This is a genomic window from Candidatus Nomurabacteria bacterium (genome assembly GCA_023898465.1).
GTDB lineage: Bacteria > Patescibacteriota > Patescibacteriia > HK-STAS-PATE-3 > HK-STAS-PATE-3 > HK-STAS-PATE-3.
This window is the reverse complement of the sequence record CP060223.1, coordinates 288,358-346,028: the sequence shown is the minus strand read 5'-3', so window position 1 is coordinate 346,028 and position 57,671 is coordinate 288,358. Positions and strand designations below refer to the sequence as shown.

Here is a 57,671-nt window from a genome sequence, read left to right as displayed (position 1 = left end):
TAGGCCGCTAAACACATTACTCACCCCGAAGAAAAGAATCGAACCGAGCATGATCTGCGTCAGCTGCACAGTTAGACGCATCTTCTCTTCAGGAAATCCAGGAGCCAAAAACGGTACTAACCACGGCGCGAAAAGTATCAAGAGCACGCTAAGGACCGCCAGAATAATCAGCAAAATATTTAAAACCGAATTTGCAATATGCCACGCTTGCTGTTTTTCTTCTTCGGTCTGACATTTTTGCCAACGCTCGATAAAAACAGGGATGAAAGCTGCTGATAAGGCGCCGAGCACCAGCACATTAAATATTAAGTCCGGAAGCTTAAACGCTGCATAGTACGCATCAAGCGTATCACCTGCGCCAAATTGAGCAGCCAAAAGCCTGTCACGAACAAAGCCTAATACCTTACTCACTAAAGAAGCCGCTGCAATCAGCAAGGCTCCGCCAGTTAGTGATGTTTGAATTCGTTGCCAGCGACCACTCATAAAATGCTATTCTACTAGCGCTTAGTAAAAGAAAGCGCATAACTCTGATCCATTACTAAAGGAGCAGAAAAGCGCACCGAATTTCCGAGGCGATATACCTCTCCACCGGTCGGACTAGACCAGTTTGGAGTAAATGATTCAGGAAAACTAAAACTACTTAGTAATGTACGCTGACTCGTCCCGGCTTGTTGTTGAACATAGAGGCTATATCCATCCTTACGCACATCATCCCAAGTAAACGGTAGTTGATAGCTTATTGTTGCAGTTACTTCTTCACCAGGGCCTAATTCAAGCCAATTACCAAATATTGTCTTAGCAAAGCCATGACTTATCTGCGTATGGGAAAGCGCATCCTCTGCATCAATTTGCTCGAGCCCAGCACTCGTCGGATCGCTTTGTGCATCAGAGGGTACGCGTTGCTGACGCCCTGGACCAATCGCAGTAAATCCCTCAGCGCTTAAGAAACGACTTCCCTCTGGCACATAGAAACGCAAGTACGAGACATTTTTCACACCAGTCCACTCGTCATTTGGATCGCCGAGATTACGCCGGTGCAAGGTTAGGTGCACTTCTAGACTTCCATCAGATTGGATACTTACTTCATGGGAAATATCTTGCTGCATCATGCCATCGGTCTTGCCACCCCCGATGTTCGCTTCGACCACTTGAAGATAATCATGCGGCGCCGATAACACCTCCCCAGCCCAACCTAAGTCGCGAATTTCGTTCTGTAAGTCAACATCTTTGCTATAAAGTAAAATATCTCGATGAGCCAATGAATCGGTTAAGACTGATGCGACCTGTAGTAAATCCTTGGTTGGCAGCGCAAAAACTGATTCAAGCAGCTTGGGCAATAATGCTCCAACAACTTGCTTCGGCTGGTTCAACTCCTTATCATAGGTCACTTCAACTGCCTCTTGTAAACCGGTGCGGAAGCTCTCGGCATCAACCTGCAAATCATAGTCAGGTAACTCAATTGAGCCGGTTAAGCTAAGTAAATCCTCTACGACTGCTGGTGTCATGGCAATAATGCCATCAAGCTGGTATCCTCTTGCCCGCTCGTAGAACCAATTAATTTTCTCGGCCGAGCTAGGAAAATCTGGCCACCAATTCGCGTCTTGAATTTGCCAAGTCGGATTAACGAGCTGGAGAGGCTCAGGTGGCACATACGGTGCATCGCTTCCAAAATTTAAGTCGAGGAAACCCCGCCCTGGCACTTCAAGCACCTTTACTCGGCCATCCCGTACACTGATAAGCGCCCAGCTCCCCATGAAGCCACCGGTCGGGCGTAGCTCATTACTATTTTGAAAGACGAGAGCGTATTGCTTTTCTTCGCCGCTAGAGAAGAGTGTAGATAGCACATGAACACTTGATTGAACTCGATGGAATGCTACATAAAAACTCGGCAGCTGACTTCGCACTTGCTCAAGCGCATCTCGATATGATTCTGGTACCTGCTTTGGATCAACCTTTTTAATTGCTGCCAGCGCAACATCGATGTCACTGCTAATATCATCTAAAGCCGGGGGAAGTACTTGAAAAATTTCTTGTAAATTTGTGCCCTGCTCTACATTTGGATCAAGTTGACTCGTTTGCTCGGTCAGCACCTGCGCCGCCTGGCTAAAGCGTTGACCAGCTCGGGCGATTGACTGACCAGCCGTCAGCAACGCTTCACCAGTAGTGACTGAGGAGCCGGTAAAAGGCATAATCCGCAAAATCGTCTTTAATGAGCCACCAATACCATCAAAAGAATTTTGCGCATCTTGAAATTGACTGAGCGCCTGGTTAAAAGCATCCTCAGCCTTGCTAAACTCAAATTGACTCGCCTCATCACCGGCTGTTTGTAAAAACGCATAGGCTTGAGTGGAGGCAGCTAAAACTTCACCTTTCGCTGTATGTAAACGACGTACAGGCCCGCTTAGGAGCATAGGACTGAGTAAAAGTAACGCAATCGCCGCAAAGACCAGCACACTTCGCCAATGTCCAGGTAGGCGACGGAAATATACAAAAGAAACCTGAGGTAAGCGCATGCTCACCTTTGGTTTTTCAATTGAGAAATGAGTCGGGCGAAGAGAAGAAAGCTGCTCTTTCACTATTTTCTGAACAGGTTTTTTCTTTACTTCTGGCGCTGGTTTTGGCCGCTGCAACATTTTGCGCAAATCAAGCACATTTTGTTGTGGGACGCCTTCGGTCGAGTTAGATTTGGATGAGTGTAGCATGGGTCAATCCTCTATCACCCTAGTATAGCAGTTCTTGATAAAGTTGGGCGGTCTGCTTTGCCATTTCCTCCCAACGATAGCGCCCTATCTGCTCATAGCCTAAGGAGATGTACTTTTCCCGAAGTGCGGGGTTATCTAAAACAGCCAACATAGCGCGCTGGAGGTCTTCCTGTGAATGTGGATCAAAATACTCAGCAGCCGGGCCCAAAATTTCAGGGAGGCAAGAAGCACGAGCAGCCACCACAGGCACGCCGGCGCGCATTGCTTCAAGCGGAGGCAGACCAAAACCTTCCATAAGAGATGGAAATACATAGAGACCGCTGTGTGCATAAGCCCATTGCAGCTCGGCATCGCTCAAACCTCCAGCAAAGACAACTGGTGATTTTCCTTCGAGTAAACCCTTTTGCTTGGCGCGCTCACGAAGCCGAGAATAAAAATAATCCATCTTACCCACTAAGACGAGCGTCTCATCACGTCCAGAGGCTCTCATCTTTTCCCAAACTTCTAGCAGATATTCTAGATTCTTATGCGGATACGCGTTACCAACGTAGAGCACATAGCCATCTTCTACTTGGGTTAAGCTCTGTGGCCTCACTGGATCTGTGTTTGCTAATGGTTCACAACCCTCGAGAATTACTTGAATTTTCTCTTTTGGCACATGGAGCGTTTGAGCGATTTGCTCGGCTGAGTACTGAGATACTGTAATCACCTTCTCTGCGCGCTTCACGGCCTGCTGCAAGACCAACTGCGACCCGGCATGTTTCACCCAATAGCGTAAGGGGCCTAGTGTGCTCGCCCGCTCGGTGGGAAACTTTGTTAAGATGAGATCGTGAATAGTGACGATGAAACGCTTTGGCGCAAAGAGTGGCACATTAAAGTGTGCGTAGTGGGTGAGGTCAAGTTTTTGCGCGCGTATCAAGCGTGGAAAATACAGCTGCTCGGCAAGTGAATACCAGCGATACGGAGCTAAGACTTTCTTCACTTTGGGATTACTTGGCTGATACTCTTCCCAATTTTCTTCGCGCAAAAAAACTACCAGCTCAAATGGCAAGTCGAGTGCCTCCAAGTGTTTAATCAAACGCTCGGTGTAGCGACCTAAGCCCTTACCCCCTGGTCCAAAGAAACGTGCATCAATGCCAACTCGTTTCTCAGACACTTTGCGTGTCCCGGCTTAAGGCTTCTTGCGCAGCGGCAATAAACAGGGCAACAAAAAGTCCTACCAATAATCCGAGTATCGTATCGAGTAATTGATTTGCTTTTCGCTCGGAAATAACCGGCGCATCAAAATCAATTGCAAAGGCACCAGTATCATTAGCATCTTGGACAAGCTGCGGTACTCGCTCACCAACTAAAGCAATAATACCCTGGGCAAGTTTTTCAGCGCTGTCTCGCGATTCTTGAGTGAAGTTTATTACCACGTTTTGGCCGGAATACTTCCGTGCTTCAAAGCGACGACTTAATTCGTTGACTGATTGGACTGCCGGATCAAACCCAGCTTCCTCGTACACCGCTACCACAAAAGATGGGGTGGCAAACCAGCTCACGATAGTTTGCGCCACGAGGTCAACCGACTGCAGTGCATAATACTCATCGTACTGAAACTGTTCAGTGTTCTGACCATTCACACGCTGGATAGTTGAGGCGACTGCCACATCATAGCGCACCGGCGTCAGATAACTTAAGACAAAGGCAATAATACCGCCGAGTAAGGTAAGTGAGATGACCAAAGTGCGGCGGCGCAATGTGGCCCGTAGGTATCCGTCAAGCTCCATAGGGATGTGATGAATTACGAATAGTTGAATGCTCAGCGTATTTTTGATCGACAAAGTCGTGCACCCGCTTCTTAAACACTTCGGTATCAAACTGCAAAGCGTGCGCACGAATTTCTTCTGGTGAATACTGTTCGGGATGGAAACGGACTATTGTGTCTGCTAAGGTTTCCCAATTTTGATCATCAAAAAGCTCGCCTGTTTTTCCGGGTATTACTGTTTCCAGCGCACCACCAGCCGCATACGCAATAACAGGACGACCAGACGCCATTGCCTCAATTGCAGTGATGCCAAAGTCTTCTTCTTGTGGGTGAAGAAAAGCCACGCACTCACGATACAGCTTTTTTAATTCATCCGGCGAAACTTTGCCGACAAACTCAATATTAGACTTAGCAATGCTTTTGAGGTTTTTAAGTTCCGGCCCATCGCCAAATATCTTCAAAGGAATACCAAGGCGATTAAAGGCCATCACCGCCAGGTCATAGCGCTTGTACGCAACTAAGCGACCACCGATCAAATAGTAATTGCCAATAGTCGGGCTAATACTAAATGACTGTGCATCAACCGGCGGATAAATAACCTGACTGTCGCGCTGATAATATTTCTGAATGCGACGTCGGATAGCGTATGAATTTGCAATAAAAGTATCAACTCGCTCAGCCGCTAAACGGTCCCACATGCGAATGCGATTAAGCAGCATCGGAACAAACTTTTTGATCAGACGATTGTAGGGTAGCTCCTGCACGTAACGATGCGTATCACTCCACAGATAGCGCGTTGGTGAATGGCAGTAACAAATGTGAAGAGTCTCTGGAAGCGTGAGCACGCCCTTTGATAAAGCAGAACTGGAAGAGAGCACAATATCGTAGTCACCTAAGTTGAATTGCTCAACCGCCGATGGCATAAGTGGCAAATACATTTGATAATGACGTACCCCGAAAGGCAACTTTTGAATAAAAGACGTGCGAATATCCTTTCCTAAAAAGGCCCGATTCGTTTTGCGTTTATCAAATACCAAGGTATAGGTAGGCGCCTCAGGAAACATTTCCTGAAACACTTTCAGCACTTTTTCTGCTCCCCCGTCCTGGGCTAAGTGCTCATGAACTAAAGCGATGCGTGGTTTTTTCATGCGGCGGAACGAGTCGACAACACGACTGCGGGTGTTTTTACGAGTATATGCAGATCTAGACGAAGCGACCAATGCTCAATGTAATAGAGATCCAAGCGCACCTCTTCCTCAAAGCTAAGTGTAGAACGACCGGAAATCTGTGCCAGGCCGGTAATCCCCGGCTTCACAGTCAGCAGGCTGCGATCGTTGCGCGAATACTTTGCCACCTCTTCTGGCTCATGTGGACGAGGGCCCACTAAACTCATTTCACCTTTTAACACGTTCCATAGCTGCGGTAGCTCATCAATACTGGAAACCCGGAGGAAGCGACCAACTCGCGTAATGCGTGGATCGTTTTTCATTTTAAAGAGGGGTCCATCATTTCGCTCATTCATTTGCATGAGTTGTGGCTTCATAGCATGCGCATTTGGCACCATGGAACGAAACTTATAAAGATGGAATCGTTTATTTGCTTTACCTATCCGCTCAAGTCGAACAAAGATCGGACCTGGATTGTCTATGGAGATAGCTAAGGCGACTATTGCGCCGACTGGAATAAGAATGATGAGACCTATCACCGCGCCAAAAATATCGAAGCTGCGTTTCAATATCTTACCCCAACCATCGAGCGGTGTGCGGCACAATTCAATGATCGGTATACCACCCAGCGTTTGCGTACTAATACTTGACGCCATGGTCTCAAAACGATCTGCCGCATATTTAAAATTTACATGATAATCATTTGCCAATTCGATCAACTTCAACATAGCTTCTTTTGGCATCCGTGCATCAGTGACCACTAGCTCGTCAATGGCACGCTGTTGCATAAGCGTTTCCAGCTGAGGAAGAACGCTTTCATCTGCTTGCCCATAGGTATGCACCACACGCATGCCTAACCCAGGATGATTGCTAATGTGATTCTGTAATTCATGCTGAGATCCACTATTACCTACCAGAGCTAAACGATGCACACCCACACCTTTCACATATAAGGAATGTTGTACAACGCGAACCACAATGCGGGCTAGGGCCACAAAAAGTATGCTAAGCACCCAGCCGGATACAATAATAAAACGTGAAGAAAAAAGTTCACGCTGGAAGAAAATCAAAATAATCAGGAGCATAACTCCGGTTGAACAGGCAAAAAAGACCTTTGCGAATTCATCAACCCATCGGACACGACCACCTAAGCTATAGAGACCGCTCATGGCAAAAATAAGCAGCCATAACACTGCCACTCCGAGCACGATATTAACGTACTCATCAAATGGCATTTCATAAATAACCGGTCGCAATTCAGCAAAACTGGTGAAACGTAGGTAATACGAAGCCAAACCAGCAGCAACGATCATAAGCCAGTCGATCGGTACAAGAATTGCGCTAATTACCAATTCAAGCTTTTTCATAAATTCTCTTAGGTGCTGACGCACACCTATAAGCCGAATTCTGTCCTCATAATGAGGGATGACTATCTCTCTAGCCCCGACGTCGCCGTCGGGATCATGCGATCTACCCGTCCAGTCGAATGACTAGACCTATGCGATCTTGCACCAGGTCGGGTTTTTCACTCCTCATAGTCACCTATGAAGAGAAAGGATTCTTAGGCCCTTACTTTTCACCTATTACCTGTATCCCGCTAAGCGAGATCATCGGCAGTATTGTCTCTGTGACACTTTCCCTAAACCATTGGTTATTCGGCCGAAAGCTTACAACCAATTGCTCGGTTCCCTTTCGGAACGACCTACTTCCACAAACCTCTCAAAAATGGGGGGCTTGGGGGGTGTTCGGACTTTCCTCTCCACCTAAGGCGGAGCAGTCATCCGGCGCACGTCAGCACATGCGAACATACCGAAAAAGCGCCTGTTTGTCAAGTTGCTATTTCTCCACTTTTTGCGAGATAGTCCCTCCTGGAGTACCATAGTAAGCGTCAGTTTCCACTATGCATACGGAGGGTGTGCCATGAAAGTGTGCGTTCTTTTTTCACTGTTACTGCTAGGCTTGATGGCTGGGACAAGCCTGGCTGACGACGATACTCATCCCAAGTTCGGAGCAATCATCGTTGGTGGCGACACCAGAGTCGATGAAGAAGACGAACTGCGTCTCGACGGTCAGTACCATCGACTTTTTCCTCTCAGCCACCTCTCGGTCGGACCCCAAGTCTGCCTGCAGGTCGAGGACAAGGAAATCCTCTGGATGTTGGGCGGCCATGTCCATGTGCAACCGCTTCCTTTCCTCGGTGTATCAGCAACGCTTGGCTTCCAACCTTCGGACGGATTTGACCCGATACTCGGATACGCTGCCCACTTCCGGGTACTGCAGTATCTGAACCCTTATGTGATGAAGTTCATCCAACTCCCACCGGTTGACTTGATGATCGGACAACGCGACGGAGTGACGGTGTTTGGAGCCTCGATCGGCGCCGGATCAAGCGGTGAATAGCAGAACACAGGGACTATGCCTTCGCGTGGTCCCTGTTCTTCTCATATTCATTCGAATCATCCCCGATTCAAATACTTCTTACCTCGATACAAATGCATGCTATAACTTGTACCAAATAAGGAAATAACAAACATGACAATGAAAAGGGTGCGGAAACCGAAACCGTCCGCGACATAGCCTCCAATGATCGCGGCAATGGCGGTCACTACATAACTCATCGCTTCCCAAATACCCCAATTTGAGGCCTCTTCTTTACGCTTCACAAAATGTGAATAAATGGCATCAAATGACGGACTGAGCACGGCGAGAGAAAGTCCAAGTACTGCCTGCGTGAACAAAAGCATAATCTGACTATTCACAAAAATATACATGAAACACGCTAGGCTAATAAGCGCATAACCAATAACCACAAACTTTTCCTTGTGTTTGGCGCGATCCTCCCACTTACCAAGCAAAAACATCACAACTCCAGCAGTGATCATGTAAACGGAATACGCCCAGCTCGCGTCCAGGAGGTCCCCGCCAATGTCTTCCACAAAAATAGCGTAAATCGGACCTATCATGCCTAAGGCAAGATTAATCCAAGCGTCGGAAATAAGCAGTACCTTGATCCCCCGTTTCATGCTATTGGTTTAGCTGCCCAAGCAACTCACCGAGACGCTGTATCTCCTCGCCATAGGTCGTCCAGTCGCCATTCCGCTGCGCATCTAAGGCTCGCTGGTATGCATCGCTGGCCTGCTGCGCCACACTTGCGTCCGTGGTATCAGTCTCTTCATCGGTGGTATTGCTCGGTGCTGGCGCCTCTCCATCACGAGGGAAAAGTCGAATCAAGGCTTGATCAAGCGTTTCCTCCATGGCGATCTTGTTTTCATGCGCTACAATGACGCGCTTCAACTCTGGGATGCGTCCTCCTTCGGCACGGAGATAAATTGGCTGCACATAAAGCAAGGATGACTCAATCGGGATAACCAACAAGTTACCACGAATAACCTCTGAGCCGCGCTGATCCCAAAGTGAAATTTGTCGCGAAATATCCGGATCCTGGTTAATACGATTGATGATCTGGATTGGGCCATACACTAACTTTTGTTTCGGGAATCGATACACAACCAATTGACCGTAGTGTTGGCCGTCATTTCGGGCAACCATCCAGGCTGAGAGATTATCTTTACCCCTAGGCGTGAAAGGAAGCATGAGGATGTATTCCTCTTTTTCCTCTTCTGGCAAGCGCATAATCATATGTCGCATGAAGGGATCAGAGCTTTCATTTGGCCGGGTTGGAATCGACCACTGGTCCTCGCGGTTATAGAAGATTTGCGCATCCTCCATGTGATAGATCGAGTAGATGTTGGTCAAATACTGGAACATATCTTCTGGGAAGCGGATATGTGAACGCAAATCATCCGGCATTTCATTCATTGAGGTGAAGCTAGCCGGGAAAACGCCCTGATATGCCTGAATAATTGCATCATTAGCGTCCGCGACATAGAAGGTCATGGCGCCTGTATATCCATCAATGCTCACTTTTACCGCATTGCGAATGTAGTTAATCTGACCATAGAGCCCACCGCTATTATGCTGTAGGAGTGCATCAGAGACTCGCTCGGCATATGGATACGCATTCGAGGTGGTATACGCGTCGTAGATCCAAGTCAAGGAACCATCATCACGCACCACGAGATATGGGTCACCATCAAAGCGTAAAAACGGCAAGGTACGCTGCACTCGATCCTGAATATCACGGTAGTACATGACGCGTGAGTCGCCTTTGATATCTGAGGAGAACAGGAATTTACTTGATTGGAAGCGAATAGCGTAGAGCAACTTACGGAATAGAGAGTTCACCTGCACTCCCCCATCTCCACTGTAATCACTGAAGACATTTTCCTCACCGGATGGATAATCAAACTCTTTCGCACCGCTATCTACTACGACGTAATCATTTGCTAATTCACCGAAGTAAATTTCCGGACGCTTCACCTCAACATTAGTGGAAGAGCTTGGTGGAATATCCTGCACAAATAGCACTGGTAAACCTTCTGGTGTGACTTCGTTCACAGGACCCAAGGTAAGTCCATATCCGTGGGTGAAGGTTAGATGCTCGTTAATAAAATTACGCTGAGGGAGATTCCCAGCCTCCAATTCACGGGGTGACAATAGCACCTGACGATAATCACCATTGATGGTATAGCGATCATTATCGATCGAATTAAACTCATAGTAGGTGCGAATTTCCTGAATCTGGCTAAAGGTATCAAGAAGTGGATCGCGATCCCACAAGCGAACATTTTTAATTGTGCCAGGATTCGCATCAATATCACTCCGGGTTAGTGCGGTGTCACCGGATAGATCACGTTTCTCAATGGTATCTAAACCATAGGCTTGCCGAGTAGCCTCGAGATGACGGGTGATATACTCCGACTCTTTATCTAATTCGTTCGGTAAAACAACGAAGCGCTGCAACAAATCAGGCACTAACCAACCACCGACAATGAAGAGAACTAGAAAAGCTCCGGCAAATCCAGCCACCCAACGTGTAGAGGATTTAATACTGTGGGCAAGTAGACTGACGGCTAGAAGAATCGCAATACCCGTGCCGATATAAAGGATGGGCAAGCGGATGTGGACATCGGTATAACTCGCTCCAGTGATTGGACCAGTAGCGCTATACACTAAATCCGGAACTGCGATGAAATAAAGCTGAACAGCGACTAAGGCGAAAAGAATCGCGCTGATAATGGACAGATGCTGACGTGCGGCGCTTACTAAAGTCTTCATACCCAGTCGATCCCGCCCCATAATGCGACGACCAACTTCTAAGGCACCATGCACAAAATACAAAACAATGGTCGTTATGGTGAGTAGTAACATGGCCGCAAAAGCCGTCTGTACCACAATCTTTACAAAAGGCAGCGTGAAAAAGTAATAACTCACATCACGCCCAAATAATGGATCGGTCTGTCCAACAGCCACACGATGAAGGAATAGTTGCACGGTTTCCCAGTGACTAGCCGCAGTAAATCCAAAAATTAACCCAAGGAGCAAGGCAAAGACCATGCTTATCTTGCGAGCAAATGGCGCCACCGCTACCGACTTAATTTCTACAGCATCCCCTTTTCGTTGTGACCATTGAAAAGTCTTTGATGGCGTACGCGCGAAACGACCAACTAAATAGGTATTAAAAAAGAAAAGTAGAGCCACAAATAAGCCTACTCCGAAACCTAAGAGTAGTTGTGTATACAATGGCGTGAGGAAGAGATCAGTCTGCTGAATCGATTGAAACCACCACCAATCTGTTATGGTGTTCGCTAAAGCTGCAATTAAAGCACTGAGCACAAAAACTACTGCTACTATTGTGAGAATCCATCGTCGCATGCGCATAGGTGTGTGGTTAAGTACGGGCTAATAGTGCCTGAAAATGACCTTTTTTGCAAGGAAAGTTGGTAATTGTCATACTCTCTATTGACGCAAAAGGTAGTTTTTGTTAGCTTCTGCACACGGGATGGTGAGCGAGTGCATACAGTGGCCAACGCGGTCTGTGATTGTTCAGCACTCTTTGGCACGTCCCTTGAGACGTGAAAAAGTTGACCGTAGAACAGAGCGGACCCCTGGTGCCCTAAGGTGCCGCCGAGACCCGTCCCTACCCCCCATTAGCACATCTGATGGGGGGTCTTTTTCTTTGTTTAAATAAAAAAACTCACCATCAAGAACCGTCTAGTTAACACAACGCTATTTCAACCTCTCAAGTCGTCCTTTTCGCTTGACTATATTTTTGTAGTCCCACTGAATTTCTTTTGCCTTTTTTAGCCACCTTTTAAGGTCAGTTTTATTCATTTGCTTCACATTAGTATATCTGGCTTCAGCTGCTTTAAAACTTCCTTCGGGTTGTAACTTTTCCTCATCAAAGGATTGGCCGCTCCAAAAAAGTATCCGAACACCTTCCTTCATTTTACTATACCCGACAATGGGATTACCGGCTAAGAACCAAACCGGATGGGCGTGCCATATTTTACTTTCTGCCAACTTAAGACTCTCGTCAATGCTGTGAGCAAGCGTTGTGCAAATGGCTTTTTCTTTTGCCGTTAAAGCCCTGTTATATAATTCAATGTCCTTGTGCATGCGAATAAAGTTAGCTAGCGCCCACCGCACTATCAATCGCCTTATTCACCAGCGCATCAGCGGCTTTATTTAATTCGCGCGGTACATGCTGATAGGTCACTTTACTAAAAGTGTGTGCCAGGTTTTGCGCTTGCAAGAAAAGTTTACCCAAGTCTGGATTTTTTACTTTGTAGCGTAAATTCATCTGCTCAACAATCAACTGACTATCGAGAAAGCACTGCACGGTTGTAGCGGCTAATTCTTTAGCTTTTTTCAGACCAGCAATCAAGGCTGAGTACTCAGCAACATTGTTCGTCGCTTCACCAATATACTCGCTGATTTCTGCTACGATTTGCCCATCAGCCTCTAGGACCACGCCAATACCGGCTGGACCTGGGTTGCCCCGCGCGCCGCCGTCAGATCGAAGTATTATCTGTTTCATCGCTGTAATGAATATCAAGTATTTTGAGCTGCAGGCGACGTTCACCATTCCATTCGTCTGCACTGAGCTCAAAAGCTAAATCAATATTTTTGCCTACTGGTAGTTTACTGTGCTCCTCTCCCCAGGTAAAGCCGATGCTACGATGTTCAGTCCCCTGCGCAGAACGAATGGTAAGGCTGAGGTGTTGATTTTTCTTGCCTACCTGGCGCGCTTCAACGACCTGTACATTGCGGACTGCGAAAATTGGACGTCGCGCATTCTGTCCAAAAGGTGCCAGTTGCTCAATTTGTTCAAGTAAATCCCAATTCACATCATGCAAAACTAGTTCCGCGTCAATAAGTAATTCCGGTGCTAACTCCCTCCCCTTCAGCAGCTCTCCGGCGCGCGCGGCAAAATCTATAACAAATTCCTCTGGTGTGTAATTTGCCTTCAATGTGAAGCCACATGCCTGCGGATGCCCACCGAACTTTTCAAAATTTGGACGAAGCGGGTCAAGTGCTTCCATGAGATTTAGCGCAGGTATAGAACGTCCTGATCCCGTTACCAGACCACGCACCTTAGCCATAACAATAGCCGGACGTCCATAGCGATGCACCAGGCGGCCGGCCGCTAATCCCAGTACGCCAACTTGCCAGTCTGGATGATACGCACCGACAATCGGTTGCTCGGGCTCAGATCCAATTTGCTCAATAGCTGCATCAACGATTCGCTCTGTCTCTGCCTGGCGAGCTGTATTGGTCCGTTCTAAATCGTCAGCCAGTGCGAATGCTTCAGCGGCGTCCTCAGTAACAAGTAAACGAAAAGCAGTGTTTGCATGATCAAGGCGACCAGCTGCATTTAAGCGTGGAGCTATCATGAAGCCGATAGTCTCGGTATCCGCTTTCGCGAGATCATTATGCATGACAGAGAAAAGTGAACGTAATCCCAGGCGGCGGGTTTTTTGCAACACCTTCAAGCCATACATGGTTAACGTGCGATTCTCACCTAACATCGGCATCATGTCTGCTACAGTGGCTATTGCCACTAAATCAAGTAGCCATTTTTCCCAACCTTGCACGAGGGGCTCACGATTAAAGGATTTCCCATACTCACTTTTAAGTAAAAGCGCATGAGCTAGTTTAAAACCTACAGCAGTACCGGCTAATTCACGAAATGGATATGTTTCTTCAGCGAGTTTTGGGTTGAGAATAGCAAAAGCGGCAGGTAGCTCCGGCGGCTCGCTATGGTGGTCAGTGATAATAACGTCGATGCCTAACTCATTTGCCTTCTTTACTTCCCCCACGCTCGTCACACCGCAATCAACCGTGATTACGAGAGTGTAACCCTGCGAGTGAAGCGACTCTAGGGCTTTTTCATTTAAACCATAACCCTCACTCTGCCGATCAGGTAAATACACTCCTGGGTTGGCACCGAGGGCATGTAGAGTAGACCAGAGCACAGAAGCGCCACACACGCCATCAGCATCATAGTCGCCATACACAACAATGCGTTCATTTTTTTTCACGCCATCAATAATGCGATCAACCGCTTTGTGCATATCACGAAAAAGGAAAGGGTCATGCACGTCGCTGCCATAATCAGGCTGCAAAAATTCATCAATTTGCGTTTGCTTTTCTAAGCCCCGTGCCTGCAATAGCTGCAGCATAACCGCGCTATGTTCAGGGAAGCTGGCGGCAAAGCTTTCGGCGACTGGGTTACGAAAAAGCCAACGCGCCCGTGACGTGCTCGGCCCCTCCCGAAACTGTTCCTGAGTTGTGGTGCTCATCTTAGAGGTAGTGCTCGACAATCGTAGAAATATTTCTCGGCTTCAACTTTTGCTCAGCTAAAGGCTTACTAATATCCAGACCCTCAACACCCAAATGATATGGCGTACTTTCACCTTCATACATCACACCAATCGGCAGCGTGGCGCTTTCCATTGCTTTTACCATCGCCTGCATTCGGTCATTCGGAGCATACTCACTCTCTTCCAGTTTGTAAATACGCTCAAAAAACCAGGCGTAGGTATTTAAGTCATTAAAAGTGACACAAGGCTGGAGTACATCTACAAGCGAGAAGCCAGGGTGCTGAATAGCTCGAACCAAAGTATCAACCAAATGCATTTGCTCGCCAGCAAAACCACGCGCCACAAAGTGCCCGCCAGCTGCTAAAGCTAGTGCTGCGGCGTTCACCGGCTCTTCCAAGACGCCGAAGGGAGTAGATTTTGTAACAAAACCCTTAGCTGAGGTTGGCGCGGTCTGCCCAGTGGTTAGGCCATACACCTGGTTATCATGAATAATATACGTGAGATCATGATTGCCACGCACTGAGTGCAAGAAATGGCCGATCCCCTCGCCCAAACCATCACCATCTCCACCGACTACGATCACGGTCATGCCTGGATTAATCATCTTCACCGCCTCACCTACTGGTAAGGCTCTTCCGTGCAGGCCGTGGAAGCCATAGGTGCGGACATAATTCGCCATATTGCCAGAACAACCAATGCCGTACACAATCACAACTTTTTCTGGTTCTAGCTGCAACTTCTCCAACGCTTCTTTCAGCGCCATCCAAATACTGAAATCGCCGCAGCCCGGGCACCAAGTTGGCGACTTATCAGTGTGAAACTTATCTTTTTTTTCGATTGCTTTGGCCATGCTTAATGCGCTTCTTCAATCATTGCTAAAAAGTTTTGTACAATTTCCTCTGGGAAAAAGGGCCGGCCATCATATTTCAACATGTGCACATCTAATTCGTAACCAGTTTTTTCGCGAATCAAACCACCAAGCTGACCTTCGCTGTTATTCTCTACTAAAATAGTTTGCGTGGTAGTTTCTAGAAATTGTGTTACCTCTTCGCTTGGGAACGGAAGTATCACTGGCAAGCGATACATCTGCACGCTATGTCCCTCAGCCTCGAGGATACGCATTGCATCAAGCACCGGGCCCATAGTGGATCCCCAGGTAATAAAAGTGTAGTCAGCTTGCTTTGGTCCGATTATTATCGGCTTTGGCAGTAAATCCTTAATCTGCTCAAGCTTACGAGCTCGCTTATCAACCATTGCGGTGCGATTCTCTGCGTTCTCTTCACTATAGCCATAGGTGTCATGCTCATCGCTATTAGCTAGGAAAAGTGTATTGGGCAGGCCTGGTACAGCTCGAGGTGAAATACCATCCTCTGTGATTTCATAACGGTGGTAGTCTTTTTGTCTATTTGCCTCCCGAGTGGTCATGAGCTTACCTCGATCAATAGCAACGTGTTTGGAGGTGAAAGGCTCTGTACTCTTCTGACTCTCTGCCAATAATTTATCAGACAAGATAAGCACTGGGGTTTGTGCGATTTCTGCTAGATTAAGTGCCAGTGCCGCATGGGTAAAGCATTCCTCGACCGAAGCAGGTGCCAAAAGCACGCGAGGAAATTCACCCTGTGAGGCATGAGCAACAAAGCGAAGGTCGGCTTGCTCGGTCCAGGTTGGTAGGCCGGTGGCTGGACCACCACGCTGCACTTCGGTAATAACAATTGGCGTTTCGGTAATCCCAGCTAGACCAAGTGATTCCACCATGAGAGAAAAACCCCCACCCGAACTGGCGGTCATGGCTCGCGCTCCCGCAAATCCAGCGCCAATGCACATATTTACTGCACCAATTTCATCGCTAGCGTGCTTCACTACCACGCCCTGCTTTGGCCCGTATTTGGCCATGAAATGCAGGATGGATGAGGATGGTGTCATGGGATATCCCGCATAAAATTGCACGCCGCCGGCTAAAGCGCCAAAGCCTAATGCTTCGTTTCCTGCTACGAGCATCTGTTCAGGCGCATCCAACTCATGCAAAGTCCATGCAAAAGGTTCAGAAAAATGCTCTTGCACATATTCATAGCCAGCCTCAGCCGCTACTTCATTCTGTGAAACAATTTGCTCACCCTTAGTGGCAAAAATATCGGCAATAACTGACTTGGTAATTTTCAGCGAGCCGTGTAAGAGTCCAACCACCGCACCAATGGAAACCATATTTCCCATCTTTTCAATACCGCCTGAGGAAATGGCCAATTCAGCAAAAGGTACTGCACAAAAGCGCACATCACTACGACCTCGACCAAGTTTTTCAGCATCCACGACCGAAGGATCGTACACCACTACTCCACCCTCAATCACGTGCTCCAAATGAAGTCGTACGGCCTCCTCATTTAGTGCGATAAGGATGTGTATATACTGCACCGTGCTCCAGATTGGCTCCGTGGCTGCTCGCACGTGATAGGTGTTATGTCCTCCGCGAATAAGTGAGGGATATTCAGTGTAATCAAAGACATGCCAGCCTGAGCGCAAGCAGATTTTTGCAAATATCTCGCCGGTAGATTTAATTCCCGCCCCGGCGATACCCCCAATTTTCAGTGTTATTTCCTCCATGACGTTCCACTAGTATACGAATTTTTCTACTTTCACGCAACTTATAGCCACCCGGTTAGCCAATGCCATAAGCCACTTAATGGATCATCAAATATTGTCGCAGCAAAAGCGAGAGGGATGTACCATACGGCTCGCCCAATAAAATTTGCTAGGAGAAACTTTTTCATAGTATAGCGCTCAAATCCGCCATAGAGTCCAACGAGTTGATCAGGTAAGGGTGTCCAAAGTAAAAGCAAAAGGACAAGAAATGTGCTGTGTTCTACTCTCTCAAGTAAGCGCTTCCATTTTGAGTGATGCTGCAGCCATGTTTGCACCTTTTCCATTTCCTGCGTTTTTCGTCCAACGTAGTAAAGTGGCAAAGTGCCGAGCGTTGCCCCCACCGAAGCCACCACACCAACAACAAGAAAGTGGATATGAGTGGCAAAAGCGATAATGAGAAGGATTGGACGGAAAGGTGAGACGAAATTAAAGGTCGGGATAAGTAAGGTAGCAAAAAACAAGATGAGTAGCTCAATCCATTCACTAGGCGTAAACCACATAGTTATTTCACTGTAGTATGGACTGCTCGAGCAATTAATAACTCTTCGTCTGATTCCACCGCTAACCACTTCGCATGATGAAACAAAGGCGAGGAGGATTTCAGAGCCTTCCGAAACCAGACATTCTTCGCTCCCATTGCGCCGGTACAAATAACTGCATCAACTTCACCAAGCACTGCCCAGTACGCACCAAGATACTTGGTCAGTCGATACAGCACAGTATCGACTGTCGCCCGACACTCGGCCTTTTGTTGTGTATTTACTTTATGCGGCAATTTCCAATTTGGTACGGGATAACCAGATGCTTTAAGTACATCACGAAAATCTACAAATCCGCTTAGGCCGTACCAGCCGGATTGCGTATGAAGTAATCGATCAATCATGGAAACGTTCCATCCCTGTCGTAAAAGAAAGAGCATCAGGCCAGGATCAATATCACCAGAACGAGTAGACATGACTAAGCCTTCCAATGGAGTGAAACCCATAGAGGTATCAACTGGCTTACCGTGCTGAATTGCCGTCATGCTACAGCCTGAACCTAGGTGTATGCTGATGAGATTAAGTTTACGCAAAGGCCGGCCGAGTTTCTGGGCGGCGTACTGGGCAGCGTGCTGGTGCGAAGGGCCGTGGAAACCTGCCCGGCGCAGCTGGTATTTCTTCATGATCGCTCGCGGTAACGCGTAGTATTTTGCTTTTTCAGGTAAGTGCGTAAAGAATGAGGTGTCAAAAACCGCTATATGCTGCGCCTCAGGAAAAACTTTTTGGGCAGTACGTATAGCCTCAATATCTTGACCTTGATGCAGAGGCGCCAGTGGAATGTACTTTTTTAACTCGCGTAATACTGCCGGGGTAATTTTCACCGCATGACCAAACTTTCCCCCGTGTACAACTCGATGACCCACGCTTGATACTTCTGCCTGATCAATCCCCGCCTCGGTTAATGCGCTGCGAAGTAATTGAAACGCCTTAGCCAAACGAATTGGCCCGCGCACATCATAGGTTCGCTTCTTGTTACCGTACTGCAAATGCACAACAACATTAACGCGCTTCATACCATCGAGCACACCCCGCAGTAGCACCTTTTCATCACGAGCAAAAACGGCAAACTTCATACTTGAGCTGCCTACATTCACGGAAAGAGTGTACATACTAGTCGAGAGTTAATTCAGGCTGCGGCACGTCGGAAATATCTTCTAGTATGAGTTCCGCAGTCGTCCCGGGCTCTACCCCTGCCGCATTCCCTTCATCAGTATCGAGATGCAGCGCTAATGCGTCTTTGCCTTCTCTCGCCCGTACTACCACCTGATCAAATGCTAAGCCACGGGGGCCAGTGATTCGCGCTTTTACCTTATCCAGATGTTTCAGGCCATACTTAGCTGCCGTTGCTGGATCGCAGTGGAGATGTCGCGCGGCAATAATGACATCTTTATGAATCGTTACAGAGCCTAGGGGACCCTCCAGTGTCACTGGCACGGTATTTTCTACCTCTGTGCCAGACACGGTTAACGCAGCATCTACGCCGATGTGACGCGCGTCGCTCTTAGCCAGTTCAAGCTGGGTATATGCACGATAAGGACCAACAATACCAACAGATGAAAATGAACCTTTTGGTCCGATTACTTTTACCCGCTCTTTTGCTATAAACTGATTTGGCTGAGAAATATTTTTCTCAATACTCAAATTCGCTTCAGCTCCAAATAAGATATGAAAAGTCTCCTCAGTTACGTGGAGATGTCGCGCGGAAACTTCTACGGGGACAGTGAAACCTTCCATAGATATTTAGTATATCACAACAAGGAGTAACTAAAACACATGGAGCAAACTCTTTCCAGTCATGGATTTTGGTTTGGCAACTCCCATCAGCTCGAGAATAGTTGGTGCAACATCAGAAAGTAATCCTCGTGGCGTCTGCAAAGAAAGATCGAGCGACATGGTGTCTTTATCTTTCGTTGAACGAAAAGCCTTTCCTACCAAAATACATGGGACAGGATTTGTCGTGTGCTCTTTTTGTAAAAAGCCGGTTTGTAAATTAATCATATCCTCAGCATTGCCGTGATCAGCAGTTAGTAGCAACACACCGTTTACCTCCTCGACAATTTCTTTGAGCCGGGCTGTCATCTCATCCAACATTTCAATTGCCTCAATCGTCGCTGGCAATTTGCCGGTGTGACCCACCATATCTGCGTTTGCGTAATTAATAACAATCAAGTCATACTTCATGCTCTGAATTTCTTCAATCACGCGATCGGTTATTTCACGAGCGCTCATGTCCGGCTTCTGATCATAGGAATTCACTGCCGGTGAAGGAATAAGTATGCGGTCCTCTTGCGGATAGGCTTTTTCTCGGCCTCCGTTAAAGAAGAAAGTGACATGGGCATACTTTTCCGTCTCGGCAATATGGAGTTGTGTCTTGCCGGCGTCAGAGAGGACTTTTGCTAGAGGCTCTGCCACATGCTCAGGTGGGAAGGCAATACTCACCGGCAAATCCTTTTCGTACTCAGTCATTGTCACAAAAAAGAGATCTGGCATGTAGACACGAGAAAACTTTTCAAAACCTGGCAGCACAAATGCCTTGGTTAACTGGCGAGCGCGATCTGGTCGGAAATTAAAGAAAATGACTGCGTCGTTATTGTTTATCTTCCCAATCGGGGCGCCGGCCGCATCAGTGATAACTGTAGGTATAAATTCCTCATCGTATACTTTCTTTGCATAGCTGTCGTGAATTGCTTGCATCGGATCAGTTGCGCTTTGTTCTGCATTGCCGTCAACTAATACGCGATACGCTTTTTCAATCCTATCCCAACGATTATCTCGATCCATGGCCCAGTAGCGTCCAGAGAGTGAGGCAATCTTCCCTACGCCTAAACTCTGTATTGTCGCTTGAAGTTTGGTAATAAAACGCTCTGCGCTATTATGCGGCGTATCGCGACCGTCTAAGAAGGCATGAATAAATACTTTGTCGATTTTTTCATGCTTGGCAAATTCGAGTAAAGCATAGGCGTGCTCATTAAAACTATGCACACCTCCTGAGCTCATCAATCCCATAATATGGAGACTGCTCCCCTTCTCCTTCACGTGCTTTACCGCATCAAGCAAGGCTGGATTTTTCATGATACTGCCGTCGGCAACTGCCTTGGTGATTCTCGGCAAATCCTGATAAACGATGCGGCCGGCGCCCATATTCATGTGTCCGACTTCTGAATTCCCCAACTCCCCCCAGAGCGAACCAACCGCCTCGCCAGAAGCTTGTAGGGTAATTGCCGGGTAATGCCGGAGTATATCGTCAAAGTGTGGTGTCTTGGCTAAGCTAATGGCATTGCCGCGAGAAGCTGGTGCGACACCAAAACCATCGTAGACAACAAGCACGACGGGTCGATAAACTGAGGAGCTTACTTTTGCCATAGTGAACTGAGTTTCATTTCTGTCGGTATGGGGATCCCCAAAGTATCAAGCACGGTCGGAGCTACCTGACCCAACACGCCATCTTTTTTCAAAATGTTAAACTGCTTCGGAACTTTGCCAGCGATAATGAATGGAACCGGGTTTTGCGAATGTTCAGTATCGGCCTCACCGGTTTCTGGGAAGAGCATACTTTCTACATTGCCATGATCGGCAGTTATAAAAAGTAACCCATCCTGCTTTTGGATTTCTTTGTATAAAGTTCCAATCGCCTCATCAACGGTTTCGACAGCAGTGATGGCGGCTTTGAGATTTCCGGTATGCCCTACCATATCGCAATTGGCAAAGTTCATGCCAATAAAGTCGTACTGCTTTTTTTGCAAAACGGAAAGTGTACGCAAGGTAATCCCCGGGGTGGACATCCCAGGCACCTCATCATAATGGGCAACCGCAGGTGAAGGAATCATAATGCGATCTTCATTTGCCACCGGGTTAGCATAGCCACCGTTTAAGAAATACGTTACATGGGCGAATTTTTCATTCTCTGCAATATACATTTGCCGCTTCCCTTTTAGGGCCATCGGCAAAGTGCCCTGAATATCAACGCTTGGATACGCAGTCAATAAATGATTCAAGTCTGGGCCAAAGTCGGTCATAGCCACAAAGGCTAAGTCGTGCATGACTTTGCGGCGACGGAATTCTTTGAAGTTATCCTGCACAAAAGGCTTGGTAAGCTGCCGGGCGCGATCAGAACGTAAATTAAAGTAAATGACTGCATCACCGTCCTCGATTCGACCGACCGGCTTATCTTTCTCAAATATGACAGAGGGTTCGATAAATTCATCAGTCGTACCATGCGCATAGCCTTGACTGATGGCTTCTGAGGCGGATTTTACTTGATGACCTTGTCCCTCAATAAGCATATGATATGAGGCATCTGTTCGCTGCCAATTTTTCTTACGATCCATTGCCCATAGACGTCCGGCGATGCTGACAACCCGCTCATTTGGTCGCAAAGTTTTTTCTAACTTATGAAGCATGCCGAGGCCGCTACGGGGAGGTGTATCGCGACCATCAGTGAAAAGATGTAAATAGACTTCTTTCACTTTTTTTTGCCGCATGAGCTTTAAGAGTGCTTGCAAATGACCCGGATTACTATGCCCACTCTGTTCGTTAGAAAGTAACCCCATCAAATGCACACGGCTGTTGCGTTTTTGACAGTGGTGGATAGCATCTAGGAATGCGGCATTTTTAAAGAAGCGGCCATCTTCAATTTCTTTCGTGATATGCACGCTATCTTGCAATACAACTCGACCTGCCCCGATGTTCATATGGCCAGCTTCGGAGTTTCCTGCCTGACCCGGGGGTAAACCAACTGCTGGACCAGATGCGTCAAGTAGGGTCCAGGGATTTTCTTTCATAATTTTTGTTAGGTTCGGCGTCTTGGCCAGGGTAACAGCATTCCCTGGGCCGGCTGGCGCGTGACCAAAGCCATCAATGACTAACAATACTGCGGGCCAAAGATGTGCTTCTCGAGAAGTTTTTGTGCTAGTCCCTTTTTTCGTTGCCATAGTAGCTGTTTATTTCTTCCACTCACTCAATTCCATTTCGATTTCCAACAAGCGATTGTATTTTGCCATACGCTCGCCACGAGACAAGGAGCCAGTCTTAATATAATCTGCGTTCACGCCAACAGCTAAGTCAGCAATAAAATCATCAATAGTTTCACCAGAGCGATGCGCCACAATCACCGCGTAATGATTTTGCTGAGCCAGTTTTGTCGCCTCAATTGCCTCAGTCATTGTGCCTATCTGGTTCGGCTTGATAATGATAGCGTTGGCAGCATTTTTCTTTATACCTTCTCGTAAGCGCGATGGATTCGTTACAAAGAGATCGTCACCTACCACCATAGCTTTTCCTCCTAACTTCTTTGTCATCATCTTCCAACCGTTCCAGTCATCTTCACGCAATCCATCTTCAACCGAGCGAAGGAAATATTTTTCTGTCCATTCTTTATAGAGATCAACTAACTTATCAGCCGAGTAAGTTGAATCCTCTGGCATAAGACGATATTGATTCAGATCAGCTTCATAAAAGACCGTTGCTGCGGCATCGATAGCCAAAGTCACATCATCGATTGGTTTGTAATTTGTCTGATGAATTGCTTCGAGAATCATCTCAAAAGCTTTTGTGTTTGCATCTAAGCGTGGTGCATAGCCACCCTCATCTCCGACCAACTTTGAGAGCCGCTGCTGATGAAGGAGATCTCCGAGAGCCATAAAAATTTCTGCGCCGATGCGTACTCGTTCATGGAAGGACGGCGCGTGCGGTACAACCATAAATTCTTGGATCGATAAGCCAGAGTCGCTGTGTTTACCTCCATTCATAATGTTCATCATGGGTTCGGGTAAGCGGAGCGGCTGATCAGAAAAACCATAATGCTCATGAATGTACTGATAGAGTGGTTTACCTGAGACTTTTGCGGCTAAGCGCGCGCAGGCTAATGAAACCGCCAGGATGGCATTTGCCCCCAACTTGGATTTGTATTCTGTACCGTCCAAATCAATCATGATGCGATCAATCTGCGAGCTATCATCAACACTTTTACCTTTTAGCGCTTGGTGAATAACCGTCTTAATATTATCTACTGCTTTACGAGTGCCCCGGCCGCGGTATCGATTAATGTCATTATCGCGCAACTCCAATGCTTCAAAACGTCCGGTAGAAGCTCCGGATGGCACCCCCGCTCGCGCTTCCATACCATTGCTTAATTCAACCTTTGCCATCACGGTAGGATTGCCACGTGAATCAAGAATTTCTAGTGCAGTAACTTTGGAGATGCTTGGTGTAGGCATGAAGGAGAAAATATTAACGAGTAAAAAGTGGTTTAAGACCCGGGAGTGTCCCGTATTCAAGGTAAGTCAGCATGGCCCCTCCAGCCGTGCAGACATGATCGTATTTTGATAAAAGATGAGACTGAGACAAGATGGCAAGCGTGTCGCCTCCGCCTACAATTGTTTCGCCCTTACCTTTTGCCATTTCTAGCGCTATCGAACGTGTACCGTACGCAAAGCGCTTATTTTCAGTATAACCAAGAGGTCCATTCCATACTATCATTCGAGCTTTTCGAATAATAGAAGAAAAAAGCGCTACGGTATCAGGACCAATATCAAGTATGTACTCATTCTTACTTACCCGGCCAACTGGTCGTCGATGCAAAGATCCCTTTCCTTTTGCGTCAGTAGAGGTTACCACATCAATTGGAATATATAGTTTTTTGTTCATGAGATTGAGGCCACGCACCACGGAACGAACGCCTGGCTCCTGTACAGATTTACCAATCTGCACACCCTTCACGGCCAGGATTGTGTTTGATAAGGCGCCACCAAGCAACAAGTAATCAACGTGCTTAAGATAATATTTAATTAACCCGATGCGTGTACCAATTTTTACACCGCCCATAATCGCCACCAGTGGGCGCTTCGGTTTTTTACGCACTAGGTCAAGCATTTCTACCTCTTTTTCAAGCAAAGGTCCGGCAAATGAGGGTAAATACTTTTGCACGCCGACAATGGAAGGCACATTGCGATGACACTGACCAAAAGCATCATTTACCATTATATCGGCGTTAGCGGCGAGCGCCTTTGCAAAGGCAGTTGAATTATTTTCCTCACCTTTTTCAAAGCGCACATTTTCAAGCATAAGTATACTGCCCGCTTTTGCGTCTTCAATGACTTCTTGCACCTTTGGACCCACGGTCTGATCAAGTTTCTTCACTGGCTTATGTAGCAGTGAGCTTAAGCGCTTTGCTACAGGATCAAGCTTATATTGCGGGTCGCCGCTTCGTTTTGGGCGACCCAGCCAGGTGAGAATTACCACTGCCCGGGGTTTTTGCTTCAATATCCAACGCAAAGACGGCAAAGTTTCCCGAATGCGGGTATCATCCGGCACCACCCAGGCGTTTCCTCGTTTTGCTAGGGTAATATCATAGGTCGCGCGATAGAGCACGACCTTGTCTTTATATTTTGCTTGTCGATGAGATCGAAGTTTCATTTCTTCGATCTTAGTATACCATTTTTTTCTAACTTTTCCAAGCTAAAAATCAGGCGTTGACGTAGCAACCGCGCTGCAGCATTCTCTCTATTGGAGTGTGGGGAAGAAACGCTTAGGCGTTCTTTCCCCCATTTTTAGTTGAGTTTTCTGAAAGCTCTATCTACACCTTTATCAATCAAAAAGACGGCAAAGATAAAAGTAGCAAGAGGAACGACTAAGTCAACCAATATGCTATCGGTAGAAAAAATATGAAAATAATACCCTGAGAGTAATAAGCTGCTCGCACCAAAACGTAGTAATCCTTTTATTAGTGTAGCTTTGTTCATTTTTCTACAGACACCTAAAGTCTTACAACAAAGACAATTAGTTTTCTTCCTCTGTCCAAGTAAGCACTCGGAAAATGATTCCCAAAACACAGAGAATAAGTATAGAAATGATGGAGTAAATGATTTGCATAAGAAGAGAATTAACCTCTCGTCCACTCAACATAGCAGCCGCTTGATAGCAGACAAATTTTGGTGGCGATCAAAATTTAAAGGAACCATCAAGTGATCGCACATGCTGAGCGGACGAGAAGCCTGAACGCTTGTTCAAACTTCTCGAGTGTAAAGAGCTTAAGCGGTAACGGGGATTTCTTCTACACTGACCTCATCTTTTGGTAACTCGGTTGGTTCAACTTCTTTTGTCTTTGCACTACGATGACCTAGCATGACCAAATTTTCTGCAACTACCTCGGTTCGATAATGCTTTTGTTTTGCCTTATCTTCCCAAGAACGACGGTGGAGGCGACCTTCGATATATACTTTGCTGCCCTTTTTCACGTACTGCTGGATGATTTCGCCCAATTTTCCCCAGGCAACAATGTCATGAAATTCAGTTGACTCCTTGCGACTCTTTGTTTTAATGTCTCGCCAGCTATAGTTTGTGGCGAGTGAAAAAGTGCTAATCGCCTGTCCGCTCGGTAAATTTCTCGCCTCGGGATCGCGGACTAAATTCCCGATCAAAGTTACTTTGTTCACGTCCATGTGAACTCCTTTCATGCCACCTTTGTCGTATGCGTTGAAAGAAAAAATACTTTTCCACATTCACCTGCGACGGCGCTCACATTGCGACGGCGCGGATTTTGTAATAAATGTTTTGAGAACTTTGTAAGAGAGCGAATATTTCTTTTTTGTGCGCCGTCGCGCTTTATATGCGACGGCTTATTACGCAAGTATTTTATCACTTAAAATGGTTTCGTCAATACAAAAAAGCCCTTGGGAGGGCTTACTTTTTCTTAAGAAAAAATTTAGAGCGTTTCGATTTCTTTTCCAGCCAAAGAAGGGTCAAGACTCTCCCCCACCAAGGCTTTAATACGGCGCACCCCAGCACTAGAAGATTCTTCCTTGCTTATTTTAAAGCTGCCGATTAAGCCGGTGTGCGCAACGTGAGGGCCTCCACAAAACTCTTTTGAAAAAACTTTTGCCGGATCTTCACTTCCCATTAAATATACTGACACCTTATCGCCGTAGCGCTCTTCAAATAAACCTAAGGCGCCAATCTCTTTGGCTTCAGCTACCGTGTACCACTTCTTATAGACCGGTAAATCCGCCTTGATCTTTTCATTCACAATCTGCTCAACTTGCTGAATCTGCTCAGGTGTCATTTTATCAGGATGCAGGAAGTCAAAACGCACGCGTTCAGTAGTGATATTACTTCCCTTTTGTGCCACATGATTCCCCAGCACTTCACGCAAAGCCGCTTGGAGTAAGTGTGTTGCAGTATGCCCGCGCACAGTGTTTGGCTTGGTGTCTGCTAAACCTCCATGGAATCCAGTCACCTTCCCTGACTGCGATCGTGAAACATCCTGATGCTGCTTGAGAAACTCTTGGAAGGCTGCCTCATCAAAACGATAGCCCTCTTTCTTTAATCGATCAGGTGAAAAGCCGTAGCTAGTAAATAGTCGAAAAGCTTCTTCAGCACTTATGTCCCGTTCGCTCGGTGTCCGCTCTGTCATTTCTTCAAGCTCTTGCGACCCAAGCTGCTTCTGCACTTTCTTATACACCACCGTGACATCAGCTTTTAATACTCGACGGTAGCCTTCGAGCTCTTTTTCCAACAAGCTCACTATTTCTGACTGATGCTCTCGCAAGTACGGATATGGCATTTCGTACATGCTCACTATCGTTTCAACAATGCCGGCAAAAGTAAGTTCAAGCGATGCATACTGATCAATTGCTCGACGGACCACACGACGCAACACATATCCCCGATCCTTATTACTAAAGCGCACACCATCAGCTAATAAGAAAACCGCGCCTCGAATATGATCAGCCACAATACGCATGCGCTTCAAATTCTCTGAAGCAAATTCCAATTGACCAAAGTGTTCGTCTTTTTCTAGAAACTCGAAAATTGGTGCAAATAAATCTGTTTCGTAGTTGCTCTGCTTTTTTTGGACAACGGTCGCCAGGCGCTCTAAACCCATGCCGGTATCAATATTCTTGGTTGGCAAAGGAGTGAATTCGCCTTTCTCATTTTTTTCGTACTCCGTGAACACAAGATTCCAGAGCTCTACGAAACGACCGCAGGCACAGTTTGGCTTACACTGTTCTCCCAGGGCACAGGCCTTTTCCGTCATGTCATAGTGCAGCTCAGCGCAAGGACCGCAAGACCCGGTATTACCTGGTGGACCCCACCAGTTGGCATCGCGACCAAAGCCCTGGATGCGTTCTTTTGGTAAATACTCTTCCCATAGCTTTGCCGCCTCACTATCCTCACCCACCAACTCGTCTCCGGCATAATAGGTTGCCCAAAGTCGATCCTTGTGGAGGTGCATTTTCTTGGTCAGAAACTCCCAGGCAAAAGCAATTGCTTCGGGTTTAAAATAATCATGCATGGCGAAGTTACCCAGCATTTCAAAAAAGGTGTGATGCGAGGCATCGCCGACCGGCTCAATATCACTCGTGCGATAACACTTCTGTACCGAGCAAAGACGATTCGCACCAAAGTCTTCTTTAGGATCACGCTGCCCTAAGAAGTATGGCTTAAACTGTTGCATTCCAGCCGTGGTCAGCAATACTGACGCATCATTATCTGGTATGAGCGAAGATGAGGGCACTACCGCGTGACCTTTGGACGCAAAATATTCTAGAAATTCCTTACGAATAGACTGGGCGTTCATACAGTGGCTACTATACTGGAAGTCTGCCGGCGGCGCAATCTCCTAAACTGCCTGGGCTATTTTTTGCAAAGCGTGAAACACTTTCTTTGGCTCACGAGACCGAGTCAATACTGAACCTAAAATGATCTCGTTTGCCCCTGCCTCAACGGCGAGTGGTATGGTATCAGCATTCATGTGTCCATCTACGCTGATCGACATGCGCGGATAAAGCTTACGCAAACGCCTCAGCACGCTTATCTGAGCAGGCAAAAAGGGTCCACCCTGACGGCCCGGCTCAACTGTCATCACATGTAGACCTTTTGCATACTTGGCCAGCTTCTTCACCTCGCTCAAGGAAACGCCCGGCCGGACAGCCAGACGCAATGTATATTGCGCAGACAACTCGCGTAACAAGACTGGAGTGAAGTCAGAGCTGGTATGTAAGATAAAACTACGAATCCCCGCCTGCACCCCTTGGCTCATCCATTCGCTGGGATCATGCACCATTAAATGCGCACTTGTCTGCCGCGGCAAACGCAGCTTCATGAGCTGCTTCGGACTGAATGATCGCTGCGCAACAAAGACGCCGTCCATTAAATCCAAGTGCAGTCGAGGGCAAAAGCTATGAAAAAGTTTTACTTGCTTTTGCGCAACCGCGATCGAGGCAGTGAGAATTGATGGAGTAAGCAGGACCTTCGCCATTTACAAAGTACTTATCTGAATGAGGCGACGCTTATCCCGAGTGCTATTACGAAATGCTTGCTTTAACCAAGCCTGGACAATGCTCCAGCTCTGGGCCGCATTAGGATGCTCAGATCCTAGACAAAGCACGTTTGCATTTTCATCGCGTTTGCCGCGTCTGGCTGTCCACGCATCGCCCGCTGCCACTGCTCGAATCTTTTTCATCTTATTCGCGGCAATGCACACCCCAGTACCAGATCGACAGACCAGTATGCCCTGATGCTTCGAGGACTTTGCCACCGCCTCGGCCAGCTGCTTGGTAATGATGGGATAATCATCATCCGGCTTCACTGTTTTTGCACCCAAGTCGACAAAAGAAATATTTGCCTTGCCTAATTGTTTTTTTAACTTCTCTTTGAGTTGATATCCACCGTGGTCGGATGCGAGATAAAGCATATACGCTCCTTAAATATGACGAAGTAAACTCATTGCGCCATACAAGCCCGCTCTATCCCCTAACTTGCCTCGGATGAGCTTGGGTGTAGGACTGGAAATGTAATAATACTTTTGTAAAAGTTTTTGCAAACGGGATATGGAAACGTGCGTATTCTGCATAAGCGCGCCACCTAAGACTATGGCCTCCGGTGACCAAAAAATACTGACGTTGACCAAACCCAGGGCAATATATGCATGAAATTCCTGCCACACTTTGGCATCATGTATTTTTTCAGCTGGGTTATGGAAGCGGCGCTGCAGAGCTGAACCAGAAACGAATTTTTCCCAATAGCCTTCTGACCGTGGGCCCTTCCGAAGGACAGTTGCAGCATCTATCACGTGGTGTCCAGGTTCAAATGTTCCACTTGCCTGGTCAATTTTCCCTTTCACGATTCTCGTGCCGCCGATGCCGGTGCTCAGGGTAAGGTAAGCAAACACTTCTTTGCCTTTTCCCGCGCCATAATATGCTTCACCTAATCCTGCGAGATCAGCATCATTATAAAGTTGTACACGAGCGGAATAATGCTGGGCAAGTTTTTTTCCCAGGGCGAATTTTTTCCATTGCGTTAAATTAGCTGCCCGGACTAACTGTTGACGTGTACTATCCACTGACCCGGGTACGCCACCGATAATCCGTGTGACTTTTTCCTCACCTCGAAGCGCATCAATGTGCTTTACCATCAAGGTAAATGCAGCTTGTGGCTTTGAGGGAGTGGAAAATTTCTCAATTCGATCAAGGCGAGTGCCTTTTACTCGCGCAATGCGAATGTTTGTACCACCAATGTCAAAAACTATATTCATATGAGTGTCTGCGCTTTACGAAGTATGGCACTGGCATCAATATTGCAATATTTTAAAAGTTCTTCTGGCGTTCCGCTCTTGGGTCGTTTTTGCACCGCTAGGCTATAGATGGGTACTGGGCATTGGATAAAAGCACTACGCACTGCTTCGGCAATACCGCCCTCAGGGTTATGATCCTCTACAACGATGAAGGCTTTCGTTTGCTTAGCCGCCTTGCGTAAGGTTGACACATCAAGCGGCTTCACACTATAGAGGTCGATCACTCGCACCTTAACGCCCCTGCCAGCTAATGCATCAGCAGCTTTTAATGCCTCAAACACAGTGATGCCAGCGGCGAGAATGGTGAGTTTATCATTTGTACTTTGACGCAAAGTCTGACTGCCGCCGACAATAAACTTTGTCCCTGCGCTGTACAGTATAGGTACTCGAGGCCGGGTCGCGCGGATATAGACCATACCGCTCTGCTTCATAGCCTCCTCAACTAAGCGCTCAGCTGCAAAGGCATCAGATGGATAAAGCACCACGCTTTTTTCCAGCGAACGAAACATGGCAATGTCCTGCAGACCCATTTGCGATGGACCATCCGCGCCAATAGAAACACCCGAATGCGTACCAATATACACCTGACGCGTGTCGCTGTATTGATTCATGCGCAGCTGATCAAAGGCTCGTGTGAGAAAGGCGCTAAAGGTAGCGTAGACTGGTAAAGCGCCGCGACGCGCTAAGCCATTAACCATGCCAACGGCATTTTGTTCAGCTATGCCACACTGCAAAAAACGCTCAGGATACACTTCGGCAAAGTCTTCCGTATGCGTTGAGTTTCCTACCTCAGTGTCTAGGACAAGCAGCTCCGGATACTTTGGCGCCAATCGGACAAGTGCATGGGCAGCCGCCCGTCGAGTGGAAACTGAAGTGCTCTTACGGTACTGGCAATTCGGCACTGGACGTGCTGTTGATTCTGGCAGGGATTTTTTCTGCGGCTGGGCTAGCTTTCCTCGCACTCTATTTTTTGGATACGGAATTTCTTTTAAAGCTTTTTCCAGCTCTTCATTGCTCAGCGCTTTTCCATGCCAGCCTTGACGCCCCTCGATAAAAGAGACGCCTTTCCCTTTTACCGTCCGAGCAATAATCGCTACGGGTTTTTGGAGACTCTTTTTTGCCTTACTCAACACGGACAAGAGTTGTGGGATAGTATGCCCATCAACAACATAGACTTGCCATCCAAATGACTTTATCCGAGCAGCTAATTGTTCCGCCTTAGCGAGTGGCAGAGTGCGCATGCTTTGACCTAAATCATTCAGGTCAATAAGCGCCACGAGTGCACTCAACTTATGCGAGGCCGCATACTCCATTGCCTCCCAGTTTGAACCTTCACTCATTTCACTGTCACCAAGAAGCACATAGGTGTGATACGACAAACGATGACGGTGTGCGTACTCAGCCATACCTATGCCATTGGATAAACCTTGTCCTAGCGATCCGGTCGGCACCTCAGTGTAAGGAAAAGCGCGACTAGGGTGCCCCTCCAGCGGACTTTGGAACGCACGCAAACTCAGCAGCTCTTTTTCCGTTACTTGACCTGCACTTGCGTAGAGCGCATAGAGCAATGGAGCAGCATGACCTTTTGAAAAAATAAGTCGGTCGTTATTCGCATACTCCGGCTTCGTCAGATCAGCGTGAAATACTCCTCCAAAAAACAAAGCAGTCATTATCTCGACTGCGGATAAGCAAGATGATGGATGACCTGATCCGGCCCGCGACGTCATGGTGAGCACATCATAACGAAGCTGGGCAGCTATTTTTTCTAATGAAGAAAATTTTTGCGTCATACCCCCGTAATTCAGCTTCCACTATAGCAATTTTCTCGAAAAGACGCTATGAAAAGACGACTCCGGGCAAAGTCGTCTCAATGGAATGCACCTGACTTAGTAGTCAGGAAAAGGTGGATCAAGCGATCTGGCCAAATGAGCTGCCCGCCGCCCTTCCCTGTCGTCAGGGAGCTCATCCTCGATGGCCTTTGCTCCTCGAGCACTCGCCCATAGCACCGCATAGCCAAACATGCTTGGCAGGGCGACGATGGTGACACAAAGAAGAAACAACCTCATGGTCCCTCCTCGATCGACGAAACAAAAGAGCTATGGTCAGTCTAGGCGAGAAGCAGAAAACAAGCAAGAAAGAGAGGGGTGAGCACACGTGGTGTCACCCCTCGAGAGCACAGGACTAGGTCCTGGTCAAAAGGATCTTTCTATTGTTTAGCCATGGATGTGCGCTCGACCATGAAGGCCGATATACCACGAAGGGACGAACACCCAGCGGACCGAAGTCCAGGGTACATGCTAGTCGAGATCGTGGGGCTTCTCAACCCTCGATTTTCTTACTCGATGAGTTTCTGTACGGAACTCTACTGCATGCCCCACAACCCCAGAGTCGCAACGTCGTACAACGTACACGACACTGGTTTTGGCTCAGACCCCTGTTCCGAAGAACAGTTTGTCGATCGGTTGCATGAGTCCCAAAGGGACCCGAGAAATGCAACAACGTTGACTTCAACCCCAAGAGCGGGTTAGGCCATCTCTATTGATTTCTTCGAAAGATCCTGACTAAGGATAAAACAATATGAAAATATGTCAAATGCTCCCTTTACACCCACATTTGAATGTACTACACTCCCCTTTGCTTTATGTCTGTCATCGAAGTACAAGAACTAGTCAAAGAATTTCCTCTCCCGGGTAAAGGCTCAGGCAAACTTACTGCAGTGGACGGCATTAGTTTCCAAGTGGCCCAAGGTGAAATTTTTGGCTTCCTGGGTCCTAATGGCGCCGGGAAAACCACCACACTGGAAATAATTGAAGGCCTGCAAGTACCCACCCGAGGCTCAGCCAAGGTGCTTGGCTTTGATTCTCATCACGAGGTAGAAAAAGTAAAGCAACGCATTGGTATCCAACTACAGTCATCATCTTTTTACGATTACCTGTCACTGGAAGAAATTTTGAAACTGTTTGGCACTTTTTACCCAAAGCAAAAAAATGCTGAGGAGCTACTGAAGATTGTTGACCTCTACGAAAAGCGAAAAGCACTGGTAAAGGAATTATCCGGCGGTCAGCAGCAACGTTTCTCAATTGCCGTTAGCCTAGTGAATGATCCGGAGATTGTATTCTTGGATGAGCCGACCACTGGTCTGGACCCACAGGCGCGTCGGCATATGTGGCAATTCATTCGCAAGATTAAGGAACAAGGCAAGACCGTCGTCCTCACCACCCACTATATGGAAGAAGCTGAGGAGCTTTGTGATCGTATTGGCGTCATAGATCACGGTAAGATTGTAGCTTTGGATACGCCTAAGGCACTGATTGATCAGCTGGACGCGTCTGCCCATCTTGCTTTTAAAACACCGCAGGCTGTAGAAGTGAGTGAATTCACTAACATGGAAGGTGTCATCAAAGCTGAAATGAACGGTGAGCCAAACTCATACCGATTACAAATAACTCACGCCTCAGCCGTACTCCCTCCACTCATCCGTTGGGCTGAGCAGCATCAAATGCACTTGGAAGATATTGAAGTCACTCGAGCAACCTTGGAGGATGTCTTCTTGCACTTAACCGGGAGCAAACTCCGTGAATAACCCTACCTGGAGGCTTTTCCTTTCCAACCTCAAAATGCTGTTTCGCGACCGGCAGTCTCTCTTTTGGTCGCTGGTCTTTCCCCTGCTCTTCCTAGTTATTTTTGGCTTATTTAATTTTGATGCTCCAGCCTCCTTTGATATTGCAGTGATTGATGAGGCACAAACTGAATCCTCTCAAATGCTGCGCGAGCAAATGTTCTCCTTAGAAATTTTCACTGAATCCGATATTACGAATAAGGATGAGGCGGTGCAAAGCATGAAAGATGGTGAGCTCGATGGGATTATTGTTATCCCAGACGCCTATGGCCAAGTCCCCCAAAATGAAGTAACTGAGCCGCTCAACTTCACCGTTATACTGGATGAAACAAATCAGCAGAGCGGTATTATCGTCAGCGTGCTTAATGACTTTTTAAATAAGGTAAATCTGCAAATCGCGGGCGCCCAACCTATTTTCACCGTGGCAACCGAGGGTGTGCAGGGTCAAGATGTGAAATACCTCGATTTCCTTACCCCGGGCATCCTGGGCATGGCTATCATGTTCTCGGCCATCATTGGTATTGCTGTGGGCATTACGCGCTATCGTGAACGAAAAATCCTCAAGCGTTTATTAGCTACGCCGATTAAGGTACGAAATTTCTTAGTGGCTGAGGTTGGATCTTATCTCGTGCTGTCTTTAATGCAGATCACGGTAATTCTCAGCGTGGCCCGCTTAGTCTTTGGTGTCGAAATTCACGGCAGCTTGTTACTGCTTACTCTGGTTACACTTATTGGCACAATCGTCTTCCTCAACATCGGATTCTTTGTGGCTGGACAAGCAAAAACAGTGAATACTGCTGAGGCAATGTCTAATGCTTTCACCACGCCGATGATGTTCTTGTCTGGCGTCTTTTTCTCGCCTGACATGTTACCACCAGCTGTGGAACGGATTGTTGACTTCTTGCCACTCACTTCACTGCTCAAGGTCTTACGTGGCGTAGCAGTAAATGGCAGCCCAATAAGTGACTTCGGTTATGAGTTCAGCATCCTGGGTGGCTGGATTCTCCTGTCCTTCTTACTGGCCTGGAAGTCATTCCGAGTACGCGACGTCTAAAGGAAAACGCCCCGGTATAACCGAGACGTTTCTGATCATCTCCTCCACTCACGAGGTGGTGGGCTTTGCATTCAGGGTAAAAAAGAGCATGTCGATCACATGCCGATCTCCATCCCGAATGCACTCTGGAGTATACGCCAAGCCCTCGCCTTGGCAGGTCTCCACCAAGGAGGCAAGCACACTGCGCGCCTCAGTATCCCCCATTTCTCCGAGCGAGGTAATCACCCGGAAGGTCAAACGCCCTCCGTCCAGTACGATTTCCAAAGGCACGAGCTTCCTGGAGCCCTCTTGCACAAAAACCTGCAGTGAAGCCATACTTCCCTCCCTGTAAAGGTCTAACAAAACGCTAACTCGCCTCAAGCGAAAAGTCAATGACACACACGCTTTGTATTGACCGGCAGAGCAAAAACGTGGTAGGAAAAGTGGGCATCTGCGTATGGCTACTAACTTTTGGACACAACTCAAGCAGCCGATTATCGCCCTGGCACCCATGGAGGGCGTGACTGATTCGGCATTTCGTCAGCTTTGTCGCGAACAAGGAGCTGCCGTTGCATATACCGAATTTATTTCTTCTGACGCAATCGCACATCGCGGTCGCACCGCTTTGGCGAAAATGGATTTTGATCCGGCTGAGCAACCGGTGGTCTGTCAAATCTTTGGACACGACATCGAGGCTTTTGCAAAAGCAGCTAAAGAGGTGGAGGCGCGCGGATTTTCCGGCATTGATATTAACTTTGGCTGCCCGGCTCGTAAGGTGGTGGGCCACGGCTCTGGCGCGGCACTGCTTCGCAAACCAGCCTATTGTCGTGCGCTTATTGAATCTGTTTTAGGCAGCGTATCCATCCCCCTCTCTATTAAAGTGCGTTCGAGTATACGCAAGCGAAGTAAGGAAGAAGACCCGGGATGCCAAGAGCGTTATACTGCCCTAGATCTCGTCGAGGCAATTGAAGATCTCCCGGTCAGCACTATCATGATCCACGGACGTTCATATGAAATGGGTCATAGTGGCGAAGTAGACACTGAAATGATTCAAGCAGTGAAGCAGCGTTTCAAAGGATTAGTACTCGCGAACGGGGGTATTAAAACACCTGAGGATACAAAACGCATGCTCGAGCAAACTGGTGCTGATGGAGTGGGTATTGCCCGTGGCAGCCAGGGACAGGCGTGGATTTTCCGTCAAACGCGTCAGTATTTAGAAAGTGGATCCTACGATCCAATCAGCTGGCCGGAAATCCGCGCGCTCATGCTCCGACATGCTGAACTACTCTATGAACGAAAAGGACGCCGCGGCATGTTTGAAATTCGCAAGCATCTCACCTGGTACATCCGCGGAATCGAAGGCGCCTCTGCCTTGCGTCAAAAACTCGTACAAGTGGAATCAGTTGAGCAAATAGAAAAAATCCTCCCGCAGGAGGTCACAGCAGTGGAAAAATAAATTTCTAGGGACTCAATTCCTCCTTCTGTATTATTCGGATTTAGTATTTGTTTTGATTTTCGAAATTAGTATTTCGAATTTCTCCTACATATCGTACTTAAACTTCTTTTTGTTATCCGTGCGCAAGAGCACCATTAAGATAATCGGCGCAATAATCCAGCCAAAGCGAGCGCCCTCGGAGGCAAACATTTGACGTGTGAGTGGTGACAGACCCTCAGCTGCTTCAGGCGGCAAAAAGGACAAAGTAATGCTCACCAATAAGCCAACATGGAGAATGCTGAAGACCAGCACCTGCCACCAGCTGCCTTGCGCATCACCAACAGCAATTGTTTTGAGCAAGGCTGAGCGCGACAAGAGCAGAAAAAGCGCAATAAAGGCAACGAGGAAGGCGGAGATTTGGAACACAAACACATTCTGAATGCCGATTTGCGCATTTAACTCGCCAATATAGGGCGCGGTAGTTGCCACTGCCATAGCCATATAAATCGACACCAAGATAACCACAATGCGATCGCGACCAAGACTCAAACCATAGAGCAAACCAGCCACCACAAAGAAGAGGATGATGAATAAATCCCAAGTAGGCGTGGCCCAGTCAATATTTGCGACAAATTGTTGTGCTTCCCCCATGTGTGTATGTGTTTATCTATTTGCATTATACCACAATCGCGAATCTGCTGCAATGAACGCGTAAAAGAAAACGGCCCAGTGCAATACTAGGCCGTTGTGGACTATGCGCGTCGAGAAGCTAGGATGCTTGGGCGACCGGGACCTCCTGTCTGGCCTCCTGCACTGCCTGGCTCGGTGCCGGCTTGCAGTGCAGCACCGCCTCGTAGGTGGCGGTCATGTCGACCAGCTCGACGGTCACCATACGGTGTCCGCCTCGCACCTGACCAACCTTGGTCACTCTGATGGTACCAGGCCCACCCTCGATCGGCTTGTAGGATCTGGTCCAGCCTTCCTTGACCTCCACCCAGCGAGGTCCGGTGCCGGCCAGTTTCTCAGAATTGGGTGTGGTGATCCGAAACTCCGTGACGCCCTTGGGTACGGGAAAGGTAAAAGTGCAGGACATGTGCTCCCTCCTCTTGATTCACTCCTAAGGAACGTGAAAACGCCCGTATGGTAGCAGAGCGCATACCTTCACGCAAGAACTACCCAACTCCATGAACTACCACGTTCAGGGAGGAGCGCTACTACTGCTCAAAGGTGGTACTTTGAGCAGTTACTTATAACAACACGGTGAGGGCGGGATGGAATAACAAAAAACTACGACAAGGCCGGGACGCCTTGTCTATGAAACTAAACCCCCTCGCCGCGCAACACCTCCAGCGCCTTTTTCGCTTCCTTGCTCAGCTTCTTTGGAATCTCCACTTTCACCACAACGTAAAGATCGCCGCGGCCGCGGGAGCGCAGATGAGTCATACCCTTACCCTTCAGGCGTATCTTGCTATTTGGCTGCGTACCGGACGGGATATCAAGCTTCACTTCTCCATCGATGGTGGCAATCTGAATGCTATCGCCTAAGGCAGCTTGGGAAACCGACACGGGAACGCGCATGTAGAGATCATCGCCTTGTCGCTCGAAACTCGCATCCATATCAACGCGTACTCGGACATATAAATCTCCAGGTGCGACTCCCCGCTTGCCTGCCTGTCCTTCGCCGTTCAAACGTATACTCTGCCCATCAGCGATTCCGGCCGGGATCTGTACTTTTAGTGTGCGCTTCCGTCGCTCAACTCCACTGCCTCGGCAGGTGGTACAGGCTTCTTTCACGATAGTCCCCTCGCCCTGGCAATTTGGACAGGCACCCACGGTCTGCATAGCACCGAATAAGGTGTTACGCACTTGAGCGACTTGCCCGCTGCCTCCGCAGGTCGAGCAGGTATCCACTTTTGAGCCTGGCTTAGCGCCGTTTCCTTTACAGGTGCTGCAAGGCAAATCTTGTGTCAGCTCTAAAGACTTACTTACACCAAAAGCAGCGTCTTTCAAGGAGATATGGACTTCAGTTTCCACGTCATTCCCGCGCTGCTGACGACTCCCGCGGCCGCCTCGCTGCCCACCAAAACCAAAAATGTCGCCAAAAATATCTCCCAGGTCACCAAAATCAACATTGCCATAGGCTTGTCCGCCGCCGAAACCACCACCGCGCGCGAAATCAGACCACTGGGCGCCGCCCGGGCCTGCTCCGCCACCTTGGAACACAGCACTGCCAAATTGATCGTACTTGGCCCGTTTGTCCGCGTTGCCTAATACCTGGTAGGCCTCGTTTACCTCTTTAAACTTTGCCTCATCCCCGCCCTTTTTATCTGGGTGGTGTTGATGCGCTAATTTGCGATATGCTTTTTTAATATCATCCTGCGAGGCGTTGCGGCTGACGCCGAGGATTTCGTAATAATCTCTAGCCATAGCTTCAGTTCTTTATTTCCGCGCGGGTGACGGTCTGCGTATGTTCAACAAATTCCACCCAGCGAAGAATTCGCAGGATACCATAGCAAATGAAAGCCCACAACACGATCCACCAGAAATACACCAGGCCCAGGATGGAAAGGACTGAGAAAAGTGCTAAGGCGAGCACTGGCGGGATAACAGTATCATAACGCTCAAGTAACGGCTGCAGTTTATCTTCCACTAAGCGACGCACCACCGTTTCCATACTGTCACTACCCTCAGCGTGAATATTCAAGGCTTGCAATAACTGCGTACGCGCTTCTTCAATAGCTGCTTGCCGCGCGGTTTCGTCCAGGTTTTCAATATTCTGCTGCGTGTTTTCTTCCAATAAGGATTTATTTACGTCTTCCGGTAAAAAGTTTTCAGGTAAAAGGGCGGTGATATCCTGGTCGCTATACTGCGTAATAAATGCATCCAAAGTCATTTGTGCATCAAATTCCGGCAGCTGATTATCCAGCACTGCTAAGACGGCATCAGAGGCGGAGTTTGTTACGTTATCAATAAATGTCGTGCTTGTTTGATTCGACTGACTGGTCACGGCCAGATAAAACACGGCCACACTTAATACGGTCAGGTAAATTATCGTACCAAGTCCGTGGGTAACACTTTTTACTAGATTGAAGCGAATGCGATGCTCAGACTCCTCCGTTACCATGGCCCAATAGCGAAACCACACTGCCATGAGCAGTAAAGCTCCGGCCAAAGTAAAAAGGTTCAAAGGGAAAAACGCGATCGGCAATAGCCCAGCTCCGGCGGCATAGAGAACGCCCCAACGCGGTATGCGAACAACTGCCGCCATCAAGCCAAAGAGTCCAAGGGAAAGCCCAAACAGCACAAAAGCACCACTGACGAGCCAAAGCGTTTCTGCGCTAAGTAGCATCTCTGCAGCAAAGGCCGTCCGGATGAGCCACCAAAAGCCTGCCCAAGCAAGAATCGCAAAGGCGTATATCCCTATCAAACGATTACGCTGATGGTATTGCAAAGGCGCGACTGGCTCTTCTTTCTTTTTTTTGTTTTGCTTCGAGGCCATAATAACTATAACTACTAGCTTGGAATGTTAAGGTCAGTATAATCCATGGTTCCTGACGGAGAAATACCACTTACTGCCCCGTTAAATATAGACTCTTCAGTATGATCCTGATGGCAATCAATAACCTTACATGGTCCTGTATGATCATTCATCGGCGCATGTTCATACAAAGCACCTACCTCAACCGCAAAAAGTGACACGATCACGGCTCCAAAAATAAATTTTATTTTCCAGCTTACTAATTTATTTTCACTATCTTCTTCCATTTATTTATCCTTTTCTTCGGTATTAAAGCCAAATGATGCGTCAGGCGTTTTTGCCTCTTCTATTTTACCATGTTGCTTCTCATATTTGGCAATATTGTCCTGCAGAGCTGCCAGGAGGCGCTTCATGTGTCCCGGGCTGGTGATCACGCGACTGACAACCGTGCCCATGCCTTGCGGTGGATACACGTTCATGAAATCAAGCACAAACTCCTCTTTGGAGTGAAAAACTGCCACCGAGTTGGTGTAAGCACCTTTTAATTGCTCATCAGCAATCTTAATCTGAATCTGCGGGCGTTGTTGTTGTGGGGGCATATTGTAATTGTTGGCCATAGTATTCCTAGTTATGAAGATTATTTGCGATCCCGCCGTGCCTTTGCAGACACGGCGGGGTTAGTGCGCTTATTTTTTTACTTCCTCGTAGTTCCCCTCTACCGTATCGCTATCTTTGGCGTTATCAGTTTTGGGTTCTTCAGAGGCCTGACCGGCTGCTCCAGCATCTTGACCAGCTTGTTCAGCGCCGGGCTGACCTGGCTGCTGCTGGCCGTACATGGCTTGGCCGATTTTTTGCATGCTTTGATTGAGCACATCAAGGGCTGGCTGGATTTGCGCGGCGTCATCACTTTCTTGCGCCTTCTTCAGGGCATCAATCTTCTCTTGCACTTCTTTTTTCACATCATCAGTAACTTTATCGCCAGCGTCTTTGAGCGCTTTCTCAGCCGTGTAGATAAGGGTTTCAGCCTGGTTCTTCAGCTCAATTGACTCGCGCTTTTTCTTATCCTCTTCCGCATGTGACTCAGCTTCGGTACGCATGCGCTCAATTTCATCTTTGGAGAGCTGCGTGGAAGCAGTAATGGTAATCGACTGCTCTTTGCCCGAGGCCTTATCTTTTGCCTTCACGTTCAGGATACCATTGGCGTCAATATCAAAGGTCACTTCAACCTGCGGCACACCTCGAGGAGCTGGTGGAATACCAGAGAGGATAAATTTGCCTAAGGTCTTGTTATCGCTGGCCATTGGTCGCTCACCCTGCAGCACATGGATTTCCACTGAGGTCTGATTATCAGCTGCGGTGGAGAAGGTTTGCGACTTCGAGGTCGGCACAGTCGTGTTACGCTCGATTAAAGGAGTCGCTACACCGCCCAGGGTTTCTAAGCCAAGGGTCAAAGGTGTGACGTCGAGTAGCAGCACGTCTTTCACATCACCTTGGAGCACGCCGGCCTGCACTGCAGCACCGAGGGCGACCACTTCGTCAGGGTTCACGCCCAGGTGTGGTTTCTTGCCAAAGAATTGCTCAACGGTTTTTTGCACCAAAGGCATGCGTGTCTGTCCACCAACCATAATGACTTCATTGATATCGCTGGCTTCTAGGCCGGCATCCTTCAGCGCCTGCTTGACCGGCACCAGGGTTTTTTCAACCAGCTCGCCTACCAGGCCTTCGAGTTTGGCCCGGGTCAATTTCAAGCTCAAGTGCTTTGGACCGCTGGCATCAGTGGTGATGAAAGGCTGACTGATTTCTGTTTCCATAGCAGTGGAAAGCTCATGCTTGGCTTTTTCTGCTGAATCCTTTAAGCGTTGGAGCGCTTGGGTGTCCTTAGACAGATCAATGCCTTCCAGTTTCTTAAACTCATCAATGATCCAGTGAATAATCACTTGGTCAAAGTCATCACCGCCCAAGTGCGTGTCACCATTGGTGGATTTCACTTCCACCGTGTCAGCTGACACTTCGAGAATAGAGATGTCAAAAGTACCGCCGCCAAGGTCATACACGGCGATCTTCTCATCCTTTTTCTTGTTAAAGCCATAGGCCAAGGCTGCAGCAGTTGGCTCGTTAATAATGCGCTTCACGTCAAAGCCGGCAATGCGACCCGCGTCTTTGGTAGCTTGGCGCTGACTGTCATCAAAGTAGGCTGGAACCGTAATGACCGCTTCAGTGATTTTTTCGCCCAAGCGCTCCTCAGCGTCTGCCTTTAACTTCTGCAGGATCATGGCGGAAATTTCCTGCGGGGTGTATTCCTTATCACCCAGCTTCACTTTCACGCCTTCACCGCCCTGAGTAATCTTGTAGGGCATGGTTTTTACATCACGCTGCACTTCTGCATCATCCCAGTGGCGTCCAATTAAACGCTTGACCGAGAAAATTGTGTTTTCTGGATTGGTAACCGCTTGTCGCTTGGCCAGCTGTCCAGCTAAGCGCTCGCCGTTTTTGGCCATCGCCACCATAGAAGGTGTCGTGCGATTGCCTTCGTTGTTTTCAATGATTTTCGGTTCACCACCCTCCACTACAGCCATTGCTGAGTTGGTCGTACCGAGATCGATTCCGAGAATTTTTGCCATAGGTGTGTTGAGATTAAAGAGATTTACAAATAAGTGTTAGCTATCTTCACTGTAGAGATCAGTCGCCTTGACCTCATTCTCCAGATAGCTGTGGAAGAGAATGATGTCATCGCTGGAAATAGGCGGCGAGCTTCCCATCCGATCGTGCACCTCATCCGGAGTTAAATCCGTAATCAATGCGTGATTGGATAAGCCCATGCCGCTCAACTGCAGATAAGACAGCACCGCGGTTGAGCAGTTGCTGCACTCGAGGTGCGCCAGGATAGACTGCTCTTTTTCAGCCAGGATGCGCAGCTGCTGAACGTCGTACAAACTATTGCAGACCGGACAGCGACCATTCATCCGCAGGAGCGGGTTATTAAATTGCGGGGCTGGTATACGTTGTTGTGACATAGGTTCCTCGTCTCAGTTCCCCGCCAAAGCTTTTAGCGTAGGCGGGGCTGCTCAAACGGCGAATTTACTTTACTTGAACGGAAATAGTCTTTGGCTTGGCTTCTTCGCGCTTTGGCACGGTGATTTTCAGGATACCGTCGTGATATTGCGCATCAGCCTTATCTGCATCCACTGCTTTTGGCAGGGCAACCGAGCGGAAGAATTGTCCACTGCGGACTTCTTTGCGGTAGTAGTTTTTTTCATCCACTTCGGATTTCTTTTCGGTTGATCCAGAGATTTTGAGGATGTTGTCCTCGATCTCAATATTTACTTTGTTTGGATCAATGCCCGAGAGTGGGGTTTCTACTACGATGTTGTCCTTATCCTCATAAATGTCGAGGGCCGGGACAAAGCGATAATTACGAGCCAGCGGCATGTCTTCGAAGAAATCTTCGCCAAGCATGTCTGCAAAAGGACTCCATTTGATAATTGCCATAGTGTTTCTCCTTAAGGGTTAATGTTGAGAGAAGATTACGATTCTTGACTAGGACCTGAGCTGACCACCACTTTGGCCGGACGGATGACTTTGTCGCGCATCCGATAGCCTGGCTCAGTGGTGCGGATCACCTGACCCTCGGGCACTTCTGCGTCAGCCGTGTGCTCGATCGCTTCCATGCTACTGGGGTCAAAGGCTTCATGTGATGGTTGATAGGAACTAATACCCAGGGTTTGTAAAAATTCGGTAAACTGCTTTTGCACGTGTTCCATGCCCTTTACCCAGGCGTGGTCTTTCAGATCCTCTGGCAGATGTTGCCAGGCTAGGTCAAAGTTGGTTTTCACGGGCAGGAGGTCGAGGATGAGCGCACCAGTGGTCATACTCATGAGCTCTTCGCGCTCTTTTTCATTCTGACGCTTCAGGTTTTGATAGTCTGCCTTGGCGCGCTGCCAGCCGGCTAGGTACTCTTCCGCCTTCTTTTGCAGGGTGCTCATTTCAGGTGAAGTGTCTTCTTGGACTTCGTTTTCGTTCGTGCTCATGCTTTAGGAAAATAATTCAGTAAGTAAATGACGAGAATAATCTAATCGAGCAATGTTGTCTGCATATTGCTGCCGCATCGGGCCCAGGATACCGAGTATACCGGTCGCATTCCCCTTGGCCACCGGAATCTGCGTCATAATGACACTGCAGTCAGCGCCAAAAGGATGCTCCTGTCCCACTAATACTGTTACATCCTGCTGGGACTTTTCTTTTCGTAGAAATAAGCGAGACAAGGCCTCGTCCAAATGGTCAATCACTTCAGACAACTGCGTCACCACGGCAAAATCCTGGAATTCCGGTTTAGAGAAAAGGTTACGCAAGCCGGTGTAGTACACATCATTTGGCGCGAAACCGATCATGATGGCTTCTTCTGACAGCTCAGCCAGTGCTTTGGCTAAGGTTTTCACTTTTTGCGGACCAGCTGGCTCGCTGCTTTTCACTTGCTGCTGCAGATAGCTTTCTTCCTTTTTACTTAGCTCTTTTTTTTCAATGATATGGTCGAGGTAGTAGCGCCAACCCTGCTCCGTCGGAATCCGACCGGCTGAGGTGTGGGGATGCGTTAAAAAGCCCTTTTCCTCTAATTCAGCCATTTCATTGCGCATAGTCGCGCTCGACACGTCGAATCCACCGGCCGTCACCAGTTGCTGCGAACCAACCGGCTTCCCCTGCACCAGGTGTTCTTGAATCACGGCCTGTAATATGTGTTGTTGTCGTTCTGAGAGCTTCATGGGCTTGAATTAGCACTCTCAATATTTGAGTGCTAAAACAAGAATAGTATAACAAAAAAGCCCTGTCAACCCCGTCGTTCGCGAATGACGGAGGCAAGGGGTTATAATGGGTCCTCTTTATTTTTTACGTGATTAAATTCCCGTTTCTTTTTAGAAGATCGGCAGAGGGGGATAAAAAGGGTGGATGCTCAGCGACCGAAACAAAAGTATTGGTGGCAAAGTCTTAATCTATAAAAGGAAGAAAAGTGCATCGACACCAACCATTGGGCGCATTCTTATTCAGTTTGTTTGTGCAGGATTGAACGGGTAGTGGCATGAGTTTTAGTGCTTCAAAAATAACAAATTTCTTTCCGTTTATTTTCTTACATTCTTCACAGCCATCTCTAGAAAAAACCTCTACGCTAGAAACAACACCGCTTTGCTTTTCTTTAAACAAAAACATTTTTTGAGCCTGGCCCTGAAGTTTAAAGCTGTCTTTTCCACTTTCGTGCAAGCGCAGAGCCATTTGAAAATATATTCCTGAAAGTTCTGAAAAATCATTGCGTTTCATTGCTTCCTGAAGCCTCTTGTTCCACAAGCCCCACTTTATGTCACTAACGGAGGGTTCCTTGTCCCCAAACCCTTCGCGCAGACCTTCTTTTTTCTTTGTAAAATCTACTTTCTCCACCAATGAAGTGATCGTAGCGGCTTGTTTTGACTCCCATTCAGAGTCTATCGCGGCCGAATTTTCTTCAGTAACCAAAACGAGCTTTCTGTCCTTTGTCTGTGTTCGTACAAAAATATATTTCCCACAGTGAAAACATTTTGTTTTTCTAGCAGGAATTTTAACTAAAACGCCCTGACAGTATGGACATTCAGGTTTCCGACTATCATTTTCTTTTGGCTTGTCTTTAGAATCATCACTAAAAATCTTAAGAAAGCTCATAGGTTTAGAGTAGCTTGTTCAAGCAATTCCAAATAGCATACATTGCAAATGTATCAAGACCACAATAAATCTTTAAATCTTTTATTACCTTTTCTTTCTCTGTCTCGTTATATACACCACTAATTATTTTGTCCCAACTATCCGCTGCACTGCCACCATCACGAATTTCAAGGTCTTTATACGTTAATTCTGGCACTAAAACAGGCAATACGTTTTTAATAGATGTGCTTCCCTTATAATCTCGATGAACGTGGTATTGTTTCTTGAAAATGTCTTCGAGATCGTATACTCGCTGATTAACAGAGTCAAAAAAAGCCTTCGAAGTAGGAATTCGACTACCTATTTCATTATTTCTGCCACACTCGAAGTCTTTATGCCAAACGATGATCGAGCCTTTATCCCCGATATGTTCCCTTAAAGACTCGGCAAAGTGCTTGCTGGGGTCTTCGGGACCAGAGTACAAAAAATCAAAATGAGTTGGCTCACTCTCGACTGAATCTAGTTTGTAAACAGAATACTGGAACGGAATTTGTTTATATGGTGAAAAGCCATCATATCTTGGTATTGCTGATGGAAATGTTTCATAATCAAGAAAATAAAGTGGGAATGTGAGACCACTAAATTCTTCCGCAATTCTTTCCTTATCTACTAATACCTTATTCAATTTATAGGTTTCAACTTGACCTTGTTGAATTTCGCTTAATTTAATGTGTGGCGGAATCTTGTCCAGGTGAAAAATACTTCCGTCAATTAGCTCTTTTAATTTAGCCTTGCTTACCCCTATCCTAGAAATATCGTGGACACTATATTCGGGTACTTCGGGGTTCGCTAGCTGAAAGGTTGAACAATGCCTTGATCGACCTTTATAAATACAGCAGCAGTACCCCTCTGGTTCAGAAGTTTGGCTAATATACTTCAATGCTTCTTCCGCCTCAGTCGCAACATCCGGTAAAAGACTTTCTACTTCATCCGTCACATCTGATACTTTAAATAACTGATCCAGCTCAATTTCTCCCTTTCGAATATATTCAGAGTTTAGATGAATGACAAATGATTTATTAATTCCCAGGCCTGTCATTCTGAGAACGTTTACTTGAAATGCTAGGTCGTGAAAATGTGTTTTCTTATCTACATCACTAGTCGATTTTATTTCGTAAACATTGTAGCCCTTGCCATTCTTTTCTTTTTGTAGAACATCAATAGCAGCCAAAAAGTTATTTTTGACAAAAACTGGCTGAAAAATCACATCCTTGTTCTCCGCCAATAGCTTTTGTGTCTCAGCTTGACCGCGCGCATCACGATAAGTTACTAACACCCCGTTTGGAAAAAGTTGCCTTGCAATCTTTTCAACCTCATTACCTGTTTCCATTATCGATTTTTCAAACTCTGTTAGCTCCGATGTAGCATACAATTCAGGTTTTTGGATTTTATACCAAACATTCTTTGGGCATTCCCGGTAAAGAAGATAATCGGTTTTTGTAAGTAGAGGGTTCATATTAGTTCTTAGTTTGATTCCAGCCCTTATCACCACGCTTGCCTCTAGCAACACGCCCGACTACGGATCCATCCTTTATTGAATAAAGTACGCCAATGTGACTCACGCGCAGGCCTAGAAAAGTTCGAAGCTCTATAGAAGCGGCCAAAATATCGTCACTAGGTGAAACTTCTGCTGTTTCAATTTTACAACGTTTTGCTTTTAATAAAGCTGTAACGCTATTTGAAAGTGAAGGCCATACTTCCAATTTGTCAGATTTGCTCCTCGTGCCATTCAAAAGATTATTTAGGGTTTCTAAACGAATTGGTGGTTCGAGCGTTACGTACTCTGAATGAATTTGGACTCCGGTCAACTCGCAAGTCCTAAGGTCTTCGGGGTGACACTTTCGACCACTCCAAGTGCAGGGCCTCGCTTCCATTGGTGCACAAAATTTTCCAGTGACCGAACGAATGGCTTCTTCTTCAAGAAGTGGGGCTGATGAAATACTACTTGCTACAAATTCTTGTCGATGGCCTAGTTTTCCTGAAACTGCGGATTTAAGTTGCTCATCAATGCGATATCTTTTTCCTGAAATCTGGCTGACCGCAATTTCGCTTTCCAGAACTTCTGTTTTTGTAAACTCACAAGTGTTAATGAACTGTGGTTCAGCGAATTTGCCACTCAGAGAAGATGTTTTTAAAAACTTCTTTGCGACTAGTTTGCCCGTAACATCTGATTTTATAGCTTCGTCCGCTAGCACTCGCTTGTTGCTTAACGTACATAAAACGATGTGCTCAGGGAGCGCCAGTCGATTACTGATCTCTGATTGATCAAGAAAATGCCGCAATACTATAAGTCCGCTTATTTCGCACTTTGCTAAGCAATCGCTCGGTACAGTCTTACCTGTTTTCATGCATTGTCCCATCCCCGGCATATCAACTTGCCCAGAAGAGGGGGTTATCATGAGGGTACTTTTGTATTGGCCCTCACGTTCAATTCTATAAGAGACCTGATTTTTAACTATCCGATGAACCTTGCCCTCAAGACCGACTAGGGAAAATTCAAGACGGGGCGTAAACTCATCCTCAAGCTTTTTCTTTTTTCTTTCGTCATTTCCTGCGGAGGCAATTTCTTGAGATCTTCGTTCTAAATAAAATCTACAGAACTCAAGAATACTCGAGTCTTGGCTGGCTTTTTCAATTAATTTTTCTGAAAGCGCACCAACAGATGTCGGATTTTCAATATAGTCTCCGATGGGTTCCAATCCCGTTCTTGTCACAAAACTGAAATGCTCAGTGGGAGCGCACGAAACCTCAATGAGACGCTCATAACTATCGTGAGCTACTGTTGATCTTGCACGAATTATTGCTACTCCTGCAAAACATCGAGAAACGTCCTCTACCGTTACATTTTCGAAGTCTCCGCCAAAACTTTCGACCCATTGACGACTTACTTTCTCAATTTGCTGTTGGGGGTTTTTATCAAGGTCTTCAACAATGTGTTTTCCTACATTTGCAACTTTATGGACTAAGCGTTCAAAAGTTGAAGTTCCCGGTGCATATAAGACACTCTCCTCTTCACTGCTCAGAGTGTTATTATCAAATCGGATTAATTCTTTTTTCCCAGCAAGTTGTGAAACTAATAAACCATCCTTTTTTGGATGTAGTTCCGCGCCTAAGCTCATAAGAGCAGCCGTAGTAAAATCACGGACATCCATCGACTTAGTAGTTTGAGGAAGCTTCGGACATCTTGGACCAGAATCTAGAGAATCACTCATCCCCCCAAGTAAAGCATTAATGTTCTTTTCTTCATGGTCTAATTCTGTTTTAGCTTCTGAAATACTCTGTTCAGCTTTACGAGTTGCCTGCTCAACATCTTTTCCAGCTAAAGATGCAACTACTAACTGGCGAATTTTTTCTTCAAAACCACTTGAGCCATTTTCTTCACCTTCATCAATGCCGGATGCTTCCAATAGTGCTTCAATATCCCCAATTGCATGAGAAGCCATCTGCAACTTTTCCATCAAGCGCCCTACAATATATTCTTCAAAGGTATTTTGCAAAACAATATTAAAAATAGAAACATTTGCATAATTAGAAGCAAGTCTTTGAATACGACCTATTCTTTGTTCCACTATCATTGGATTCCAGGGGAGATCGTAATTAACCAAAACATTAGCGGCCTGAAGGTTAACGCCCTCCGAACCTGCTTCAGTAGAAATAATTACATTAATGTCTGGTAAGTCTTTTTTAAATCTTTGGATTGTTTCCTGATTTCGCTTACTTGAATCGCCATTTATCAAGCCGCATTTTACTCCTTGCTTTTCAAGAAAAGTTTCGATAGTTGTTTGAGTTTCTCGCCATCTTGTAAAAACTACCACCCGCCAAGTATTGGGTTGCTCCTTTCTAAGTTTTTCAACTAACGCGCCCAAACCTTTTAGTTTTGTAGTGATTTGAATTTCTTTGGCTGATTCCTTAACGTTCGCCAACACCTCACGCGGTACGGTTCCTTTTTTAGCCATTCCTTCTAACATCTTTATTAGCGCTTCTGGACTACTCACCAAAGCTTGGAGGATTACAATTTGTGTAAGCGCATTCAGTTGTTGTATAGATTTTCCGACCACACCGATCAACTGCAATTCTTCTGGTGTTGGGTCAACTTTATGCAACTGTACTACCCGCTCTGGGAAGTGGAGTTTTGCATCTCCACGACGAACCCGAGACATATAACCGTAAATAATTGAGCGAAACTCATCCCGCATCTCCGGATTAAGCTGACGCGCTTGTGTGCGACTATCTGCAATAAATTTTCTCGCAAAAATACCTGGCGTTCCAAAGGGATTTTCATGGCCGCGTGCAACGGTTAATAAGTCAACCAACGAGTAGAGATCCCATAGTCTGTTCTGGATCGGCGTTGCAGTTAACATTAATACGTACTTAAACATCCGGTCAGCCAGAGCTTTACGGAATTTAATTGCAACTTGAGGTGTTGGGTCAACACCATATAGATTCCGCAATTTATGCGCCTCATCAAGTATCAATATTTCAAAACCATTCTGGTCAATTCTATCTAAATACAGTCTGGCCGTATTGTATGTGGTAATTACCGCTCCTGGTTCTTCAGGAGGCTTTGCCGTAATTAATTCTCTTCCTGTCACAATTGTGGACGGAATTCGGAACTTTATTTCCAATTCTTCTTTCCACTGATCTCGAAGTATTTTTGGGCAAACTATTAATATTTTTGAAATTCTCCCGCGCGAAATTAACTCGCTTAAAACTAGGCCAGCACTAATTGTTTTTCCTAACCCGACATCATCCGCCAGTAAAGTAACAGGTAGGCGACGACAAAAAGTTATTAGGTTAGTTACTTGATGATGATACGGCTCAAGACGATCACGCCAACTACTTTCGGAATGCATGTCATCCCGGTCTTCTATGACAATAGGATCAATCAACTCCCATTCAAGAGCTGCGCGATAGAGTCTGTAATTATTTAGATCGGAAGACCTCTGCAGTGTCTTCGTTTGTAGTGTTAATGGGGCAGAGTCCATTCTTTTACTTTAATAATTCTTCCATTGCTACGTTCAATACACCACCCTCCTATACACCTCCTCCAAGCGGTCAGTAATAGACTCCCAGGAGAATTCCTCAGCCCGCTGACGGCCGGCCTGCTGGTATTTTGCTCTTTCTTGCGGGTCACGGGCCAGGGTGCGGAGAGCCTGGGCTAGGGCGGCTGGGTCAGATTTTGGCACCAAAATCCCATCCTGGCCATGGCGAATCACATCCCGATACCCGTCAATATCCGACGCAATCACCGGCTTGCCGCTGGCCATACCCTCGAGCAAGACAATGCCGAAACTCTCATTGCCGGTGGCTGGCGACACATACACATCGCTGGAGGCATAGTAGCGCGGTAAATCTGCAGCCGAGACAAAGCCCTCGAAACGCACGCGATCTTTCAGGCTCGGCTCTAAAAAGGTTTCGTAATAGCGACGCAATATACCATTGCCGACAACCACCACCTCGGCCTGCGGGAACTCGGACGCGATCATGGTGAAGGCGCGTAAGAGATATTTCAAACCTTTGCGCGGATCCATACGACCGACAAAGAGGATGGTGAATTTCTCTGGGTTATACCAAGGGAAGGGTTTGACCTGCGGACTAAAGCGCTGCACATCCACGCCGTTTGGGATGATTTCATAATCATCCGGGAAATGATGCGAGATAAAGTCCTTAGCGGCTTGCGAAACCGCGATGCGGGCTGACAAACGATCCTTAAAGGTTCGGATGTAATTTTCAAACACGCGATAGCCCAACGAGGGATGCGCGTTAAAGGCATGAAAAGTGCCAACCTTTGGGCACTCGATATTCTTCAGCGCCAGGGCAGGTAAAAATGGTTCGTAGGGTCCGTGAATATGCACCACGTCGAAGCCGTACTTGCGCTCTAGGTGGCGTAACTCCTGCGGGATATTCCAGCTAATGGTCAGGTTTACAAAAGCCTGATTAAAGGGAATGGTTAAATCGCGGCCGATGCGCTCGACCCGACATCCCCTATCCTCATCAAAACGACTAAAATTGGCCGTAATAATAACGACCTCGTGTCCGCGCCGCTCTAAAGCATGCGCTGTATGATAGACGTGTTCTGCGACACCTCCGCGAATGGGGAAAAAGCTCTGCGTAACTATGCCAATCTTCATGCCATCTCCTGCGCTAATGCCAATCCCCCGTTACTCACCCGGCACTCAATAGGTTAAAAGCCCAGATCAATCGTCTGCTCTATGTCGCCGTCTAAAATCGTTAGGACAAATCCGCTTGCGTCAACAGGCACTTCGAAACGCAGATAGCCAAGTTCTTCGCCATCAGTTTCGCTCTGGGTGGTGCCAATTGCTTGCAGTGTATAGGAAGTGTCACCGCTGCTGACTGAAACGTTTTGATCGTTCAGATTTGGCACGTTTTCGCTTGATCCTTCGTAAGGCGTCAACATGTAATAGACAACCAGGTAGCTTTTATCTTCAGCGGCGCTTAGGCCGTCAAATTCGCTGAGCAATGAAGCTGAGCTGGCGCGGAAGTTCGCACTGGTCAGCAAGGCTTCTCGTCCTACATCCACCGCACCGGCCTGTACATCAATATTCGGTGCAGCATTTGCATTCACCTCAGTGTTGGTATTCGCGACAACGGCATTATTTGTGTTGCTATTTTCGCTTGGGTTGGTGACCATCCACCAAACAATTCCACCGCCTACTGCGAGGATAACGAGGAGTACGATGAAAATGAGTACGCTACGTGACATATTTTTTCCTCCTGAATTATGCTGCCTCTAGCGCAGCGACGATGTTTGTGGTGACTCACTCTGAAGTTGACCTACGTCTTCTTCTCATTAAATGCCGAAGACTTGTGTCTGGCATTTTTTCTGGGACGCTTTGTAATGCCGAGCACTTGGGCCCGCACTCTTATCGGGGCCCCCGTTGCAAACCAAGGACCTCGAGGCTGCCGAGAGGGACTGTTTGCAATGGGGAAAGGGACATGCGCCGTAAGGGCGGAGTCCGACCTGGTCGGACGCAGTCCGCACGGCGCAATGGCCCGTGGTAGCCCTAAGGGGAATCGACCATTCCGTCCCTATCGGGACTTCAGGCCGGGGCTTGCGGTCGCCTGCCGCTGGCAGACGTCCTCGCCCGTTCGATTCCTTAACTTATAAAACAACATGCTAAACATTCCACTTTTACTTTCTTCTATCCTTATCAGCAGAGCCCGCTAAGCGGGCTGGTAGCCCTAAGGGGAATCGAACCCCTGTTACATGGATGAGAACCATGCGTCCTAGCCACTAGACGATAGGGCCCCGAAATACCAGCGTAGGGTAACAAAAACTACGCAATTCGCCAAGCCCTTCATTATGGCCCTGCTCAAACTACTTATTCTTATCCATTCGGACGGCAATGCTGGCTAAGACGCCTAAAATACCGGCCTGTAGATAGAAAAACGAGCTGGCAAAGAAAGTCTTACCAGACAGCTGGGTTAATACGGCAAACAACCCACAAACGAGGCCGAACCAGAGAAAGGCTCTGGCGAGCATTGATGAATTAAGCTGTAACATGTACGGAATACACCCCCTTTCGTTTTTTGCGTGCTTTTAGATATGCACTTTCTGTGCCATCTCTACCAGCCGCGTTGAATATCCCCATTCATTATCATACCAAGCCACGATTTTGACAAGGTCGCCACCTATCACATTCGTGAGCGGTAAGTCAACTATTGCAGAATGTGGGTCGCCAATAAAGTCGCTAGAGACGCGTGGTTCTTCATTTACGGCCAGCACATTTTTGTAGGAAGGATCCTCAGCCGCCTTTTTCATGGCTCGGTTTACTTCTTCGATAGTGGTCTTTTTCTTTACCAGGAAAGTGAAGTCAGACAAGGACACCACTGGTGTTGGCACGCGAATAGCAAAACCATCAAAGGAGCCCTTAAGCTCAGGAATCACCTCGGTCGTGGCAATAGCCGCGCCAGAAGTGGTTGGTACGAGGTTAACCGCAGCAGCTCGCATACGTCGTAAATCGCGGTGCAATGGTGGCGGTGGGCCGTCAACCAAGTTTTGCTCAGCCGTGTAGGAGTGAATCGTGGTCATGGCTGCTCGCAACACGCCGAAATTCTCCATAATCACTCGAGTGACCGGTGCGACGTTATTCGTAGTGCAAGAAGCGTTAGAAACGACCTGCTCGCCGGGCTTTGGTTGACGCACACCGAGTAAGGCTGTTGGGATGTCTCCGCCCTTGGTTGGCGCAGAAACGACAGCTGCTTTGGCACCTGCTTTGATATGGGCCCGGGCAGCGCCATCCTTCACAAAGCGGCCAGTACATTCGAGCACCACGTCAATCTTCAGACGCTTCCAAGGCAACATAGCCGGATCTTTTTCAGCCAGAATGCGAATTTTTTTACCATCCACAATAAGGGAATCCTTGGTAAAGCCAACCTTGTGATTGAAGTTGCGATACACCGAATCATGCTTCAGGAGCATGGCCAGACTTTCGGTATCAGTCAGGTCGTTAATCGCGACAATATCAAACTTTTTACTTTCTAAAGCAATTTTAAAAGCAGCTCGTCCAATTCGGCCAAATCCGTTAATGGCGAGTCGTCGTTTTGCAGAAGTCTTACGTGGCATGGATACGGGAGTATTAGGAATGAGTGCGCTTCTTTACTAACGACTGCCGAAGCTGAGCAGCTTTCACTAGCATAGCACGAAATGAAGGAATTTTCAGCGAGGCGCTGCCGACAAGTACGCCGGAAACTTCATCTAAGCGTAAATACGAGGCAATATTGTTGGCATCGACGCTCCCGCCATAGAGAATCCGGAAATGTTGGTAGGCTGGTTTTACCCCGTAGCGGTCAATGAGAACTTGTCGGATATTTTGCGTCATTTCATCAGCATCAGCCGGCTCGCAGGGTTTACCAGGTGAAATAGCCCAGATTGGCTCATAGGCAATGGTAATCACCTGATCTTTTTGCGGCTGCACGTAACGCATGGCTGATTCAACTTGATGCATGATATGCAATAATCCCCTGCCTTGGTTACGCTCAAGTGCAGACTCGCCCACGCATAAGACCGGCTGCAACCCGCGCAAAAGCGCTGCAGCCAATTTACGCTCTATCATTTCATCTGACTCAGCCAGTTTTAAGCGCCGTTCAGAATGGCCAATAATAACCCAGGACGCACCAAATTCCTTAATCTGCTCAGCCGAAACCTCACCAGTATCACTGGCATCTAGTTCCCAAGACATATTTTGCGCTCCCAGCTGCACCGCGCTCTTTTTTACCTGGGTGTGGACCTTCTCTAATGCGGGAAAGCTAGGGAAGACCACCGTCGTCACCTTGCCCTGCACGCGCTTGGCCGTGCTCACCAAACCCTTGGCTATGCGCGCACTCTCACTGGCGCGTAAATGCATTTTCCAATTGCCCAACACAAAGAAGGGCTCATTGCGCTTGGTAAATTCAGTTGGTGTTTTGATCATGTTCCCCTTCGCTCGCCTCATCGTTTCCATCTGATGAAGCATGTTCACTGGAGCTTGTCTCGTCCTCTATAGCTTGAGTCGGCTCTTCAGACTGCTCCTGAGGCTTGTCCTCGCCTTCCTCAGCAGTCTTTTCTGCTTCTGTAGCGGCTTTTGCGTCGTTTTCCAGGAGCTTATTCATGTGCTCTTCACTATGCAAGGTAGCATAGTCAGGCAGTTGATCAATATTTTCCAATCCAAGGAAGCTCAGAAAATCATTGGTCACTTGATAGCTCGTCATTATTTTTTGTCCGCGTTCCGCTGTTTCCACCAAGCCCTTAATCATCAGGTTGCGGAGAATCAAACTGCAGTTCACACCACGGATAGTGTCGAGCTCTGCCTTGGTAATCGGTCCACGGTAAGCAATGATGGTGAGTGTTTCCAGGGCCGGTTTGGTCAGCTCAGCCCGCTGATCATCCTTTACCAGAGCGGTGACAATGTCGCTGGCCTCAGCGCTGGTGGCCATTTGGACGGATTGCGCCTGACGAATAAGTCGAATCCCTCGCTCTTCGCTGCGATATTTTTCAATAAGCTGCTCTACCGCGCTTTGCACCTTCTCAGTGTCTTGCTGCGTAAGCTCGCTGATTTTTTTCAGGCTGATAGATCGGGCGCTGGCAAAAAGTAATGCTTCGATTTGGGCTTCAAGTGTCATACGTTTTCGTTAGGACTTTCATTATAACTGGAAATAACAATGTCGGAAAAATTATCTTCTTGGTGCAGCAATACTGAACGCTGCTTGACCAACTCCAGCATGGCTAAGAAGGTAACAACGAGTTCAGTCTTGGTGGTAATTTTTTCGAGCAAGGAATTGAAGCGAATGTCGGGCTGTGCAGTCAGCATGTCGCGAATTTGCGTAATTTTTTCGCGGATGTTTACGGTGGCGCGCACCACACCTTCGTTCACATTCACAATCGGCTCAATACCGGCAATCACGTGCAAGAGTAACTCTTGGAGCAAGGTTGGTGTCACACCCGGTGGTGGTAAGAAAATTGATTCAGGCAAACTAGCCTGCTCGCGCACAAACATACGATCGCCTTTTTGCCAGCGCTCGGCAATATGCTTGGCTGCATCAATGTAGGCTCGGTAAAGACGTAGCTGCTGCTCTAAGGAAATGCCCGGGTCTTCTTCCTCATCCTCTTCATCACGCGGTAAGAGTATTTTTGACTTGATGTAGAGCAGTTTAGCAGCCACGACTAAGAAGTCAGCCAGCTCCTCCGGACTCATATACTCAGCCGCTTCAATCTCTGCAATAAACTGCTCGGTGACTTCCGCCAGGGCTAATTGAGAAATATCCAGCTGATTCTGCTCAATCAAACGCAAAAGCAGATCAAGCGGCCCTTCAAATTGCTGCAGCTTGATTTGATACACTAGCGCTTCCCCTTCTTCCGTTTAGGCGATGAAACTTTCTTTTTGCTGGGACGCGCCTTTTTCTTTGGGCGGGATTTCTTCTGAGGCTTTTTGGGTGTCTGCAGTTTCAGATTAGTGGCAACGCTCAAATCAGCCAGGATAGCCTCTTCATTCTTCACCACTTGCTTAGGAGAAAGCCGCAAGGCGATTTGAAAATCACCACTGGGGAAAAGCACCTGCGACTCTTTGGCTAATCCGCGATCCAGCGCCATGGTAATGCCGTGCAGTTTGGCAAAGGCAGTCATCGCACCGGCTTTTACCTTAAAGTACTTCACCATATCTTTCTCGCTGGCAATTTTCACGCTTTTTACTTTGAGCGCCTTCTTGATTTTGGCCATGTCCAGGCGTCGCTTAGCTGCCACCACAATAAGCGCGAAGTCCTTATCAGCCCGCACCAGCAATACTTTCGCGATTTTCTCTAAAGGAAATTTCAGGGTCTGCGCTAAATCATAGGCCGTAAAAACCGTTCGGTGTACAAAAGCCTCGAAGCGATATTCAGCTTGGCTAAGGTAACGATCTACTTTGGGAGGAATCTTTGGAGTTTTTTTAGGCATGGGAAGATGATGAATGTTTTTTTCTGCGGAAGAGCGGCAAGCGCTGTTGTTGACCGAGTAAGGCTCTGGCGATATGTCGACCGTTCGGAGTCAGACTAATCGTTTCAATAAACCACTTCTCTTTGGTGCGACGTCCGTAGCCAACGACTAGCCCCCTCTCAATTAAACGCTCAATGGAAGTGCTGACAATGGAAACGATGTCGTTCTGCTTGGGCTTGGCTGACTGCTTCGTGTAATACTTACGAAACTGCTGGCTCGGCACCTGTTTTTGTCGAGTCTGCGCCAATTCCCTCAGGATATATTTCTGCAGGCGCGAGAGGCCCATACTTACTTCTCTACACGAATATGTAAATCGCGAAGTTGATTTGGAGCGACTTTTGAAGGCGATCCCATCATTGGATCACGGCCATCTGACGTGAGCGGGAAAGGAATAATTTCCCGAATGCTTGTCTCGCCCAATAAACGGAAAAGTAAGCGATCAAAGCCTGGAGCAATACCACCGTGCGGAGGCACGCCGTATTTAAACGCAGTGAGTAAGTGACGGAATTCTTTTTTTTGCTCCTTGGTAAAACCAATGATGTCAAACACTTTTTCCTGAATCTCTGGTTGATGAATACGCATACTTCCCCCACCGACTTCAAAGCCATTCAGCACTAAATCATGCTGGTATGAGCGCACTTTGCCAGGATCGCTGTCGAGCATAGGAATATCCTCTTCCTTGGGCGCGGTGAACATGTGGTGCGAAGGCGCGTAACGAGATTTCCCAGAACCGTGAAAGAAATCTTCCTCAGACTGCGTGACAAAAAGCGGGAAATCAAGCACCCAGGCAAAAGCCAGCTCATTATCGTCGTCTTTATTCTTAC

56 protein-coding genes, 1 tRNA gene and 1 other RNA gene (2 of these 58 only partly in view) are annotated in these 57,671 nt (G+C 47.4%); 4 read left to right on the top strand and 54 right to left on the bottom strand.

Going from position 1 to position 57,671, the window contains the following annotated elements; translation table 11 throughout:
- The 7 genes from murJ to rnpB all read right to left on the bottom strand — a co-directional run.
- Positions 1-483, bottom strand: the start of a protein-coding gene (murJ, locus tag H6760_01655) for a murein biosynthesis integral membrane protein MurJ (GenBank protein USN53856.1). 1,149 nt of this gene lie to the left of the window's left edge; the window shows 483 of its 1,632 coding nt (coding positions 1-483); it begins with the start codon at positions 481-483; its stop codon lies off the left edge, out of view.
- A 14-nt stretch (positions 484-497) separates the two neighbouring features.
- Positions 498-2,702, bottom strand: coding sequence for a DUF4012 domain-containing protein (locus H6760_01650; protein ID USN53855.1), 2,205 nt, complete (start codon positions 2,700-2,702; stop codon positions 498-500).
- Positions 2,703-2,721: 19 nt separating this feature from the next.
- The gene (locus H6760_01645) at positions 2,722-3,858 is read right to left on the bottom strand and encodes a glycosyltransferase family 4 protein (GenBank protein ID USN53854.1); all 1,137 of its coding nucleotides are present in this window, start codon (positions 3,856-3,858) and stop codon (positions 2,722-2,724) included.
- A complete protein-coding gene (locus H6760_01640; GenBank protein USN53853.1) occupies positions 3,851-4,474 on the bottom strand; it encodes a hypothetical protein in 624 nt (207 codons plus the stop codon). The genes H6760_01645 and H6760_01640 overlap by 8 nt, the downstream gene beginning before the upstream one ends.
- Positions 4,464-5,600 carry a glycosyltransferase gene (locus H6760_01635; protein ID USN53852.1) on the bottom strand — a complete coding sequence of 379 codons (1,137 nt, stop codon included), beginning with the start codon at positions 5,598-5,600 and terminating at the stop codon, positions 4,464-4,466. The genes H6760_01640 and H6760_01635 overlap by 11 nt, the downstream gene beginning before the upstream one ends.
- Entirely contained in the window at positions 5,597-6,985 is a 1,389-nt protein-coding gene (locus H6760_01630) for a sugar transferase (GenBank protein USN53851.1), read from the bottom strand. Before H6760_01630 ends, H6760_01635 begins: the two co-directional genes overlap by 4 nt.
- Positions 6,986-6,998: 13 nt before the next feature.
- An RNA gene (gene rnpB, locus H6760_01625) (RNase P RNA component class A) lies at positions 6,999-7,411 on the bottom strand.
- Positions 7,412-7,538: 127 nt separating this feature from the next.
- Here rnpB and H6760_01620 point away from each other — a divergent pair.
- Complete coding sequence (locus H6760_01620; protein ID USN53850.1) at positions 7,539-8,018, top strand: hypothetical protein; 480 nt, start codon at positions 7,539-7,541, stop codon at positions 8,016-8,018.
- 56 nt (positions 8,019-8,074) lie between these two features.
- Here H6760_01620 and H6760_01615 read toward each other — a convergent pair whose 3' ends face one another.
- The 21 genes from H6760_01615 to H6760_01515 form a co-directional block, all read right to left on the bottom strand.
- On the bottom strand, positions 8,075-8,641 hold the full coding sequence (locus H6760_01615) for an MFS transporter (GenBank protein ID USN53849.1): 567 nt from the start codon (positions 8,639-8,641) through the stop codon (positions 8,075-8,077).
- Position 8,642: 1 nt separating this feature from the next.
- On the bottom strand, positions 8,643-11,393 hold the full coding sequence (locus H6760_01610; GenBank protein ID USN53848.1) for a UPF0182 family protein: 2,751 nt from the start codon (positions 11,391-11,393) through the stop codon (positions 8,643-8,645).
- Between the two features lie 354 nt (positions 11,394-11,747).
- Positions 11,748-12,137 carry a DUF1801 domain-containing protein gene (locus H6760_01605; GenBank protein ID USN54053.1) on the bottom strand — a complete coding sequence of 130 codons (390 nt, stop codon included), beginning with the start codon at positions 12,135-12,137 and terminating at the stop codon, positions 11,748-11,750.
- Between the two features lie 10 nt (positions 12,138-12,147).
- Complete coding sequence (locus H6760_01600) at positions 12,148-12,558, bottom strand: reverse transcriptase-like protein (protein USN53847.1); 411 nt, start codon at positions 12,556-12,558, stop codon at positions 12,148-12,150.
- Entirely contained in the window at positions 12,533-14,323 is a 1,791-nt protein-coding gene (gene recJ / locus H6760_01595) for a single-stranded-DNA-specific exonuclease RecJ (protein ID USN53846.1), read from the bottom strand. Before recJ ends, H6760_01600 begins: the two co-directional genes overlap by 26 nt.
- 1 nt (position 14,324) lies before the next feature.
- Entirely contained in the window at positions 14,325-15,194 is an 870-nt protein-coding gene (locus H6760_01590) for a 2-oxoacid:ferredoxin oxidoreductase subunit beta (protein USN53845.1), read from the bottom strand.
- A 2-nt stretch (positions 15,195-15,196) separates the two neighbouring features.
- On the bottom strand, positions 15,197-16,942 hold the full coding sequence (locus tag H6760_01585) for a 2-oxoacid:acceptor oxidoreductase subunit alpha (protein USN53844.1): 1,746 nt from the start codon (positions 16,940-16,942) through the stop codon (positions 15,197-15,199).
- Positions 16,943-16,983: 41 nt separating this feature from the next.
- On the bottom strand, positions 16,984-17,481 hold the full coding sequence (locus H6760_01580) for a VTT domain-containing protein (protein USN53843.1): 498 nt from the start codon (positions 17,479-17,481) through the stop codon (positions 16,984-16,986).
- Positions 17,482-17,483: 2 nt separating this feature from the next.
- Positions 17,484-18,629, bottom strand: a complete 1,146-nt coding sequence (locus H6760_01575) for an acetate kinase (GenBank protein ID USN53842.1) — start codon at positions 18,627-18,629, stop codon at positions 17,484-17,486.
- 1 nt (position 18,630) lies between these two features.
- Complete coding sequence (locus H6760_01570; protein USN53841.1) at positions 18,631-19,254, bottom strand: propanediol utilization protein; 624 nt, start codon at positions 19,252-19,254, stop codon at positions 18,631-18,633.
- A 30-nt stretch (positions 19,255-19,284) separates the two neighbouring features.
- The gene (locus H6760_01565; protein USN53840.1) at positions 19,285-20,883 is read right to left on the bottom strand and encodes a 2,3-bisphosphoglycerate-independent phosphoglycerate mutase; all 1,599 of its coding nucleotides are present in this window, start codon (positions 20,881-20,883) and stop codon (positions 19,285-19,287) included.
- Positions 20,871-22,451 carry a 2,3-bisphosphoglycerate-independent phosphoglycerate mutase gene (locus tag H6760_01560; protein ID USN53839.1) on the bottom strand — a complete coding sequence of 527 codons (1,581 nt, stop codon included), beginning with the start codon at positions 22,449-22,451 and terminating at the stop codon, positions 20,871-20,873. The genes H6760_01565 and H6760_01560 overlap by 13 nt, the downstream gene beginning before the upstream one ends.
- 9 nt (positions 22,452-22,460) lie before the next feature.
- Entirely contained in the window at positions 22,461-23,735 is a 1,275-nt protein-coding gene (gene eno / locus H6760_01555) for a phosphopyruvate hydratase (protein USN53838.1), read from the bottom strand.
- A 13-nt stretch (positions 23,736-23,748) separates the two neighbouring features.
- The gene (locus tag H6760_01550) at positions 23,749-24,933 is read right to left on the bottom strand and encodes a phosphoglycerate kinase (protein USN53837.1); all 1,185 of its coding nucleotides are present in this window, start codon (positions 24,931-24,933) and stop codon (positions 23,749-23,751) included.
- A gap of 614 nt (positions 24,934-25,547) precedes the next feature.
- Positions 25,548-25,958, bottom strand: coding sequence for a single-stranded DNA-binding protein (ssb, locus tag H6760_01545; GenBank protein ID USN53836.1), 411 nt, complete (start codon positions 25,956-25,958; stop codon positions 25,548-25,550).
- Positions 25,959-26,221: 263 nt separating this feature from the next.
- Positions 26,222-28,096 carry an alanine--tRNA ligase gene (locus tag H6760_01540; GenBank protein ID USN53835.1) on the bottom strand — a complete coding sequence of 625 codons (1,875 nt, stop codon included), beginning with the start codon at positions 28,094-28,096 and terminating at the stop codon, positions 26,222-26,224.
- A gap of 42 nt (positions 28,097-28,138) precedes the next feature.
- Entirely contained in the window at positions 28,139-28,777 is a 639-nt protein-coding gene (locus H6760_01535) for a hypothetical protein (protein USN53834.1), read from the bottom strand.
- Positions 28,778-29,212 carry an RpiB/LacA/LacB family sugar-phosphate isomerase gene (locus H6760_01530; protein USN53833.1) on the bottom strand — a complete coding sequence of 145 codons (435 nt, stop codon included), beginning with the start codon at positions 29,210-29,212 and terminating at the stop codon, positions 28,778-28,780.
- Between the two features lie 9 nt (positions 29,213-29,221).
- Complete coding sequence (locus H6760_01525) at positions 29,222-30,052, bottom strand: ROK family protein (protein ID USN53832.1); 831 nt, start codon at positions 30,050-30,052, stop codon at positions 29,222-29,224.
- Positions 30,049-31,881: a transketolase gene (locus H6760_01520; protein ID USN53831.1), complete on the bottom strand. Its 1,833-nt coding sequence runs from the start codon at positions 31,879-31,881 to the stop codon at positions 30,049-30,051. The genes H6760_01525 and H6760_01520 overlap by 4 nt, the downstream gene beginning before the upstream one ends.
- A 96-nt stretch (positions 31,882-31,977) precedes the next feature.
- A complete protein-coding gene (locus H6760_01515; GenBank protein ID USN53830.1) occupies positions 31,978-32,157 on the bottom strand; it encodes a hypothetical protein in 180 nt (59 codons plus the stop codon).
- A 575-nt stretch (positions 32,158-32,732) separates the two neighbouring features.
- Between H6760_01515 and H6760_01510 the strand changes: the two genes are divergently transcribed.
- Positions 32,733-33,674 carry an ABC transporter ATP-binding protein gene (locus tag H6760_01510; GenBank protein USN53829.1) on the top strand — a complete coding sequence of 314 codons (942 nt, stop codon included), beginning with the start codon at positions 32,733-32,735 and terminating at the stop codon, positions 33,672-33,674.
- Between the two features lie 34 nt (positions 33,675-33,708).
- Positions 33,709-34,764 (top strand): ABC transporter permease, encoded by a 1,056-nt coding sequence (locus tag H6760_01505; protein ID USN53828.1) that lies wholly within the window; start codon positions 33,709-33,711, stop codon positions 34,762-34,764.
- 48 nt (positions 34,765-34,812) lie between these two features.
- On the opposite strand, the gene H6760_01500 is transcribed toward H6760_01505, so the two are convergent.
- Positions 34,813-35,079 carry a hypothetical protein gene (locus H6760_01500; GenBank protein USN53827.1) on the bottom strand — a complete coding sequence of 89 codons (267 nt, stop codon included), beginning with the start codon at positions 35,077-35,079 and terminating at the stop codon, positions 34,813-34,815.
- Between the two features lie 121 nt (positions 35,080-35,200).
- Between H6760_01500 and H6760_01495 the strand changes: the two genes are divergently transcribed.
- Complete coding sequence (locus H6760_01495) at positions 35,201-36,199, top strand: tRNA-dihydrouridine synthase (protein USN53826.1); 999 nt, start codon at positions 35,201-35,203, stop codon at positions 36,197-36,199.
- Between the two features lie 84 nt (positions 36,200-36,283).
- Here the strand turns inward: H6760_01495 and H6760_01490 are convergent, their stop codons facing one another.
- The 25 genes from H6760_01490 to H6760_01370 form a co-directional block, all read right to left on the bottom strand.
- On the bottom strand, positions 36,284-36,829 hold the full coding sequence (locus H6760_01490; GenBank protein USN53825.1) for a hypothetical protein: 546 nt from the start codon (positions 36,827-36,829) through the stop codon (positions 36,284-36,286).
- A 118-nt stretch (positions 36,830-36,947) separates the two neighbouring features.
- The gene (locus tag H6760_01485) at positions 36,948-37,271 is read right to left on the bottom strand and encodes a hypothetical protein (GenBank protein ID USN53824.1); all 324 of its coding nucleotides are present in this window, start codon (positions 37,269-37,271) and stop codon (positions 36,948-36,950) included.
- Between the two features lie 227 nt (positions 37,272-37,498).
- Positions 37,499-38,605: a molecular chaperone DnaJ gene (dnaJ, locus tag H6760_01480; protein ID USN53823.1), complete on the bottom strand. Its 1,107-nt coding sequence runs from the start codon at positions 38,603-38,605 to the stop codon at positions 37,499-37,501.
- A gap of 4 nt (positions 38,606-38,609) precedes the next feature.
- On the bottom strand, positions 38,610-39,677 hold the full coding sequence (locus tag H6760_01475) for a hypothetical protein (protein ID USN53822.1): 1,068 nt from the start codon (positions 39,675-39,677) through the stop codon (positions 38,610-38,612).
- A 14-nt stretch (positions 39,678-39,691) separates the two neighbouring features.
- Positions 39,692-39,943 (bottom strand): hypothetical protein, encoded by a 252-nt coding sequence (locus tag H6760_01470; GenBank protein USN53821.1) that lies wholly within the window; start codon positions 39,941-39,943, stop codon positions 39,692-39,694.
- Positions 39,944-40,273, bottom strand: coding sequence for a DUF3467 domain-containing protein (locus H6760_01465; GenBank protein USN53820.1), 330 nt, complete (start codon positions 40,271-40,273; stop codon positions 39,944-39,946).
- Positions 40,274-40,342: 69 nt separating this feature from the next.
- Entirely contained in the window at positions 40,343-42,277 is a 1,935-nt protein-coding gene (dnaK, locus tag H6760_01460) for a molecular chaperone DnaK (GenBank protein ID USN53819.1), read from the bottom strand.
- A gap of 36 nt (positions 42,278-42,313) precedes the next feature.
- Positions 42,314-42,670 (bottom strand): hypothetical protein, encoded by a 357-nt coding sequence (locus H6760_01455; GenBank protein USN53818.1) that lies wholly within the window; start codon positions 42,668-42,670, stop codon positions 42,314-42,316.
- 64 nt (positions 42,671-42,734) lie between these two features.
- Entirely contained in the window at positions 42,735-43,145 is a 411-nt protein-coding gene (locus H6760_01450; protein USN53817.1) for an Hsp20/alpha crystallin family protein, read from the bottom strand.
- Positions 43,146-43,180: 35 nt separating this feature from the next.
- Positions 43,181-43,684: a nucleotide exchange factor GrpE gene (locus H6760_01445; GenBank protein USN53816.1), complete on the bottom strand. Its 504-nt coding sequence runs from the start codon at positions 43,682-43,684 to the stop codon at positions 43,181-43,183.
- A 3-nt stretch (positions 43,685-43,687) separates the two neighbouring features.
- A complete protein-coding gene (locus tag H6760_01440; protein ID USN53815.1) occupies positions 43,688-44,413 on the bottom strand; it encodes a hypothetical protein in 726 nt (241 codons plus the stop codon).
- Between the two features lie 223 nt (positions 44,414-44,636).
- Positions 44,637-45,338 (bottom strand): hypothetical protein, encoded by a 702-nt coding sequence (locus H6760_01435; protein ID USN53814.1) that lies wholly within the window; start codon positions 45,336-45,338, stop codon positions 44,637-44,639.
- A 4-nt stretch (positions 45,339-45,342) separates the two neighbouring features.
- Positions 45,343-46,833, bottom strand: coding sequence for a DUF2779 domain-containing protein (locus tag H6760_01430; GenBank protein USN53813.1), 1,491 nt, complete (start codon positions 46,831-46,833; stop codon positions 45,343-45,345).
- Position 46,834: 1 nt separating this feature from the next.
- On the bottom strand, positions 46,835-50,362 hold the full coding sequence (locus H6760_01425; GenBank protein ID USN53812.1) for a DEAD/DEAH box helicase: 3,528 nt from the start codon (positions 50,360-50,362) through the stop codon (positions 46,835-46,837).
- 33 nt (positions 50,363-50,395) lie between these two features.
- Positions 50,396-51,508 carry a glycosyltransferase family 4 protein gene (locus tag H6760_01420; GenBank protein ID USN53811.1) on the bottom strand — a complete coding sequence of 371 codons (1,113 nt, stop codon included), beginning with the start codon at positions 51,506-51,508 and terminating at the stop codon, positions 50,396-50,398.
- 53 nt (positions 51,509-51,561) lie between these two features.
- Positions 51,562-52,101, bottom strand: coding sequence for a hypothetical protein (locus tag H6760_01415; GenBank protein ID USN53810.1), 540 nt, complete (start codon positions 52,099-52,101; stop codon positions 51,562-51,564).
- Positions 52,102-52,572: 471 nt separating this feature from the next.
- Positions 52,573-52,647, bottom strand: a tRNA-Glu gene (locus H6760_01410).
- A 69-nt stretch (positions 52,648-52,716) separates the two neighbouring features.
- Positions 52,717-52,902 carry a hypothetical protein gene (locus H6760_01405; GenBank protein ID USN53809.1) on the bottom strand — a complete coding sequence of 62 codons (186 nt, stop codon included), beginning with the start codon at positions 52,900-52,902 and terminating at the stop codon, positions 52,717-52,719.
- Between the two features lie 36 nt (positions 52,903-52,938).
- On the bottom strand, positions 52,939-53,964 hold the full coding sequence (gap, locus tag H6760_01400) for a type I glyceraldehyde-3-phosphate dehydrogenase (GenBank protein USN53808.1): 1,026 nt from the start codon (positions 53,962-53,964) through the stop codon (positions 52,939-52,941).
- Positions 53,965-53,977: 13 nt separating this feature from the next.
- Positions 53,978-54,811 carry a triose-phosphate isomerase gene (locus H6760_01395; protein ID USN53807.1) on the bottom strand — a complete coding sequence of 278 codons (834 nt, stop codon included), beginning with the start codon at positions 54,809-54,811 and terminating at the stop codon, positions 53,978-53,980.
- Positions 54,792-55,499, bottom strand: coding sequence for an SMC-Scp complex subunit ScpB (gene scpB / locus H6760_01390; GenBank protein USN53806.1), 708 nt, complete (start codon positions 55,497-55,499; stop codon positions 54,792-54,794). Before scpB ends, H6760_01395 begins: the two co-directional genes overlap by 20 nt.
- Entirely contained in the window at positions 55,496-56,215 is a 720-nt protein-coding gene (locus tag H6760_01385; GenBank protein ID USN53805.1) for a segregation/condensation protein A, read from the bottom strand. Before H6760_01385 ends, scpB begins: the two co-directional genes overlap by 4 nt.
- Complete coding sequence (locus tag H6760_01380) at positions 56,215-56,808, bottom strand: YbaK/EbsC family protein (GenBank protein ID USN53804.1); 594 nt, start codon at positions 56,806-56,808, stop codon at positions 56,215-56,217. Before H6760_01380 ends, H6760_01385 begins: the two co-directional genes overlap by 1 nt.
- Positions 56,801-57,133 carry a hypothetical protein gene (locus H6760_01375; protein ID USN53803.1) on the bottom strand — a complete coding sequence of 111 codons (333 nt, stop codon included), beginning with the start codon at positions 57,131-57,133 and terminating at the stop codon, positions 56,801-56,803. The genes H6760_01380 and H6760_01375 overlap by 8 nt, the downstream gene beginning before the upstream one ends.
- 2 nt (positions 57,134-57,135) lie before the next feature.
- Positions 57,136-57,671, bottom strand: partial view of an aspartate--tRNA ligase gene (locus tag H6760_01370; protein USN53802.1) — the end only. Its footprint extends 874 nt past the window's final position; 536 of the gene's 1,410 nt are visible here — the last part of the coding sequence; the start codon falls outside the window, past its right edge — the gene reads right to left on this strand; it ends in the stop codon at positions 57,136-57,138.

Coding starts and splice junctions, on each gene's coding strand:
- H6760_01485 (USN53824.1), bottom strand. CDS start 37,271: ATGTCCTGCACTTTTACCTTTCCCGTACCCAAGGGCGTCACGGAGTTT.
- dnaK (USN53819.1), bottom strand. CDS start 42,277: ATGGCAAAAATTCTCGGAATCGATCTCGGTACGACCAACTCAGCAATG.
- H6760_01570 (USN53841.1), bottom strand. CDS start 19,254: ATGGAAGGTTTCACTGTCCCCGTAGAAGTTTCCGCGCGACATCTCCAC.
- H6760_01490 (USN53825.1), bottom strand. CDS start 36,829: ATGGGGGAAGCACAACAATTTGTCGCAAATATTGACTGGGCCACGCCT.
- ssb (USN53836.1), bottom strand. CDS start 25,958: ATGGACGTGAACAAAGTAACTTTGATCGGGAATTTAGTCCGCGATCCC.
- H6760_01620 (USN53850.1), top strand. CDS start 7,539: ATGAAAGTGTGCGTTCTTTTTTCACTGTTACTGCTAGGCTTGATGGCT.
- H6760_01415 (USN53810.1), bottom strand. CDS start 52,101: ATGTCACGTAGCGTACTCATTTTCATCGTACTCCTCGTTATCCTCGCA.
- gap (USN53808.1), bottom strand. CDS start 53,964: ATGCCACGTAAGACTTCTGCAAAACGACGACTCGCCATTAACGGATTT.
- H6760_01535 (USN53834.1), bottom strand. CDS start 28,777: ATGGCGAAGGTCCTGCTTACTCCATCAATTCTCACTGCCTCGATCGCG.
- H6760_01550 (USN53837.1), bottom strand. CDS start 24,933: ATGAAACTTCGATCTCATCGACAAGCAAAATATAAAGACAAGGTCGTG.
- H6760_01495 (USN53826.1), top strand. CDS start 35,201: ATGGCTACTAACTTTTGGACACAACTCAAGCAGCCGATTATCGCCCTG.
- eno (USN53838.1), bottom strand. CDS start 23,735: ATGCCTACACCAAGCATCTCCAAAGTTACTGCACTAGAAATTCTTGAT.
- H6760_01445 (USN53816.1), bottom strand. CDS start 43,684: ATGAGCACGAACGAAAACGAAGTCCAAGAAGACACTTCACCTGAAATG.
- H6760_01525 (USN53832.1), bottom strand. CDS start 30,052: ATGAATATAGTTTTTGACATTGGTGGTACAAACATTCGCATTGCGCGA.
- H6760_01430 (USN53813.1), bottom strand. CDS start 46,833: ATGAACCCTCTACTTACAAAAACCGATTATCTTCTTTACCGGGAATGC.
- H6760_01465 (USN53820.1), bottom strand. CDS start 40,273: ATGGCCAACAATTACAATATGCCCCCACAACAACAACGCCCGCAGATT.
- H6760_01635 (USN53852.1), bottom strand. CDS start 5,600: ATGAAAAAACCACGCATCGCTTTAGTTCATGAGCACTTAGCCCAGGAC.
- H6760_01575 (USN53842.1), bottom strand. CDS start 18,629: ATGTACACTCTTTCCGTGAATGTAGGCAGCTCAAGTATGAAGTTTGCC.
- scpB (USN53806.1), bottom strand. CDS start 55,499: ATGACACTTGAAGCCCAAATCGAAGCATTACTTTTTGCCAGCGCCCGA.
- H6760_01565 (USN53840.1), bottom strand. CDS start 20,883: ATGGCAAAAGTAAGCTCCTCAGTTTATCGACCCGTCGTGCTTGTTGTC.
- H6760_01505 (USN53828.1), top strand. CDS start 33,709: ATGCTGTTTCGCGACCGGCAGTCTCTCTTTTGGTCGCTGGTCTTTCCC.
- H6760_01405 (USN53809.1), bottom strand. CDS start 52,902: ATGTTACAGCTTAATTCATCAATGCTCGCCAGAGCCTTTCTCTGGTTC.
- H6760_01395 (USN53807.1), bottom strand. CDS start 54,811: ATGATCAAAACACCAACTGAATTTACCAAGCGCAATGAGCCCTTCTTT.
- dnaJ (USN53823.1), bottom strand. CDS start 38,605: ATGGCTAGAGATTATTACGAAATCCTCGGCGTCAGCCGCAACGCCTCG.
- H6760_01500 (USN53827.1), bottom strand. CDS start 35,079: ATGGCTTCACTGCAGGTTTTTGTGCAAGAGGGCTCCAGGAAGCTCGTG.
- H6760_01515 (USN53830.1), bottom strand. CDS start 32,157: ATGAGGTTGTTTCTTCTTTGTGTCACCATCGTCGCCCTGCCAAGCATG.
- H6760_01455 (USN53818.1), bottom strand. CDS start 42,670: ATGTCACAACAACGTATACCAGCCCCGCAATTTAATAACCCGCTCCTG.
- H6760_01600 (USN53847.1), bottom strand. CDS start 12,558: ATGAAACAGATAATACTTCGATCTGACGGCGGCGCGCGGGGCAACCCA.
- H6760_01530 (USN53833.1), bottom strand. CDS start 29,212: ATGCTTTATCTCGCATCCGACCACGGTGGATATCAACTCAAAGAGAAG.
- H6760_01380 (USN53804.1), bottom strand. CDS start 56,808: ATGCCTAAAAAAACTCCAAAGATTCCTCCCAAAGTAGATCGTTACCTT.
- H6760_01585 (USN53844.1), bottom strand. CDS start 16,942: ATGGAGGAAATAACACTGAAAATTGGGGGTATCGCCGGGGCGGGAATT.
- H6760_01640 (USN53853.1), bottom strand. CDS start 4,474: ATGGAGCTTGACGGATACCTACGGGCCACATTGCGCCGCCGCACTTTG.
- H6760_01590 (USN53845.1), bottom strand. CDS start 15,194: ATGGCCAAAGCAATCGAAAAAAAAGATAAGTTTCACACTGATAAGTCG.
- H6760_01520 (USN53831.1), bottom strand. CDS start 31,881: ATGACGCAAAAATTTTCTTCATTAGAAAAAATAGCTGCCCAGCTTCGT.
- H6760_01510 (USN53829.1), top strand. CDS start 32,733: ATGTCTGTCATCGAAGTACAAGAACTAGTCAAAGAATTTCCTCTCCCG.
- H6760_01650 (USN53855.1), bottom strand. CDS start 2,702: ATGCTACACTCATCCAAATCTAACTCGACCGAAGGCGTCCCACAACAA.
- H6760_01615 (USN53849.1), bottom strand. CDS start 8,641: ATGAAACGGGGGATCAAGGTACTGCTTATTTCCGACGCTTGGATTAAT.
- H6760_01610 (USN53848.1), bottom strand. CDS start 11,393: ATGCGACGATGGATTCTCACAATAGTAGCAGTAGTTTTTGTGCTCAGT.
- H6760_01540 (USN53835.1), bottom strand. CDS start 28,096: ATGAACGCCCAGTCTATTCGTAAGGAATTTCTAGAATATTTTGCGTCC.
- H6760_01435 (USN53814.1), bottom strand. CDS start 45,338: ATGAGCTTTCTTAAGATTTTTAGTGATGATTCTAAAGACAAGCCAAAA.
- H6760_01605 (USN54053.1), bottom strand. CDS start 12,137: ATGCACAAGGACATTGAATTATATAACAGGGCTTTAACGGCAAAAGAA.
- H6760_01580 (USN53843.1), bottom strand. CDS start 17,481: ATGTGGTTTACGCCTAGTGAATGGATTGAGCTACTCATCTTGTTTTTT.
- H6760_01425 (USN53812.1), bottom strand. CDS start 50,362: ATGGACTCTGCCCCATTAACACTACAAACGAAGACACTGCAGAGGTCT.
- H6760_01420 (USN53811.1), bottom strand. CDS start 51,508: ATGAAGATTGGCATAGTTACGCAGAGCTTTTTCCCCATTCGCGGAGGT.
- H6760_01450 (USN53817.1), bottom strand. CDS start 43,145: ATGGCAATTATCAAATGGAGTCCTTTTGCAGACATGCTTGGCGAAGAT.
- H6760_01470 (USN53821.1), bottom strand. CDS start 39,943: ATGGAAGAAGATAGTGAAAATAAATTAGTAAGCTGGAAAATAAAATTT.
- recJ (USN53846.1), bottom strand. CDS start 14,323: ATGAGCACCACAACTCAGGAACAGTTTCGGGAGGGGCCGAGCACGTCA.
- H6760_01630 (USN53851.1), bottom strand. CDS start 6,985: ATGAAAAAGCTTGAATTGGTAATTAGCGCAATTCTTGTACCGATCGAC.
- H6760_01475 (USN53822.1), bottom strand. CDS start 39,677: ATGGCCTCGAAGCAAAACAAAAAAAAGAAAGAAGAGCCAGTCGCGCCT.
- H6760_01440 (USN53815.1), bottom strand. CDS start 44,413: ATGAAGCTCTCAGAACGACAACAACACATATTACAGGCCGTGATTCAA.
- H6760_01560 (USN53839.1), bottom strand. CDS start 22,451: ATGGCAACGAAAAAAGGGACTAGCACAAAAACTTCTCGAGAAGCACAT.
- H6760_01375 (USN53803.1), bottom strand. CDS start 57,133: ATGGGCCTCTCGCGCCTGCAGAAATATATCCTGAGGGAATTGGCGCAG.